At 72.1% G+C, this 55,537-nt stretch carries 55 protein-coding genes and 1 riboswitch (1 of these 56 cut by a window edge); of the genes, 23 read left to right on the top strand and 32 right to left on the bottom strand.

The features are described 5' to 3' along the window. The 5 genes in view from carB to pyrR are tightly spaced (each overlapping or abutting the next) and all read right to left on the bottom strand, a layout consistent with a single transcriptional unit that may run on beyond the window. Window positions 1-1,063 carry the 5' portion of a carbamoyl-phosphate synthase large subunit gene (carB, locus tag AB0K12_RS22195; RefSeq protein WP_364564128.1) on the bottom strand. Its footprint begins 2,237 nt before the window's first position, so the window shows 1,063 of its 3,300 coding nt (coding positions 1-1,063); it begins with the start codon at window positions 1,061-1,063; its stop codon lies beyond the left edge, outside the window. Continuing rightward, window positions 1,050-2,156, bottom strand: coding sequence for a glutamine-hydrolyzing carbamoyl-phosphate synthase small subunit (gene carA / locus AB0K12_RS22190; RefSeq protein WP_364564125.1), 1,107 nt, complete (start codon window positions 2,154-2,156; stop codon window positions 1,050-1,052). The genes carB and carA overlap by 14 nt, the downstream gene beginning before the upstream one ends. Continuing rightward, entirely contained in the window at window positions 2,153-3,439 is a 1,287-nt protein-coding gene (locus tag AB0K12_RS22185) for a dihydroorotase (RefSeq protein WP_364564122.1), read from the bottom strand. Before AB0K12_RS22185 ends, carA begins: the two co-directional genes overlap by 4 nt. Next, complete coding sequence (locus AB0K12_RS22180; protein WP_364564119.1) at window positions 3,436-4,353, bottom strand: aspartate carbamoyltransferase catalytic subunit; 918 nt, start codon at window positions 4,351-4,353, stop codon at window positions 3,436-3,438. The genes AB0K12_RS22185 and AB0K12_RS22180 overlap by 4 nt, the downstream gene beginning before the upstream one ends. Beyond that, on the bottom strand, window positions 4,350-4,928 hold the full coding sequence (gene pyrR, locus AB0K12_RS22175) for a bifunctional pyr operon transcriptional regulator/uracil phosphoribosyltransferase PyrR (RefSeq protein ID WP_355420546.1): 579 nt from the start codon (window positions 4,926-4,928) through the stop codon (window positions 4,350-4,352). The genes AB0K12_RS22180 and pyrR overlap by 4 nt, the downstream gene beginning before the upstream one ends. Window positions 4,929-5,168: 240 nt before the next feature. Between pyrR and AB0K12_RS22170 the strand changes: the two genes are divergently transcribed. From AB0K12_RS22170 to AB0K12_RS22145, 6 genes are all read left to right on the top strand, one after another. Then, window positions 5,169-6,413, top strand: a complete 1,245-nt coding sequence (locus tag AB0K12_RS22170) for an arginine deiminase (RefSeq protein ID WP_364564114.1) — start codon at window positions 5,169-5,171, stop codon at window positions 6,411-6,413. A 16-nt stretch (window positions 6,414-6,429) separates the two neighbouring features. Beyond that, a complete protein-coding gene (argF, locus tag AB0K12_RS22165; protein WP_364564111.1) occupies window positions 6,430-7,437 on the top strand; it encodes an ornithine carbamoyltransferase in 1,008 nt (335 codons plus the stop codon). 1 nt (window position 7,438) lies between these two features. After that, window positions 7,439-8,374, top strand: a complete 936-nt coding sequence (gene arcC / locus AB0K12_RS22160) for a carbamate kinase (RefSeq protein WP_364564108.1) — start codon at window positions 7,439-7,441, stop codon at window positions 8,372-8,374. A gap of 9 nt (window positions 8,375-8,383) precedes the next feature. After that, window positions 8,384-9,805 (top strand): amino acid permease, encoded by a 1,422-nt coding sequence (locus AB0K12_RS22155; RefSeq protein WP_364564105.1) that lies wholly within the window; start codon window positions 8,384-8,386, stop codon window positions 9,803-9,805. Then, window positions 9,806-10,675, top strand: a complete 870-nt coding sequence (locus AB0K12_RS22150) for a universal stress protein (protein WP_364564102.1) — start codon at window positions 9,806-9,808, stop codon at window positions 10,673-10,675. It abuts the gene before it with no gap. Window positions 10,676-10,977: 302 nt separating this feature from the next. Further along, a complete protein-coding gene (locus AB0K12_RS22145; protein ID WP_026214021.1) occupies window positions 10,978-11,472 on the top strand; it encodes a transcriptional regulator in 495 nt (164 codons plus the stop codon). Between the two features lie 835 nt (window positions 11,473-12,307). Here the strand turns inward: AB0K12_RS22145 and AB0K12_RS22140 are convergent. The 3 genes from AB0K12_RS22140 to AB0K12_RS22130 form a co-directional block, all read right to left on the bottom strand. Further along, the gene (locus AB0K12_RS22140; protein WP_364564099.1) at window positions 12,308-12,754 is read right to left on the bottom strand and encodes an SAV_6107 family HEPN domain-containing protein; all 447 of its coding nucleotides are present in this window, start codon (window positions 12,752-12,754) and stop codon (window positions 12,308-12,310) included. A 607-nt stretch (window positions 12,755-13,361) separates the two neighbouring features. Next, window positions 13,362-13,553 (bottom strand): ferredoxin, encoded by a 192-nt coding sequence (locus tag AB0K12_RS22135; RefSeq protein WP_355429495.1) that lies wholly within the window; start codon window positions 13,551-13,553, stop codon window positions 13,362-13,364. Window positions 13,554-13,559: 6 nt separating this feature from the next. Beyond that, a complete protein-coding gene (locus tag AB0K12_RS22130) occupies window positions 13,560-14,750 on the bottom strand; it encodes a cytochrome P450 (RefSeq protein WP_364564096.1) in 1,191 nt (396 codons plus the stop codon). Window positions 14,751-14,845: 95 nt separating this feature from the next. Here AB0K12_RS22130 and AB0K12_RS22125 point away from each other — a divergent pair, with 95 nt between their 5' ends. After that, window positions 14,846-15,451, top strand: a complete 606-nt coding sequence (locus tag AB0K12_RS22125) for a helix-turn-helix domain-containing protein (protein WP_364564093.1) — start codon at window positions 14,846-14,848, stop codon at window positions 15,449-15,451. A gap of 59 nt (window positions 15,452-15,510) precedes the next feature. Beyond that, complete coding sequence (locus AB0K12_RS22120) at window positions 15,511-16,071, top strand: hypothetical protein (RefSeq protein WP_364564091.1); 561 nt, start codon at window positions 15,511-15,513, stop codon at window positions 16,069-16,071. Here the strand turns inward: AB0K12_RS22120 and AB0K12_RS22115 are convergent. Beyond that, window positions 16,068-16,907: a L,D-transpeptidase family protein gene (locus tag AB0K12_RS22115; RefSeq protein ID WP_364564088.1), complete on the bottom strand. Its 840-nt coding sequence runs from the start codon at window positions 16,905-16,907 to the stop codon at window positions 16,068-16,070. The genes AB0K12_RS22120 and AB0K12_RS22115 overlap by 4 nt on opposite strands. A gap of 99 nt (window positions 16,908-17,006) precedes the next feature. Here AB0K12_RS22115 and AB0K12_RS22110 point away from each other — a divergent pair, with 99 nt between their 5' ends. Beyond that, window positions 17,007-17,483, top strand: coding sequence for a YbaK/EbsC family protein (locus tag AB0K12_RS22110; RefSeq protein ID WP_364564086.1), 477 nt, complete (start codon window positions 17,007-17,009; stop codon window positions 17,481-17,483). A gap of 10 nt (window positions 17,484-17,493) precedes the next feature. Beyond that, the gene (locus tag AB0K12_RS22105; protein WP_364564084.1) at window positions 17,494-18,066 is read left to right on the top strand and encodes a GNAT family N-acetyltransferase; all 573 of its coding nucleotides are present in this window, start codon (window positions 17,494-17,496) and stop codon (window positions 18,064-18,066) included. A 186-nt stretch (window positions 18,067-18,252) separates the two neighbouring features. Here AB0K12_RS22105 and metF read toward each other — a convergent pair whose 3' ends face one another. Beyond that, the gene (gene metF / locus AB0K12_RS22100; protein ID WP_364564082.1) at window positions 18,253-19,173 is read right to left on the bottom strand and encodes a methylenetetrahydrofolate reductase [NAD(P)H]; all 921 of its coding nucleotides are present in this window, start codon (window positions 19,171-19,173) and stop codon (window positions 18,253-18,255) included. 128 nt (window positions 19,174-19,301) lie between these two features. Here metF and AB0K12_RS22095 point away from each other — a divergent pair, with 128 nt between their 5' ends. Next, window positions 19,302-20,369 carry a polyprenyl synthetase family protein gene (locus AB0K12_RS22095; RefSeq protein ID WP_364564079.1) on the top strand — a complete coding sequence of 356 codons (1,068 nt, stop codon included), beginning with the start codon at window positions 19,302-19,304 and terminating at the stop codon, window positions 20,367-20,369. A gap of 60 nt (window positions 20,370-20,429) precedes the next feature. Here the strand turns inward: AB0K12_RS22095 and thiE are convergent, their stop codons facing one another. The 3 genes from thiE to AB0K12_RS22080 are packed head-to-tail and all read right to left on the bottom strand — an operon-like array spanning window position 20,430 to window position 22,629. Then, window positions 20,430-21,077, bottom strand: coding sequence for a thiamine phosphate synthase (thiE, locus tag AB0K12_RS22090; protein ID WP_364564076.1), 648 nt, complete (start codon window positions 21,075-21,077; stop codon window positions 20,430-20,432). Continuing rightward, window positions 21,055-21,429, bottom strand: coding sequence for an Rv2175c family DNA-binding protein (locus AB0K12_RS22085; protein ID WP_355429466.1), 375 nt, complete (start codon window positions 21,427-21,429; stop codon window positions 21,055-21,057). The genes thiE and AB0K12_RS22085 overlap by 23 nt, the downstream gene beginning before the upstream one ends. Window positions 21,430-21,459: 30 nt before the next feature. After that, complete coding sequence (locus AB0K12_RS22080) at window positions 21,460-22,629, bottom strand: FAD-dependent oxidoreductase (RefSeq protein ID WP_364564072.1); 1,170 nt, start codon at window positions 22,627-22,629, stop codon at window positions 21,460-21,462. A 53-nt stretch (window positions 22,630-22,682) separates the two neighbouring features. After that, window positions 22,683-22,799, top strand: a riboswitch (TPP riboswitch). Here AB0K12_RS22080 and AB0K12_RS22075 point away from each other — a divergent pair. The 4 genes from AB0K12_RS22075 to pknB all read left to right on the top strand — a co-directional run bounded on the left by AB0K12_RS22075 (window position 22,790) and on the right by pknB (window position 27,097). Further along, on the top strand, window positions 22,790-23,968 hold the full coding sequence (locus AB0K12_RS22075) for an FAD-dependent oxidoreductase (RefSeq protein WP_364564069.1): 1,179 nt from the start codon (window positions 22,790-22,792) through the stop codon (window positions 23,966-23,968). Its footprint overlaps the riboswitch before it by 10 nt. Next, complete coding sequence (gene thiS, locus AB0K12_RS22070) at window positions 23,965-24,165, top strand: sulfur carrier protein ThiS (RefSeq protein WP_345401180.1); 201 nt, start codon at window positions 23,965-23,967, stop codon at window positions 24,163-24,165. The genes AB0K12_RS22075 and thiS overlap by 4 nt, the downstream gene beginning before the upstream one ends. A 40-nt stretch (window positions 24,166-24,205) precedes the next feature. After that, complete coding sequence (locus AB0K12_RS22065; protein WP_364564984.1) at window positions 24,206-24,913, top strand: thiazole synthase; 708 nt, start codon at window positions 24,206-24,208, stop codon at window positions 24,911-24,913. 255 nt (window positions 24,914-25,168) lie between these two features. Next, window positions 25,169-27,097, top strand: a complete 1,929-nt coding sequence (gene pknB, locus AB0K12_RS22060) for a Stk1 family PASTA domain-containing Ser/Thr kinase (protein WP_364564066.1) — start codon at window positions 25,169-25,171, stop codon at window positions 27,095-27,097. 28 nt (window positions 27,098-27,125) lie between these two features. Here pknB and alc read toward each other — a convergent pair whose 3' ends face one another. The 10 genes from alc to uraD form a co-directional block, all read right to left on the bottom strand. Beyond that, window positions 27,126-28,118, bottom strand: coding sequence for an allantoicase (alc, locus tag AB0K12_RS22055; protein ID WP_364564063.1), 993 nt, complete (start codon window positions 28,116-28,118; stop codon window positions 27,126-27,128). Next, a complete protein-coding gene (gene allB, locus AB0K12_RS22050) occupies window positions 28,119-29,429 on the bottom strand; it encodes an allantoinase AllB (protein ID WP_364564061.1) in 1,311 nt (436 codons plus the stop codon). It lies immediately after the preceding gene. Continuing rightward, window positions 29,426-30,580, bottom strand: a complete 1,155-nt coding sequence (locus tag AB0K12_RS22045; protein ID WP_364564058.1) for a glycerate kinase — start codon at window positions 30,578-30,580, stop codon at window positions 29,426-29,428. Before AB0K12_RS22045 ends, allB begins: the two co-directional genes overlap by 4 nt. A gap of 185 nt (window positions 30,581-30,765) precedes the next feature. Further along, window positions 30,766-30,978, bottom strand: a complete 213-nt coding sequence (locus AB0K12_RS22040) for an EF-hand domain-containing protein (RefSeq protein WP_364564055.1) — start codon at window positions 30,976-30,978, stop codon at window positions 30,766-30,768. 36 nt (window positions 30,979-31,014) lie between these two features. Continuing rightward, window positions 31,015-32,400 carry an 8-oxoguanine deaminase gene (locus AB0K12_RS22035; protein ID WP_364564052.1) on the bottom strand — a complete coding sequence of 462 codons (1,386 nt, stop codon included), beginning with the start codon at window positions 32,398-32,400 and terminating at the stop codon, window positions 31,015-31,017. Further along, a complete protein-coding gene (locus AB0K12_RS22030; RefSeq protein ID WP_364564049.1) occupies window positions 32,397-32,867 on the bottom strand; it encodes a (2Fe-2S)-binding protein in 471 nt (156 codons plus the stop codon). Before AB0K12_RS22030 ends, AB0K12_RS22035 begins: the two co-directional genes overlap by 4 nt. Further along, window positions 32,867-33,727 (bottom strand): FAD binding domain-containing protein, encoded by an 861-nt coding sequence (locus AB0K12_RS22025; RefSeq protein ID WP_364564046.1) that lies wholly within the window; start codon window positions 33,725-33,727, stop codon window positions 32,867-32,869. The genes AB0K12_RS22030 and AB0K12_RS22025 overlap by 1 nt, the downstream gene beginning before the upstream one ends. Before the next feature lie 6 nt (window positions 33,728-33,733). Beyond that, a complete protein-coding gene (gene pucL / locus AB0K12_RS22020; RefSeq protein WP_364564044.1) occupies window positions 33,734-34,594 on the bottom strand; it encodes a factor-independent urate hydroxylase in 861 nt (286 codons plus the stop codon). Further along, a complete protein-coding gene (gene uraH, locus AB0K12_RS22015; protein ID WP_345409676.1) occupies window positions 34,595-34,894 on the bottom strand; it encodes a hydroxyisourate hydrolase in 300 nt (99 codons plus the stop codon). Continuing rightward, window positions 34,891-35,391 carry a 2-oxo-4-hydroxy-4-carboxy-5-ureidoimidazoline decarboxylase gene (gene uraD / locus AB0K12_RS22010; protein ID WP_364564040.1) on the bottom strand — a complete coding sequence of 167 codons (501 nt, stop codon included), beginning with the start codon at window positions 35,389-35,391 and terminating at the stop codon, window positions 34,891-34,893. Before uraD ends, uraH begins: the two co-directional genes overlap by 4 nt. 171 nt (window positions 35,392-35,562) lie before the next feature. Between uraD and AB0K12_RS22005 the strand changes: the two genes are divergently transcribed. Next, a complete protein-coding gene (locus tag AB0K12_RS22005; RefSeq protein ID WP_364564037.1) occupies window positions 35,563-36,402 on the top strand; it encodes a deoxyribonuclease IV in 840 nt (279 codons plus the stop codon). Window positions 36,403-37,174: 772 nt separating this feature from the next. Here the strand turns inward: AB0K12_RS22005 and AB0K12_RS22000 are convergent. From AB0K12_RS22000 to AB0K12_RS21990, 3 genes are read right to left on the bottom strand one after another with little or no spacing between them, the layout of a single operon-like run. Continuing rightward, entirely contained in the window at window positions 37,175-37,915 is a 741-nt protein-coding gene (locus AB0K12_RS22000; protein ID WP_364564034.1) for a LytTR family DNA-binding domain-containing protein, read from the bottom strand. 58 nt (window positions 37,916-37,973) lie between these two features. Continuing rightward, window positions 37,974-39,104 carry a histidine kinase gene (locus AB0K12_RS21995; protein ID WP_364564031.1) on the bottom strand — a complete coding sequence of 377 codons (1,131 nt, stop codon included), beginning with the start codon at window positions 39,102-39,104 and terminating at the stop codon, window positions 37,974-37,976. 54 nt (window positions 39,105-39,158) lie between these two features. Further along, entirely contained in the window at window positions 39,159-39,755 is a 597-nt protein-coding gene (locus AB0K12_RS21990; protein ID WP_364564028.1) for a molybdopterin-dependent oxidoreductase, read from the bottom strand. Window positions 39,756-39,996: 241 nt separating this feature from the next. Here AB0K12_RS21990 and aroF point away from each other — a divergent pair, with 241 nt between their 5' ends. Then, the gene (aroF, locus tag AB0K12_RS21985; protein ID WP_364564026.1) at window positions 39,997-41,046 is read left to right on the top strand and encodes a 3-deoxy-7-phosphoheptulonate synthase; all 1,050 of its coding nucleotides are present in this window, start codon (window positions 39,997-39,999) and stop codon (window positions 41,044-41,046) included. A gap of 171 nt (window positions 41,047-41,217) precedes the next feature. Here the strand turns inward: aroF and thiI are convergent, their stop codons facing one another. Continuing rightward, window positions 41,218-42,414 carry a tRNA uracil 4-sulfurtransferase ThiI gene (thiI, locus tag AB0K12_RS21980; RefSeq protein WP_364564023.1) on the bottom strand — a complete coding sequence of 399 codons (1,197 nt, stop codon included), beginning with the start codon at window positions 42,412-42,414 and terminating at the stop codon, window positions 41,218-41,220. A gap of 264 nt (window positions 42,415-42,678) precedes the next feature. Here thiI and AB0K12_RS21975 point away from each other — a divergent pair, with 264 nt between their 5' ends. Both AB0K12_RS21975 and AB0K12_RS21970 read left to right on the top strand, forming a co-directional pair. Further along, window positions 42,679-43,665 carry an MHYT domain-containing protein gene (locus AB0K12_RS21975; protein ID WP_364564020.1) on the top strand — a complete coding sequence of 329 codons (987 nt, stop codon included), beginning with the start codon at window positions 42,679-42,681 and terminating at the stop codon, window positions 43,663-43,665. A gap of 118 nt (window positions 43,666-43,783) precedes the next feature. After that, entirely contained in the window at window positions 43,784-44,602 is an 819-nt protein-coding gene (locus tag AB0K12_RS21970; RefSeq protein WP_364564017.1) for an MHYT domain-containing protein, read from the top strand. Between the two features lie 137 nt (window positions 44,603-44,739). Here AB0K12_RS21970 and AB0K12_RS21965 read toward each other — a convergent pair whose 3' ends face one another. Then, window positions 44,740-45,765 (bottom strand): 6-phosphofructokinase, encoded by a 1,026-nt coding sequence (locus tag AB0K12_RS21965; protein WP_355429403.1) that lies wholly within the window; start codon window positions 45,763-45,765, stop codon window positions 44,740-44,742. A gap of 152 nt (window positions 45,766-45,917) precedes the next feature. Between AB0K12_RS21965 and AB0K12_RS21960 the strand changes: the two genes are divergently transcribed. Then, window positions 45,918-47,387 (top strand): glycerol kinase, encoded by a 1,470-nt coding sequence (locus AB0K12_RS21960; RefSeq protein WP_364564013.1) that lies wholly within the window; start codon window positions 45,918-45,920, stop codon window positions 47,385-47,387. Between the two features lie 14 nt (window positions 47,388-47,401). On the opposite strand, the gene AB0K12_RS21955 is transcribed toward AB0K12_RS21960, so the two are convergent. Together AB0K12_RS21955 and AB0K12_RS21950 are read right to left on the bottom strand one after the other, a co-directional pair. Further along, window positions 47,402-48,727, bottom strand: a complete 1,326-nt coding sequence (locus tag AB0K12_RS21955) for a N,N-dimethylformamidase beta subunit family domain-containing protein (RefSeq protein WP_364564010.1) — start codon at window positions 48,725-48,727, stop codon at window positions 47,402-47,404. A gap of 52 nt (window positions 48,728-48,779) precedes the next feature. Next, a complete protein-coding gene (locus AB0K12_RS21950) occupies window positions 48,780-49,694 on the bottom strand; it encodes a beta-propeller fold lactonase family protein (protein WP_364564007.1) in 915 nt (304 codons plus the stop codon). A gap of 103 nt (window positions 49,695-49,797) precedes the next feature. Between AB0K12_RS21950 and AB0K12_RS21945 the strand changes: the two genes are divergently transcribed. After that, window positions 49,798-50,640 (top strand): helix-turn-helix domain-containing GNAT family N-acetyltransferase, encoded by an 843-nt coding sequence (locus tag AB0K12_RS21945; protein WP_364564004.1) that lies wholly within the window; start codon window positions 49,798-49,800, stop codon window positions 50,638-50,640. An 80-nt stretch (window positions 50,641-50,720) separates the two neighbouring features. Here the strand turns inward: AB0K12_RS21945 and AB0K12_RS21940 are convergent, their stop codons facing one another. Then, complete coding sequence (locus tag AB0K12_RS21940) at window positions 50,721-51,743, bottom strand: alkaline phosphatase PhoX (protein ID WP_364564001.1); 1,023 nt, start codon at window positions 51,741-51,743, stop codon at window positions 50,721-50,723. A 172-nt stretch (window positions 51,744-51,915) separates the two neighbouring features. Continuing rightward, window positions 51,916-52,383, bottom strand: coding sequence for a DNA starvation/stationary phase protection protein (locus tag AB0K12_RS21935; protein WP_364563998.1), 468 nt, complete (start codon window positions 52,381-52,383; stop codon window positions 51,916-51,918). A gap of 117 nt (window positions 52,384-52,500) precedes the next feature. Between AB0K12_RS21935 and AB0K12_RS21930 the strand changes: the two genes are divergently transcribed. Both AB0K12_RS21930 and AB0K12_RS21925 read left to right on the top strand, forming a co-directional pair. Further along, complete coding sequence (locus AB0K12_RS21930) at window positions 52,501-53,097, top strand: helix-turn-helix domain-containing protein (RefSeq protein ID WP_364563995.1); 597 nt, start codon at window positions 52,501-52,503, stop codon at window positions 53,095-53,097. Then, window positions 53,094-55,502 (top strand): VIT domain-containing protein, encoded by a 2,409-nt coding sequence (locus AB0K12_RS21925; protein WP_364563992.1) that lies wholly within the window; start codon window positions 53,094-53,096, stop codon window positions 55,500-55,502. Before AB0K12_RS21930 ends, AB0K12_RS21925 begins: the two co-directional genes overlap by 4 nt. Window positions 55,503-55,537: the final 35 nt, after the last annotated feature.

Raw genomic sequence — 55,537 nt, 5'->3', positions numbered from 1 at the left:
GCTCGAAGGAGGCCGGGGTCTCCTTGGTGATGTCGTTGGGGATCTCGTCGAGTGTGTAGCCGATGGCCAGCTTCGCGGCGATCTTGGCGATCGGGAAGCCGGTGGCCTTGGAGGCCAGCGCCGACGAGCGCGACACCCGCGGGTTCATCTCGATGACGATCATGCGGCCGGTCCGCGGATCGACCGCGAACTGGATGTTGCAGCCGCCGGTGTCGACGCCGACCTCGCGGATGACCGCGATGGCGACGTCACGCATGTTCTGGTATTCGCGGTCGGTCAGGGTCAGCGCGGGCGCGACGGTGACGCTGTCGCCGGTGTGGACGCCCATCGGGTCGATGTTCTCGATGGAGCAGACGATGACGACGTTGTCGGCCTTGTCGCGCATGACCTCCAGCTCGTACTCCTTCCAGCCGAGGATCGACTCCTCCAGGAGCACCTCGGTGGTCGGGGACGCGTCGAGCCCGGCCCCGGCGATGCGCCGCAGGTCGTCCTCGTCGTAGGCGAAGCCGGAGCCGGCGCCGCCCATCGTGAACGAGGGCCGCACGACGACGGGGTAGCCCAGCTCGCCGGCCGCGGCCAGGCACTCGTCCATGGTGTGGCAGATCTCCGACCTGGCCGACTCGGCGTTGAGCCCGTGCTCGCGGGCGACCTTGGCGACGATCTCCTTGAACCGCTCGCGGTTCTCGCCGGCCTGGATGGCGTCGAAGTCGGCGCCGATCAGCTCGACCTCATACTTCTCCAGCACGCCCGACTCGTGCAGCGCCACGGCCGTGTTGAGCGCGGTCTGGCCGCCCAGCGTGGGCAGCAGCGCGTCGGGCCGCTCCTTGGCGATGATCTTCTCGACGAACTCGGGGGTGATCGGCTCGACGTACGTGGCGTCGGCGAACTCCGGGTCCGTCATGATCGTCGCGGGGTTGCTGTTGACCAGGATGACGCGGAACCCCTCGGCCCGCAGCACCCGGCACGCCTGGGTGCCTGAGTAGTCGAACTCGCACGCCTGGCCGATCACGATCGGTCCAGAGCCGATCACCAGGACCGATCTGATGTCCTCACGCTTGGGCACGGCTCATGACCTCGCAGAACTCGTCGAAAAGATAGGCAGCGTCGTGCGGGCCCGCGGCGGCCTCTGGGTGGTATTGGACGCTGAAGGCGCGCCCGTCGATGAGGCGCAGCCCCTCCACGCAGCGGTCGTTGAGGTTGACGTGGGTGACCTCGGCCGGCCCGAACGGGGTCTCGAACGGCCCGTCGAGCGGCGCCTCGACCGCGAACCCGTGGTTGTGGGCGGAGATCTCCACCTTACCGGTGCGCACGTCCTGGACCGGCTGGTTGACGCCGCGGTGGCCGTAACGCAGCTTGTACGTCGGCAGCCCCAGCGCCCGCCCGAACAGCTGGTTGCCGAAGCAGATGCCGAAGAACGGCACCCTGGCCTCCAGCACCTTGCGCAGCGCCGTGACGTCGGCCGTGGCGGGGTCGCCGGGGCCGTTGGAGAAGAACACGCCGTCGGGCTTCACCGCCATGATCTGCTCGAACGTGGCGTCGGCCGGCAGCACGTGCACCTCGCAGCCGCGCTCGGCCATGCGCTGCGGGGTCATGCCCTTGATGCCGAGGTCGACGGCCGCGACCGTGAAGCGCCTGGTCCCGAAGGCCGGCACGACGTAGGTCTCGCCGGTGGCGACCTCGCGCGCCAGGTCGGCGCCCTCCATTCCGGGCGACTGCCTGACCCGCTCGACCAGCTCCTCGACCGGCGCGTCGGGGGCGCTGAAGATGCCGGCCCGCATGGCGCCGCGCTCGCGCAGGTGGCGGGTGAGCGCGCGGGTGCCGGAGATCGCGATCCCGACCACCCCCTGCTCCTTGAGGTAGTCGCCGAGCGAGCGGGTGGCCCGCCAGCTGGAGACGACCCTGGACGGCTCGCGCACGACGTACCCGGCCACCCAGACGCGGCCCGACTCCGGGTCCTCGTCGTTGACGCCGGTGTTGCCGATGTGGGGCGCCGTCATGGCGACGATCTGCCGGTGGTAGGACGGGTCGGTCAGGGTCTCCTGGTAACCGGTCATGCCGGTGTTGAAGACCATCTCACCGAACGTCTCGCCTTCGGCGCCGTACGGAGATCCGTGGAAGACGCGGCCGTCTTCCAGGACGAGCACCGCTGTGTTCAAACCAGCTTCCCTTCGAGTACGGTCGGCCTGCCGCGCAGGAACGTGGCCGCTACCCGGCCGGGCAGCGTCATCCCCTCGTAGGGGGTGTTCCGGCTCTTGGACGCGAAGGCGGACGGGTCGACCTCGGTGCGTACGGACGGGTCGTACAGCGTGATGTTGGCCGGCTCGCCCACGGCGAGCGGCCTGCCCTGACCGGCGAGGCGGCCGATGCGGGCGGGCACGACGGACATGCGCTCGGCGACGGCCGCCCAGTCGAGCAGCCCCGTGTCGACCATGGCGGCCTGCACGACGCTGAGCGCGGTCTCCAGGCCGACCATGCCCATGGCCGCCGCGCCCCACTCGGTCTCCTTGTCCTCGACCGGGTGGGGTGCGTGGTCGGTGGCCACGATGTCGATGGTGCCGTCGGCCAGCGCGGCGCGCAGCGCCTCGACGTCGGCGCGGGTGCGCAGCGGCGGGTTGACCTTGTAGATGGGGTTGTAGGCGCCGACCGGCGACTCCTCCACGAGGTCGTCGGTGAGCAGCAGGTGGTGGGGGGTGACCTCGGCGGTGACGTTCCAGCCCTTGGACTTGGCCCAGCGCAGGATCTCGACCGAGCCCGCGGTGGAGACGTGGCAGACGTGCAGCCGGGAGCCGACGTGGGCGGCCAGCAGGCAGTCGCGGGCGATGATCGCCTCTTCCGCGACGGCGGGCCAGCCGGTCAGGCCGAGCCGGCCGGAGACGACGCCCTCGTTCATCTGGGCGCCGGCGGTCAGCCTGGGCTCCTGAGCGTGCTGGGCGACGACGCCGTCGAACGCCTTGACGTATTCGAGGGCGCGGCGCATGAGCACGGCGTCGTCCACGCAGCGGCCGTCGTCGGAGAAGACGCGGACGCGGGCGGCGGAGTCGGCCATCGCGCCCAGCTCGGCGAGCTGCCTGCCCTCCAGGCCGACGGTGACGGCGCCGACGGGGTGCACGTCGCAGTGGCCGAACTCGCGGCCGAGCCGCCACACCTGCTCGACCACGCCCGCGGTGTCGGCGACGGGCGAGGTGTTGGCCATGGCGTGCACGGCGGTGTAGCCGCCGCGGGCGGCCGACTGGGTGCCGGTCTGGACGGTCTCGGCGTCCTCGCGGCCCGGCTCGCGCAGGTGGGTGTGCAGGTCGACGAGGCCGGGCAGCGCGACGGCGCCGGCGCCGTCGACGGCCTCGTCACCTTGCAGTCCTGGGCCGATCTCCGCGATCACGCCGTCGGCGATGCGGAGGTCCACGGGCTCGCCGCCCAGGATCCTGACGTTTCGTATGATCATGCGGTCTCTCCCCCGAGCAGCAGGTACAGGACGGCCATGCGGATGGTCACACCGTTGGCGACCTGTTCGACGATCGTGGAGCGCGCCGAGTCGGCCACCTCGGCGGCGATCTCCATGCCCCGGTTCATCGGGCCTGGGTGCATGACGATCGCGTCGTCCGGCATCTTGGCGAAGCGGTCGCGGTCGAGGCCGTAGCGGCGGGAGTATTCGCGCTCGCTCGGGAAGTACGCGGCGTTCATCCGCTCCTTCTGCACCCGCAGCATCATCACCACGTCGGACTTGGGCAGCACCGCGTCGAGGTCGTAGGAGACCTCGCACGGCCAGCTGCCGACCGAGACGGGCAGCAGCGTGGGCGGGGCGACGAGGGTGACCTCGGCGCCGAGGGTGTCGAGCAGCAGCACGTTGGAGCGGGCGACCCTGCTGTGCAGCACGTCGCCGACGATGGTGACCTTGCGGCCCTCGAGGTTACCGAGGCGGCGGCGCATGGAGAAGGCGTCGAGCAGCGCCTGGGTGGGGTGCTCGTGGGTGCCGTCGCCGGCGTTGACGACGCTGCCGTGCACCCAGGTGGCCAGCCGGTGCGGCGCGCCGGACGCGCTGTGGCGGATGACGACCGCGTCGGCGCCCATGGCCTCCAGGGTGAGCGCGGTGTCCTTGAGCGACTCGCCCTTGGACACGCTGGAGCCCTTGGCCGAGAAGTTGATCACGTCGGCCGACAGCCGCTTGGCGGCCGCCTCGAAGGAGATCCTGGTGCGGGTGGAGTCCTCGAAGAACAGGTTGACGACCGTGCGCCCGCGCAGCGTGGGCAGCTTCTTGATGGAACGTTCCGAGACGCTCGCCAGCTCCTCGGCGGTGTCGAGGATGAGCAGCGCGTCGTCCTTGGCCAGGTCTCCCGCGGAGATGAGGTGCCGCTTCACCGGGAGCCCTCCTTCATGAGCAGGACGGCGTCGCGGCCGTCGGTCTCCTGCAGGTAGACCTTCACCTTCTCGCTCTTGGCGGTGGGCAGGTTCTTGCCGACGTAGTCGGCGCGGATGGGCAGCTCGCGGTGGCCGCGGTCGACCAGCGTGGCGAGCTGCACGGCCGTGGGGCGGCCGATGTCGTTGAGCGCGTCGAGCGCGGCGCGCACGGTGCGGCCCGAGTAGAGGACGTCGTCCACGAGCACGACGACCTTGCCGTCGATGCCGCCGGAGGGGACCTCGGTGTGGCCGAGCGGGCGCACGGGGCCGCGGCGCAGGTCGTCGCGGTACATCGTGATGTCGATCGAGCCGACGGGGATCTTCAGCCCCTCGAACTGCTCGATGCGCTCGCCGAGCCGGCGCGCCAGCGTGGCGCCGCGGGTGGGGATGCCGAGCAGGACGACGTCGCCGCCGCCTTTGGTGCGTTCGAGGATCTCGTGCGCGATCCGGGTCAGCGCCCGGTGGATGTCGGGGGCTTCGAGAACCGCCCGGGAGTCCTTCTGGGCAGGCTCCCTGGTATCGGGTTCTGCGGACATGGCGAAGCTCACCACCTTTCCCGCCTCACGGGACGGGTCTTAAAAGGGTGTTGGTCGGGACACACAGTACCAGGGGCTACCAGCCACAACACGAGGCCCCTCCCGGCGGCGCGATCTCCCTGATCAGGTAATTTCCCCGCCCGCGCCCGTGTCGGAGCGGCCCGCGCGGGGCACGTGACCCGGGCGCGGCGGCGGGCCGGCGGGCGTGAGTACCGCCGCCGGGAGGGGGATAGAGCAGAGATGACCTTTCATGTGGACAGCGAGGTCGGCCGGCTGCGGCAGGTCCTGCTGCACAAGCCGGACCTGGCGCTGAAACGGCTGACCCCCACGAGCAAGGACGCCTTCCTCTTCGACGACGTGCTGTGGGTGCAGCGGGCGATCGAGGAGCACGAGGAGTTCCAGCAGGTGCTCACCAGCCGCGGCATCCGCGTCCACCTGCTTTCCGACCTGCTCCAGGAGACCGTCGAGATCCCCGAGGCGCGCAAGCACATCCTCGACGCCGTCGTGGACGAGCGCTGGCTCGGCCCCGTCGCGATCGACGACGTGCGCAACACCCTGGACGGCATGGACTCGGCCACCCTGCAGATGTATCTGACCGGCGGCATCACCAAGCGGGAGCTGGTCGGGCTGGGCTGCGACCCCAAGGCGCTGACCTTCCACACCACGGCCGACGACGACTTCGTGCTGCCGCCGCTGCCCAACCACCTGTTCACCCGCGACACCTCCTGCTGGATCTACGACGGCGTGTCGATCAACGCGATGAAGAAGAAGGCCCGCATGCGGGAGACGGTCAACATGGAGGCCGTCTACATGTACCACCCGACGTTCGCGGACGGCTTCAACCGGCCGGGGCAGGGCGGCTACCACTGCTGGATGCCGGGCAGGGCCGTCGCGCCCGCCACCATCGAGGGCGGCGACGTGCTGGTCATCGGGCGGGGCGCGGTGCTGATCGGGATGAGCGAGCGCACCCAGCCGCAGGCGGTCGAGATGCTGGCGCAGCGGCTGTTCAGGGCCGGCTCGGCGAGCCGCATCGTGGCGCTCGACATGCCGAAGGCGCGCGCGTTCATGCATCTCGACACCGTGATGACGATGCTGGACGTGGGGGTGTTCACCAAGTACGCGGGTCTCGGCATGCTGCCGGCGTACACGATCGAGCCCGGGGAGACGTCCAAGGAGCTCAAGGTCACCGACCACCCCCCTGAGGACATGCACAAGGCGATCGCGCACGCGCTCGACCTGCCGGACATCACGGTCCTGACGGCCACCCAGGACGTCTACGCCGCCGAGCGGGAGCAGTGGGACGACGGCTGCAACGGGCTGGCGCTGGAGCCCGGCGTGGTCGTGGCCTACGAGCGCAACGCCACCACCAACAACTACCTGCGGGACAACGGCATCGAGGTGATCACGATCAGGGGCAGCGAGCTCGGCAGGGGGCGCGGGGGGCCGCGGTGCATGAGCTGCCCGCTCGAACGTGACGCCGTCTAAGGGGGAACACCGACCGATGGGCGACGATCTGCGCAACCGCAGCTTCCTCAAGGAGCTGGACTTCACGCCCGGCGAGTTCGGCCGGCTGGCGGAGCTGGCGGCCGGGCTCAAGGCCGCCAGACGCGCCGGCGCCGAGTGGCCGCGGCTCACCGGCCGCGCCGTCGCGCTGGTCTTCGGCAAGACCTCGACGCGGACGCGCTGCGCGTTCGAGGTGGCGGCCCGCGAGCAGGGGGCGCACACGACGTACCTCGGTCCGGGGGACTCGCAGCTCGGGCACAAGGAGTCGGTCGCCGACACCGCGCGGGTGCTGGGCCGCATGTACGACGGCATCCTCCACCGCGGCGGCGACCACGCCGACGTCGAGGAGCTGGCGGCGCTGGCCGGGGTGCCGGTGTGGAACGGGCTGAGCGACTCCTGGCACCCGACGCAGACGCTGGCCGACGTGCTGACGATGAGCGAGCACGCCGGCCGGCCGCTGAACGAGGTGGCCCTCGCCTACCTGGGCGACGGGCGCAACAACATGGGCCACTCGCTGCTGGTGACGGGCGCGATGGCGGGCATGGACGTCCGCGTGGTCGCCCCCAAGGCGCTGTGGCCCGACGCCGGGCTCGCGGTGGGCCCCGCCGAGGAGGTGGCCGCCGCGACCGGGGCCAGGATCACCGTCACCGACGACGTGAACGAGGGCGTCAGGGGCGCGGACTTCCTCTACACCGACGTGTGGGTGTCGATGGGCGAGCCCGCCGAGGTGTGGGACGAACGGATCAAGCTGCTGCTGCCGTACCAGGTGAACGACGCCGTGGTGCGGGCGACGGGCAACCCGGAGGTGCGGTTCATGCACTGCCTGCCGGCCTTCCACGACCGGCGGACGAAGGTCGGCGCCGAGATCTTCGACCGCACCGGGCTCGACGCGCTTGAGGTGACCGGCGCCGTCTTCGACTCGCCCCGCTCGATCGTCTTCGACCAGGCCGAGAACCGGCTGCACGCGGCCAAGGCCGTCATGGTCGCGACGCTGGAAGGCTGCTGAGGTGCGGGTCATCGTGGCGCTCGGCGGCAACGCGGTGCTGCGGCGCGGCGAGCGTCCCGACGCCGCCACGCAGGTGGCCAACGTGCGCGCCGCGGTCAGGACGCTGGCGGGCCTGGCAGGACGGCACGAGCTGGTCATCACCCACGGCAACGGGCCCCAGGTCGGGATGCTGGCCATGCAGAGCGCCGCCGACCCGGGACTGAGCGGCCCCTACCCGTTCGACGCGCTCGGCGCGCAGACGCAGGGCCTGCTCGGCTACTGGATGCAGCAGGCGCTGCAGAACGCGCTGCCCGGCCGCCAGGTGCTGGCCATGGTGACGCAGACGCTGGTGTCGGCCGTCGATCCGGCGTTCGCGGCGCCCGCCAAGTTCGTCGGGCAGGTCTACGACCGGGAGGAGGCCGAGAAGCTGGCCGCCGAGCACGGCTGGACCGTCAAGCAGGACGGCTCCCACTGGCGCCGCGTCGTGCCCTCCCCCGCGCCGCAGCGCGTCGTGGAGACCCGGCTGATCCGCCGGATGATGGGCGAGGGCGTGATCGTGGTGTGCGCGGGCGGCGGCGGCATCCCCGTCGTCCGCGACGAGCGCGGCCGGCTGACCGGCGTCGAGGCGGTCGTCGACAAGGACCTGACGACCGCGCTGCTGGCCGAGGCGCTCGACTGCGACGCCTTCCTCAGCCTGACCGACGTGCCGAACGTCATGCGCGGCTTCGGCACGCCGGAGGAGCGCGCGATCGGCCACACCACGCCGCACGAGCTGCGCGCCCTCGACTTCCCCGCCGGGTCGATGGGGCCGAAGGTGGAGGCGGTCTGCCGGTTCGTCGAGACGACCGGCGACATGGCCGCCATCGGCCGTCTTGACCAGGCCGAGAGCATACTCGGCGGCACGGCGGGAACGATCGTGACGCCCAACGGCAGGTGGCCGCTGACGAGCACGCTGTAGGGGGTGTCCGTGACGCTGGCCCGACGGCTCTTCCGTACCAAGCCGACCGGCCGCATCGTGGCCGAGGGCGGGCACGGTGAGGGCGGCGAGCTGCGCCGCACGATGTCGCTGTGGCAGCTGACGCTGTTCAGCGTGGGCGCCACGCTGGGCACGGGGATCTTCGTGATCCTCGGGCAGGCGGTGCCCAAGGCGGGGCCCGCGGTGGTGCTGTCGTTCGTGCTGGCGGCGGTCACGGCACTGTTCTCGGCGCTGTCGTACGCCGAGCTCGCCGGGACGATCCCGGTGTCCGGCTCGTCCTACTCCTACGCGTACGCGACGCTGGGAGAGCTGGTGGCCTGGATCTGCGGCTGGTGCCTGATGCTGGAGTACGCCGTCTCCGTGGCGGCCGTGGCGGTCGGCTGGGGCGAGTACGTCAACGCGTTCCTGCGCTCGCTGTTCGGCTTCACGCTGCCCGACGCGATCACCCGCTCCCCCGGCCAGGACGGCGGCGTGGTCAACGTCACCGCCATCGTCATCGTGCTGCTGGCCACCTGGCTGCTGCTCTACGGCGCGTCCGAGAGCGCCACGGCCAACGCCGTCTTCGTGCTCGTCAAGGTCGCGGTGCTGGCCTTCTTCTGCGTGGTGGCGTTCACCGCCTTCGAGTCCGGCAACCTCGCGCCGTTCGCGCCCATGGGGGTGGCCGGCATCACGGCGGCGGCCTCGCAGGTGTTCTTCTCCTACATCGGCTTCGACGCCGCCTCCACCGCCGGTGAGGAGGCCAGGAACCCCAGGCGCGACCTGCCGCTGGCGATCCTGCTGTCGCTGCTCATCGTGACCGTCGTGTACGTCGCGGTGGCCCTGGCCGCGATCGGGGCGATGCCGTGGCAGGACTTCGATCCCGACAGCACCGAGGCGAGCCTGTCGTACATCGCCGACCTGGCGGTCGGCGCCACCTGGCCGGGGCTGATCGTCTCCTTCGGCGCGGTCATCGCGATCGCCAGCGTCGTGCTGACCGTCATCTACGGCCAGACCCGCATCCTGTTCGCGATGTCGCGCGACGGCCTCATCCCGCGCGTCTTCCAGCGGGTGAACCCGCGCCGCCAGGTGCCGGTGCTCAACACGCTGATCGTGGCCGCGTTCATCTCCGTGCTGGCCGGGCTGGTGCCGCTCGGGCAGCTCGCCGAGGCGACCAGCATCGGCACGCTGTTCGCGTTCGCCATCGTCAACGTCGGCGTGCTCGTGCTCCGCTACCGCAGCCCCGAGCTGCCGCGCAGCTTCCGCACGCCGCTTTTTCCCGCCACGCCCGTGCTCGGCGCGATCCTGTGCGTCGTGGTCATGGCCGGTCTCGCCGGGGTGACGTGGCTGGCCTTCGGGCTGTGGATGCTCGCCGGCCTGTTCTGCTACTTCCTGTACGGCTATGGCCATTCGCGGCTGAATGCCGAGGTGCACTGAATGAAGCTCGACGACGTGCTGGCCGGATACGTGCCGGGGCCGCGGGGACACGACGGGCTGGCGCTGGCCGTCCTGCTCGCCTCCCAGGCGGTGGCCCGGCTGTCGGTCGCGTACGTGCGGCCGCCCGCCGTCTCCACCCCGGGGCCCGCGCGGGCTGAGGAGAGCGCCTGGCGGGCGTACCTGCGCGAGCAGGCCGACACCGCGCTCGCCCAGGCCCGCGAGCTGGCCGGAGACGAGGCCGGCTACGTCGTCACCGCCCACCGCGGCAGCGGGCGCGGCCTGGTGGAGCTGGCCCGCAAGCGGGGCGCCGACGTCGTGGTGATCGGCCCCGCGCCGGGCGGCGGCAGGGGCCGCATCGCCCTGGGCAGCACCGCCGACCAGCTGCTGCACTCCTCCTCCGTTCCCGTCCTGCTCGCGCCGCGCGGCTTCGGCGAGGCGCCGCCCGCCGCCTTCGACCGCATCACGCTCGCCTACCGGCGTGGCCCCGGCTGCGACCAGGCCGTGAAGGTCGCCGCCGCGACGGCGGCCACGCTGGGCGTGCCGCTGCGCCTGGTCACGCTGGTGCTCAGCAGCGGCAGGCGGGCGCGGATCGAGGAGGAGATGCTCGTCCGCCTGCGCGACCAGGCCGCGGCGGACCTGCGCACGGCGGCACGCGGGCACCGGCGCTCGCAGGCACCCGTGGAGGTCGAGGTGCTTGAGGGCCGCAACGTGGCGCAGGCGCTCGGCGCGACCTCGTGGCTGCCCGGCGAGATGATCATATGCGCTTCCAGCGACACCGGGCCACTCAGGAGGGTCTTCCTCGGGGACACCTCCATCAAGATCATCAAGGCGGCGAGCCGCCCCGTCCTGATCCTGACCAGGCAGCCCTGAGCAGGTGACGATTCCTCGTCAAACTCTGACGAAGTAGTGTTACCAGCGCGACAATAGGGGCGAATGTGGCGATCCCTACCGGACCGGATTCGGCATCTTTTTTCCAATCAGCTTGACCTCAGGCGTCCACCCCTTTACCGTCACTGTGCGTAACCACACCGCGCGGCGTTCTGGGGTAAACCCAGGGCCATGGCTACCGATGGTGCCGAGCCTGGCACCAGACCCCCCGGTGGCCCGGGCATACGCCGCAAGGGAGCACAATCTACTGAGAGCGATACATACGAGAGCCGGGGGGCCACACCATGCCGTCTGAGTACGCAAAGTCGCTGGGTGCACGACTCCGCGCCATCCGCACCCAGCAGGGCCTGTCCCTGCATGGAGTCGAAGAGAAGTCGCGTGGCCGGTGGAAAGCCGTCGTCGTGGGGTCGTACGAGCGTGGCGACCGCGCCGTGACCGTGCAGAAGCTTGCCGAGCTTGCCGACTTCTACGGGGTGCCCGTCTCCGAGCTGCTGCCGGGCGGAGCCGCCCCCAGCCCGCTCGGGCCGACGCCCAAACTTGTGATCGACCTGGAGCGCCTCGCCACGCTGCCGAAGGAGAAGGCCGGCGCACTCGCTCGATACGCCGCCACCATCCAGAGCCAGCGCGGTGACTACAACGGCAAGGTGCTGTCGATCCGCCAGGAGGACCTGCGCTCCCTGGCGGTCATCTACGACAAGTCGCCGAGCGAGCTGACCGAGGAGCTCATCAGCTGGGGCGTCCTCGACGCCGAGGCCCGCCGGGCCGTGGAGTCGTTCTAACCACCCGTCGTTCCTGGCCGACGCCGGAACAGGCCCTCTCCGACCCTGCGCGGCAGGAGACCGGCCACCCCGGCCCCCACCGGCCCGGAACCACGGTGGCACGTTTGCGAGGTCACCCGCTCATCTGAAGGCTCGCCGGACACCCGGCGAGCCTTCAGCACATCCACCTGACCCAGCCCTCCACCCGAACGTCCCAGAACGGTCATGAAAGCCACGCAGAGCCCGGAGTGACCGGTCACCCACCCCCCACGCCTAAACCCCCGCAGAACGCAACCAAGCACCGCCCAGCCCCACATTTGCGCGCCGGCACGAGGACCGCCGAGTGGGCAAGCTCGGCGGAGCAACCGGGAGGCAGGGCAGGTGGGGCGTTGGGGAGCGCGCACGCAAGCGGGGCGAGCGAAGCCCGGCGACAAGGAGGGAATCACGCCACACGGAGGCTCACCGGACTTCGGCCGACGGCCAGAGCGGCGTCTGAGGACCCGCGCGCCGTGGTGGGGACGGTCAAGCTTGCCGTGACGGCGGCTCACTGTCCGGCCGGATGGGACGCAACCGCTGCGACGAGGCAGCGCCGGCACGGGATATGCGGACAGCCGATCGTAACGGGGGGCAGCCCACTGCCCAGCCACAGGTCTCGAAGCGAAAGGGGACGCAACCGCTGCGGCGAGCCGGCGTCAGCACGGCGGGATAGCGGAACCTCGCGTGCATACCCCGGCGAGGGGTGCAGGGGCGGCTGGGCGCGGGTGAAAACGTGTTCGCCCGTGTCCGTGGTGTCAGTCCCCGCGGCGGGCAGGCGGGGTCTCCCGTCGGTTGCCAGGGGGTTGGGGGTGGCTGGGGGTCAGCCTGCCAGTGGGACGTCCACTGGCAGTTGTGGCTGGCCCGGGACGCCGAGGAGGTCTTCGATGGTGGAGACGAAGGTCTCGGCCTCGGCGAGGATCTCGTCGGCGTCGGCCTGGCTGACCCGCCGCACCATGCCCGCCTCGGCGGCGGCGCGCTTGGCGGCGGTCATCGAGAAGTAGGCGGCCCACTCGGCCAGTGCGGGCTCGGCCTCGGGCAGTTGCTCCCACGCGCTGCGCAGGCGTCGCCTGCGGCCCTCCGTGGGCCTGGGGCGGGCGGCCAGCAGGGCCGCGGCCGCGCGCAGGGCCGCCAGGTGGGCGGCGACGTAGCGGGATGCGGGGGTGCGAGCGGCGCTCGCCTCCGCCAGGCAGGAACGAGAATCGGTCAGGTGTGCCCGAACCGCAGGCGACAGCCGGGGCCCGGGCGTTTCTCTAGGCCGTGGTGCCATCTTGCGCGCCTCCTTTGGAGTCGTGGGCGGCGCCGGCGTCTCCGCCGGTGGTGACAACAATCGCAGACGCCACCGACATTTCCGCCGGGCCGGCCGGACGAGGAGCTTCCCCTCTCCCCGTCCGGCCAGGACACGCCCACTCGTCTCCGCCGACGACGAGGACGTGCCCTTCGCCCGAGGAGCCTGGCCGGGGCTCGCTTGGGGAAGCGATGGCCCGCGACCAGGTCCTGGTGACGTTGAGCCGCGAGCCTCACCGTCACTAGATCGAACATAATTTCGATCACGCCCAGTTGTCAACCGGTTCGCGAACAAAGGTTCGATGACCTTGAAGCGAAGGGCGTACGGCACAGGAAGGCCACAAGAAGGCACAGGAAGCAGGGCGTGCGGCACAGCGAACCGCCGCCGCGACCCAAGGTCGCGGCGGCGGCGGCATAACGGTGTGACGGGCCGCTGTGGACGGCCCTCATGACGGGATCGGACTGCCCGGAGGCCACTCCCAGGACGGGGTCGGCGAGCCCCCAGAGATCGCCCCCAGGGCGGTGTCAGACGATCCGGAGACCGCCGGGAACCGCCCAAGGGCGGTGTCAGACGGCCCGGAGAGTGGTCCTCACTCGACTGAGATCGCCCCCGACGGGCAGAGGGTCACAGCGCGGCGCACGGCGTCCTCCAGCTCCTGGGGCGGCACGTCCTGCAACAGCACCACCGTGCCTTCGTCCTCGCTCTGGTCGAAGATCTTGGGCACCGTCAGCGCGCACATGCCCGCCCCGATGCACACCGATTCGTCTGCCTTGATTTTCATGGTGACCTACCAAGTGACAGGGAGGCGGTGCACCCCGTAGATCGACATTTTCGAGCGCATCGGCACCTCCTCGGGTGTTACCGCCAAGCGTAGGCCAGGCAGGCGCCCCAGCAGTGCCGGGTACGCGATGCGCATCTCGGCGCGGGCGAGCTGCTGGCCGAGGCACTGGTGGATGCCGTGGCCGAAGGTGAGGTGCCCGCCGGCGGGACGGGTGATGTCGAGGTGGTCGCCGCCGGGGAAGCGCTCGGGGTCGCGGTTGGCGGCGGGCAGGTGGAGGGTGACGGTCTCGCCCGCCTTGATCGTGACGCCGTCGATCTCGACGTCCTGCCTGGCCACGCGGGTGGGCCCGAGGTGGATGATCGTGAGGTGCCGCAGCAGCTCCTCGACGGCGTTGTCCACCAGGGAGGGGTCGTCGCGCAGCGCGGCGAGCTGGCCGGGGTCGGTCAGCAGCGCGTACGTGCCGAGCCCCAGCATGTTGGCGGTCGTCTCGTGCCCGGCGATCAGCAGCAGCACCCCGACCCCGGTGAGCTCGTCGTCGTTCAGCTCACCGCCCTCCAGGAGCCCGCTGAGCAGGTCGTCGGCCGCCCGCTCGCGCTTCTGCTGGATGAGCCCGTGCAGGTACGCCCAGACCCGCCCCAGCGCGGCCATCGCGTCGTCCGCCGACGCCTCGATGTCGAAGAGCTTCTTCGACTCCGTCTGGAACATCTCCCTGTCGTCATACGGCACCCCGAGCAGCTCGCAGATGACCAGCGAGGGGATCGGCAGCGCGAACTCCTCCACCAGGTCCACCGGCCCGCCCTTGGCCTCCATGGCGTCGATGCGGTCGCGGGTGATCTCGGCGATGCGCGGTTCGAGGGTCTTCATCCGCCGCACGGTGAACTGCCCGGTCAGCAGCTTGCGGTAGCGGGTGTGCTCGGGGGCGTCCATGCGCAGGAAGAACCCGGGCGGCAGCTTGAAGCCGCGTTCGGCGAGCTCGGCCCGGGTGGAGGCGATGGGCGGGTGGTGCCCCTCGGGGTTGTTGCTGAGGTGGGGGTGGGCGAGCACCGCGCGGGCGGCGGCGTACCCGGTGACGAGCCACCCCAGGTGCCCGTCGGCGTATCTCATGCGGTGGATCGCCCCGTCCCGTCGCAGGCCGGTGACCTCGTCCGGCGGGTCGAGCGGGCGCTGGCGAGCGGTGACCAGGGTGACTTCGGACATGTTCGGCTCCTTTCCTCGCTGCCTCTCCAGAAAACCTCACGAGATGAAAATTTGCAACGAGTGTAAAAAATAACCGAGTGCACTATAGTGCCGCCATGGCTGAGGGACTGCGAGAGCGCAAGAAGCAGCGCACGCGCCAGGCGCTGATTCAGGCGGCGATGCGGCTGTTCGAGGAGAAGGGCTTCGAGGAGACGACGCTCGCGGAGATCGCCGCGGCGGCCGACGTGTCCACGCGCACGTTCTTCAGCTACTTCGCCAGCAAGGAGGACGTGCTCTTCTACGACGCCGGCGCCCGCCTCGAAGGGGCGCTGGCACGGCTGTCGGCCAGGCGGCCCAGCGACACGGTGGCCGACCTGCTGCTGCAGCTCATCGACGACAGCATCGGGCAGGCCATCGCGGGCGCCGGCACGTTCGACGCCGCCGCGGTGCGCGCGCGGCTCGTGCTGACCGTGCCGTCCCTCCAGGCGCGGGCGCTGCACGTGCTGCTGGACAGCCAGCTCACACTGGCCAAGGCGCTGCACGAGGCGTTCCGCGACCGGCTCACCCTCTCCGAGGCGGGCGCGACGGTCGGCGCGCTGATCGGCGCGATCATGGTGGCGGTGATGACGGACGTCGACGAGGACCGGTCCGTGGAGGAGATCATGGCCACCGTCCGGCGGGCGGGCGAGATCGCGCTGGCCGGGCTGCGCGCGCTCGGCTAGCACCGGCATCCGGTGAGAGGCTGTCTCCAAGAACCCCGAACGAGCGGAGAGGAGCGCGCATGGCGCGAATCGGGCGACCGGCCGGGCTCGTGCTGCTGGCCCTGGGCCCCGTGCTGGTGGCGGCGTACGCGGGCGCCGGCCACCTGGGCGTCCGCGCGGCGGTGCGGGCGCAGATCGCCGACCCCAAGTGGGAGGGCGGCACGATCGACGACTCGGGCATGACGTCCACGGGCACGGACGCCTGGCACATGATCCTGCTGACGGCGCTGCTCGCCGGGCTGGTGGCGCTCGCCTACCTGGTCATCGGCCTGCTGCTGCGCCGCCCGCGCAGGGGCCGCACGGCGTTGCTGGTGGTCTCGGGCGTGCTGGTCCTGCCGTACACGCTGGCCTTCGCCGTCGCGCTGATCAACCCGGCCAGGGCGCTGGCGGGTCTGACCGGGCAGTCAGGGTTCGTGGCGGGCCTGCCCGACTGGCAGGCGTACGCGGCGTACCTCATCCTGATCGGCGGGCTGGCGCAGGCCACCGGCATGGTGCTGGCCGCCGCCGACGGCAGGCGCGCGGCGGCGGCCGGGAAGGGCCGGGAGAGCCCGCAGAGCTCAGCGGCCGAGGCGCGGAGCTAGCGGCGGAACCTGCCCCTGACGTGCACCGGCACGCCCTTGCCGAGCAGGCCGGGCAGCTCCTCCGCGACGTTCATCGGCATGCGGACGCAGCCGTGCGAGGCAGGATGGAGGGGCACCGACAGCGCGCCGTGGAAGGCGATGCCGCCGTTGAAGAAGATGGGGTTGTAGAGCTGGCCGAGGTAGGACTTGTGCCACCCGCTCACCCGCCACGTCGTCCGGTAGTCGCCGGTGGGGGTGCTGGCCGAGCCGCAGAAGCGCTGCTTCCTGCCCTGCCAGGTGGTGGTCTCGCAATAGGGGATGTTGCTGCCCGACGACACGTGGGTGATCAGCTTCACCTTGCCGCGCACGTACAGGACCATGACCTGCTTGGTGAGGTCGACCTCCGCGCGGGTGGGCCGGCCGTTGCGGGCCAGCACCCGCGGCGCCTTCGGCGTCTCCAGCGCCTGCCAGGTGCGGCGGGCGACGGTGCTGGTCGGCTTGATGCCGTTGACCTTCTGGAACGCCCATACGGCGGCCAGCGTGGTGCCGCCGTAGCGGCCGTCGGCCTTGCCCGGCCGGTAGCCGAGCTCGATCAGCCGCTTCTGCAGCCACTTGACCGCCGATCCCTTGGCACCCAGCCGTAACGTCTTGCGGGGCGCCTCGACCGCGGGGTCGGGCTCGGCGGAAGGGGCGCTCTTCGCCGCCGCGGGAGGCGCGACAGGAGGCGCGACGGAGGCGGCGGAGCCGCTCGGGGGCGGGGCGGCCGTACGCGACGCGATCTGCGTTCCGCACCCCGAGACGACGACCGCGCCGGCCGTCAGGAGGGCAGCCACCCCGGGCAGCCGTGGAAACCCCACAGGTACCACCTCTCACATTCCGTACATAACTGATCACGGGACCCTACACCAGGACCCTTGTGGGAGTAATCGGGCGGCCAATCTGTTTAGAGTGTCCCCATGCCTGAGAAGTTGCCGCCGAACGCCGTCGTCGTCGAGTCCGCGCTGCGCGAACGCGGAGCACACGGCGAGATCGTGGTCCTGCCGGAGAAGGCCCCCACCGCCGCGGCCGCCGCGGCCCAGCTGGGTTGCGACGTGGGCGCCATCGCCAACAGCCTGATCTTCGACGCCGACGGCGCGCCGCTGCTCGTCCTGACCAGCGGCGCCCACCGCGTGGACGTCGAGCTGATCGCCCGAACGGCGGGCGCCGAGCGGGTACGCCGGGCCACGCCGGAGTTCGTCAGGGCGGCGACCGGCCAGCCCATCGGCGGGGTGGCCCCGGTCGGGCATCCCACTCCGGTGCGGACACTGGTGGACAACTGGCTGAGCAAGCACGAGGTGGTGTGGGCGGCCGGCGGCCACCCGCACACGGTCTTTCCGACGACGTTCGACGAGCTGGTGCGGATCACCGGGGGTACGCCGGTGGACGTCGAGTAGTGTGCGACGGGTGATCGAGTTTCGCGGAGCCGGTCCGGCCCAGTTCATCGAGCGGCTGGACACGGTGATCGACATCTACACGGCGGCCATGAACCCGCCTCTCGACCAGATCACCGGCCGCCAGACCATCATGCGCAATCACGCGACATATCCCCATTTTCAGTGCTATTTCGCGGAATTGCGTGATTCATCCCCAGATTTGGCAGCTCCGGAACCCCGGATCGTGGGCTTCGCCTACGGCTTCAGGGGCGCGCCGGGCCAGTGGTGGCACGACGTCGTCGTCCGCGGCCTGGCCGACCGCATCGGCCAGGAGGCCGCGCACGCCTGGATGGGCCACGCCTTCGAGCTGGCCGAGATCCACGTGCACCCCGACTACCAGAGCAAGGGCATCGGCCGCCAGATGATCAGGACGCTGTGCGCCGGGCGTCGCGAGCGTACGGCCATCCTGTCGACCCACGACCAGCCCACGGCGGCCCGCCACCTTTACGCCGGCATGGGCTTCATGGACCTGCTCACCAAGTTCGTCTTCCCCGGCGGCCACGAGGAATACGCCATCGCGGGCCGCCGCCTCCCCCTGACCTGAGCAGCCCGGCAAGCTGAAGACGGCGTGACCCCAGGTTTACCGGCGATGACGCACGGGCACCATTCATGACAGAAAGTAGCCGACCCTTTACCCACCGTCTAGTGTCCCCTGCCCGTCACCCGCCCGGTCCCCCTGCGGGCGGGTGGCGGGCCCTTTCTACGCGGGCCCTTTCTACGCGGGCAGGCTCTACGCGGGCAGGCTCGCGAGCTCCAGCCGCTGGAACACCTCACGTGACGCGCTCGACCGGTTGAACGTGATGAAGTGGATGCCGGGAGCGCCCTCGTCGAGCAGCCGCTGGCACAGCTCCACCCCGTGGTCGATGCCCAGCCGCCGCACCGCCGCCGGGTCGTCCTTGACCGCCTCGAAGCGGGCCGCGACGTCGGGCGGGAACGGCGCCCCTGACAGCTGCTCGGAGCGGGCGATCGTACTCATCTGGGTGACCGGCATGATGCACGGGATGATCGGCGTGTCACAGCCCCTGGCCGCCACCCGGTCGCGCAGCCGCAGGTAGTCGTCGGCCTGGAAGAACATCTGCGTGATCGCGTAGTCGGCGCCCGCCTCGCACTTGCGGACGAAGTATTCGGTGTCGGACTCGATGGACGGCGAGCGCGGATGCTTGTAGGGGAAGGCCGCCACGCCCACGCAGAAGTCGCCGGACTGCCGGATCAGCCGCACGAGGTCCTCGGCGTAGAGCACGCCCTCGGGGTGGGGCACCCAGTCGGCGGTGGGGTCGCCGGGCGGGTCACCGCGTACGGCGAGGATGTTGCGCACGCCCGCGTCGGCGAAGCGGCCGACGAGGTGGCGCAGCTCGCGCACGGAGTGGTTGACGGCCGTGAAGTGGGCGACGGGGGTGAGTGTGGTGTCGTGGGCGATGCGCTCGACGATGTCGACCGTGCGGTCGCGGGTGGAGCCGCCCGCGCCGTAGGTCACCGAGACGAACGTGGGCCGCAGCGACTCGAGCTCCCTGATCGCGCGCCACAGCTGCCGCTCGCCCTCGTCGGTCTTCGGCGGGAAGAACTCGAACGAGAACGACCGGGCACCGGAGGCCAGCATGTCGCGGACCGTGGGGACGCGATCGGGCCGGATGGAGGGTCGACCAAGAGCCATGCCGACAAGGCTACCCCGACAACCTCCGCGCGGACCGGCCAGAGCGGCACCTGGAGATCGAAGCCGAGATCGAAGCCGAGATCGAAGCCGAGATCGAAGCCCGCTCCCCCGGCCACTAGTCTCAAAGCATGACCACTGACGCCGCCGGCATGGAGATCCTGCGCGCCCAGGTGGAGCGCGCGCTCGCCGAGTTCGTCGAACGGAAGCTCCCCGCCGGGGGCGAGCCCGAGTTCGCGCCGTTGCGCACGGCCGCCGACGCGTTGCTGTCGGGAGGCAAGCGGCTGCGGCCCGCGTTCTGCTACTGGGGGTGGCGGGGCGCAGGGGGCACCGACGTGCCCGCCGTCTTCACCGCCGCCGCCTCCCTGGAGTTGCTGCAGGCCAGCGCGCTGGTGCACGACGACGTGATGGACAAGAGCGACCTGCGCAGGGGCATGCCGTCGGCGCACCGCCGCTTCCAGGCGATGCACGAGGAGGCGGGCTGGCACGGCTCGTCCGGGCAGTTCGGCGAGGGCGCGGCGATCCTGCTGGGCAACCTGCTGCTGCTCTGGTCGGGCGAGATGTGGCGGACGTCCGGGCTGCCGCGCGAGGCGCTGGACGCGGCCCGGCCCGTCCACGACCACATGCGCAGCGAGCTGATGTGCGGCCAGTACCTCGACCTGCTGGAGCAGGCCACCGGGGAGAACACGTTCGACTCGGCGCTGCGGGTGGCGCTGTTCAAGAGCGGCAGATATTCGGTGGAGCAGCCGCTGCGGCTCGGCCTGGTGCTCGCCGCCCGGCAGGAGGCGCCGTGGATGGACGAGCTGTGCACCGGCTACGGCCAGCGCGTCGGCATCGCCTTCCAGCTGCGCGACGACATCCTGGGCGTCTTCGGCGACCCGGCGCGGACGGGCAAGCCGGCCGGTGACGACCTGCGCGAGGGCAAGCGCACGATGCTCGTGGCCCGCACCCTCGCCGCCGCCTCCCCCGCCGCCGCGGCGACCGTACGCCGGCTGCTCGGCGATCCCGACCTGGACGAGCAAGGCGTGGCGGAGCTGCGCGGCATCATCGAGGACACCGGGGCGCTGCAGGAGTGCGAGGACCTGATCGCCGGTTATCTCAGCCAGGCGCTGGCCACGCTGGACGCGGCGCCGGTCACGCCTGAGGCGCGCGAGGCGCTGACCGAGCTGGCGATCGCGGCGACGTCCCGCAAGACCTGACCCCGCCAAGCCCGCAGGCGAGGAGGCGCCCGCGCGGGGAAGCGCGGGCGCCTCGCAGGTTCAGCGGGCCGGCCCCGCGGCCAGCCGCTTGGCGAACTCTGCGGCGGCCGCGCCCGGGTCGTCGGCGTCGGTGATCGCGCGGACGACCACCACGCGGCTCACGCCGTACGCCATCACCTCGTCGAGGTTGCCCAGGTCGATGCCGCCGATGCCGAACCACGGCCGCGAGGTGCCGAGCGCCGCCGCGTGCCGCAGCAGCGGCGGCCCCGGCGCCGGGCGGCCCGGCTTGGTCGGCGTCGGCCAGATCGGGCCGCAGCAGAAGTAGTCGACGCCCTCCTCCACGGCCGCGGCGGACGCCTCGGCTGCGGAGTGGGTGGACCGTCCGATGACGACGTCGTCGCCGAGTATCTCTCGCGCGACAGTCACGGGAAGGTCGTCCTGCCCCAGGTGGAGCACGTCGGGCCGGGCGGCGTGAGCGATGTCAGCCCGGTCGTTGACAGCGAGCAGTTTTCCGTGCCGGTCACAGGCGTCGCGGAAGACGTCGAGGAGCGCGAGTTCTTCGCGTGCCTCCAGGCCCTTCTCCCGCAGCTGGATGATGTCCACACCGCCGGCCAGCACCGCGTCGAGGAACTCCGCCAGATCGCCGCGGTCGCGGCGGCCGTCTGTGCAGAGATAGAGGCGGGCCTCAGAAAGCGAGGGCTTGGGCACGCCGCTTGACCTCTGTGTGACGGCCCGCCCTGATCGCCTCGATGGGCGAGCCTGGCAGTGACTCGTCGGGGGTGAAGAGCCAGCGCAGCGCCTCGACGTCGTCGTAGCCGGCGTCCTGGAGCACGGTGAGCGTGCCTGGCAGGCCCTTCATCACGTCCTTTCCGTCGAGGAACACCGCGGGCACCTGTGGCCCGCCGCTGCCGCGGCGCACGCCGAGCAGCTTGTGGTCCTTCAGGAGTTGCTTGGCCCGCCCGATCGGGAGATCGAGGCGTGAGGCCACTTCGGGGAGGGTGAGCCACTCGTCGACGAGCTGGTCGGTCTCCCGGTCGATCTGTGCAACAGAAAGCGTCACGAAACCACAACTACCACATGCCGTCCTTGCTCAAACAACACAATCTCGTAGGGGCACTTGTGGATCTACCAGGCGTTCCGTGTCCAGCCGGTGACCCGCCTCGATGATGCGCCGGCCCTGCACGAGATCGCGCGGCCGGTCCACGGCCAGCACCGCGGCAAGCGTATCGTCCGCCGTGAGCCAGACGGCCGACCACTTGCCCTCGGGCTCGCCCCGGTGCACGATCCGCTCGCCCGACGCGTGGTGGCCGGCGTATTGGAGCATGTGGCCGAACTGCTCCGACCAGAAGTACGGCACCGGGTCGTAGACCGCCTCCTCCCCCATCAGCGTCGCGGCGGCGACCTCGGGGGCGTTGATCGCGGTGTCCCAGTGCTCGACCCTGAGGCGGGCGCCCCAGCGGCGCGACCACCAGGCGGCGCAGTCGCCCACGGCGACCACGCCGGGCAGCGAGGTGCGCAGGTGCTCGTCGGTGACGACGCCGTTGTGCAGGTCGATGTCGGCGTCGGCCAGCCACTCGACGGCCGGGCGCACGCCGATGCCGGTGACGACGACGTGGGACTCGACGAACTCGCCGCCCACCAGGCGGACGCCGCCCTCGTCGACCGACTCGACCATGGTGCCGAGGCGCAGGTCGATGCCGTCGTACCAGGGGATCGTGCGGGCGCCGAGCCCGGTGCCCATCGCGCCGGCGAGCGGGGCCCGCGCGGCCTCGATGACCGTCACCGCGCAGCCCGCGCGGCGGGCGGCGGTGGCCACCTCGGCGCCGATCCAGCCCGCGCCGATGACCGTGACGCGCGCGCCCGGGACGAGCATGACGCGCAGCTCGTGGGCGTCGTCGAGGGTGCGCAGGACGTGCTGAGGGCCGTCGCCCGGCAGCCTGATCGGGTCGGCGCCGGTCGCGATGACCAGGCCGTCGTAGTCGAGCTCGCCCTCGGTGGTCTCCACGACGCCCGCGCGCAGCGACTTGGCCGCGACCCCTGGACGGAAGTCGACCTGGAGCCGCTCGAGGTCGGTGTCGATGAAGCTGGTGTCGGCGTCGCCCTTGAGCACCGCCTTCGACAGCGGCGGGCGGTCGTAGGGGCGATGGCGCTCCTGGCCCAGCAGCGTCAGGCGACCGGCATAGCCGCGCCCGCGCAGGGCCTCCACCGTGCGCACTCCCGACAGTCCCGCTCCCACCACCACGACATGGTCCACGGTCATGACCATAACGGGGGCGGTGCGTGGACCCGGCACCGAGGCCGTAGGCTGTGGACGGAAAGACGCGCGGGAGTCCGGCCGTGACCGGGCTGAGAGGAAGGCTGCAGCGGGCCTTCGACCGCAAGACACCTGATCCGGATCATGCCGGCGAAGGGAGCGGATCATGGATGTGATCGTGGGCGGCGGGGTCGTCGGGCTGTCCGTGGCCTGGCGGCTGGCGCGCGAGGGGCGGCCGGTCACCGTGGTCGACCCGGCACCCGCCTCCGGGGCCTCCCACGCGGCCGCCGGGATGCTGGCGCCGGTCAGCGAGGTCACCTACACCGAGGCGCCGCTGCTGCGGCTGGGCGTCGCGGCCCTGCGCCGCTGGCCCGCCTTCGCCACCGCCCTGGCCGATGACGCCGCTCTTCCACCCGCTGGGCCCGGAGGGGTGAGCGGGCTGGACCTGCGGGCCGAGGGGACGCTGGATGTGGCGTTCGGGGCCGATGACATGGCGGCGCTGGACGAGCTGGCCGCGTTCATGGAGAAGCTGGATCTGCCGGTCGAGCGGCTGACCGGGCGCGAGTGCCGGCGGCTTGAGCCGATGCTGGCCCCGTCGGTGCGCGGCGGGCTGCTGGCGCCGGGCGACGCGTGGGTGAACCCGCGCCGGGTGACGGCGGCGTTGCTGGCCGCCCTTGAGCGGCGCGGCGTCCGCATCGTGCGGGCCCGCGTGAGCGAGCTGGTCCGCACGGACGGCGCCGTCACCGGTGTCCGCCTCGCCGAGCCGCCCGCCGTGCCCGATGAAGGCCGCGCTTCCGCGCCCCTCGCCGCCACGGACGGACGAGCCGGAGGCGAGGTGCTGGCGGCCGAGCGGGTGGTGCTGGCGGCGGGGGCGTGGAGCGGTGAGCTGGCGGAGGTGCCGGTGCGGCCGGTCAAGGGCCAGATCATGCGCCTGCGCTCGCCGCAGCCGCTGCTCACCCGCTGCGTACGCGGCACCGTCCACGGCTCGCCGGTCTACCTCGTCCCCCGGGGCGACGGCGAGCTGGTGGTCGGCGCCACCCAGGAGGAGCTGGGCTACGACACGAGGGTGACCGCGGGCGGCCTGTACGAGCTGCTGCGCGACGCCAGGGAGCTGGTGCCCGGCGTCACCGAGCTGGAGGTCGCCGACGTGGTGGCGGGGCTGCGTCCCGGCACGCCCGACAACCTGCCGGTGATCGGTCCCGGCCGTACGCCGGGGCTGACGTACGCGACGGGACACCACCGGGGCGGGGTGCTGATGGCCCCGCTGACGGCGGCCATCCTGCTGGGTGAGGAGAGCGAGCTGGCGGCCCTGTGTTCGCCGGGGAGATTTCGGGAAATTTCATGATTATTACCATCAACGGGTCTGCGCACGAGCTGGCCGACGGCACCACCGTGGCGCAGGCCGTACGTACGCTGACGACGGCCACCACCGGAGTGGCCGTGGCCGTGAACGACGAGGTGGTCACCCGCGGCGCCTGGGAGACGACGGCGCTCAGCGACCGTGACCGCGTGGAGGTGCTGACGGCGGTGCAAGGTGGATGAGCTGATCATCGCCGGCGAGAAGTTCTCCTCCCGGCTCATCATGGGCACCGGCGGCGCCCCGTCGCTGGAGGTGCTGGACCAGGCGCTGGCGGCGTCCGGCACCGAGCTGACCACGGTGGCGATGCGGCGGCTCGACCCCGCGGCCCGGGGTTCGGTGCTCGACGTGCTGCGTGAGCGCGGCATCAAGGTGCTGCCCAACACGGCGGGCTGCTTCACCGCGGGCGACGCCGTGCTGACGGCCCGGCTGGCCAGGGAGGCCCTGGGCACGAACTGGGTCAAGCTCGAAGTGATCGCCGACGAGCGCACGCTGCTGCCCGACCCGATCGAGACGTTCGACGCGGCGGAGCGGCTGGTGGCCGACGGGTTCGTGGTGCTGCCGTACATCGGGGACGACCCGGCGCTGGCCCGGCGGCTGGAGCAGGCCGGATGCGCGGCCGTGATGCCGCTCGGCGCGCCGATCGGCTCGGGGCTCGGCATCCGCAACCCGCACAACATCGAGCTGATCGTGGAGGCCGCGTCCGTCCCGGTGATCCTCGACGCGGGCATCGGCACGGCGAGCGACGCCGCGCTGGCGATGGAGCTGGGCTGCGACGCCGTGCTGCTGGCCACGGCCGTGACGCGGGCGCAGCGGCCCGACCTGATGGCGGCGGCCATGAAGGGCGCGGTGGTGGCCGGGCGGCTGGCGGCCCAGGCGGGGCGCATCCCGCGCCGCCGCTACGCCGAGGCCTCCTCACCGATGACCCCCTGAGCCGCCCGCCCGGCCTTGTGAACGGACGCCGACAAAGCCCTCCCCGGGAAATGGGCGTCGGAGCCGTGACCCGAACCGGGCGGCGGAAGCCCGGCCCCTGGTCCCGGGGACGGAGCGGCATCGGCGACACCATGCGCCCCGGCGACACGCCGGGGCCACTGCCGCATCGCCGTCACACACGGGACGAGAACGTCTCCGCATCGGTTTCGGGCGCCAGGGCCATGCCGGTGGCAAAACGCCCGTAAACTCAGCGGGGTGGACACGACGACTGCGGACCCCCTGGTCGGGCGGCTCCTCGATGGGCGTTACCGCATCGAGGGCCGGATCGCCCGGGGCGGTATGGCGACCGTCTACCTCGCGCTGGACGTCCGGCTTGACCGGACCGTCGCGCTGAAGGTCATGCACCGCTCGCTCGCCGAGGACCCGGCGTTCGTCAGAAGGTTCATCGGCGAGGCGAAGTCGGTCGCCAGCCTGTCACACCCCAACGTGGTGCACGTCTTCGACCAGGGCACCGACAACGACGTCGTCTACCTGTCGATGGAATACGTCCCTGGCCGCACCCTGCGTGACATCCTGCGCGAGCGCGGCCGGCTGCCGGCCCGCGAGGCGCTGGAGATCCTCATCCCGGTGCTGGCCGCCCTGGGCGCGGCCCACCAGGCCGGCATGGTGCACCGCGACGTCAAGCCGGAAAACGTCCTGATGACCGACGACGGCCGGGTCAAGGTCGTCGACTTCGGCCTGGCCAGGGCGATCGAGGCGACCAACCAGACCCGCACCGGCGTGCTGATCGGCACGATCGGCTACATGGCGCCCGAGCAGGTGATGACGGGCGCCGCCGACGTGCGCAGCGACGTCTACGCCGCCGGCATCATGCTGTTCGAGCTGGTGACCGGCCAGCAGCCCTACGACGGCGAGACGCCGATGTCGGTGGCCTACCGCCACGTCCACGACACCGTGCCCGCGCCGTCCTCGGTCTATCCCGACGTGCCGCCGCTGATCGACACGCTGGTGGCGAGCGCGACCGCCCGCGAGCCGCACGACCGTCCCGCCGACGCGACCGCGATGCTGGTGGCGGCGGTGGAGGCCCACCGCGTGCTGCCGCGCATGACCAACCCGCCGGGCACGGGCCCTGGCATGGGCACGGGCACGGGCTATCACGCGCAGCCGGCGTCGGGGCCCATCCCGTTCGCCGCGTCGGCCCCGTCGGTGCCGCAGGCGGCGCCGGCCCACACGATGATCCAGCCGCGGGCCGAGCTGCCGGAGAAGCGCCGGTTCCGGCCGAGCTGGTTCCTGGCGGTCCTGGCCGTGGTGATGGTCGTCGCGGTGGGCCTGACCGGGTGGTACTTCTCGCTGCCCGAGCAGGTGAAAGTGCCCGACCTGGTCGGCAAGGACCTGGCGCTGGCCGAGAAGGACCTCGCCGGCGCCGGGCTGAAGGTGCGCAAGGGCGAGAGCCAGTACGACGAGAAGATGGGCGAGGGCCTGGTGCTGAGCAGCGACCCGGTGGCCGACACCGAGCTCGACAAGGGCTCGACGGTCACGCTGACGCTCTCGCTCGGCCCCGAGCGCATCGTGGTGCCCAACGTCACCGGCATGAACGGCAACGACGCCCGCGCCGCCATCGCCAGGGCCGGCCTGACCGTCGGCAGCGTCAAGCGGCAGCCCAACCAGCAGGTCGAGCGCGACAAGGTGATCCGCACCTCGCCGCAGGTCGGCGAGAAGATCAAGAAGAGCGCGAAGGTCAACATCTTCGTCAGCGCCGGGCTCACCATGCCCGACGTCAACGGCATGCCGAAGGACGAGGCGGCCGGCTTCCTCAGCGCGCAGGGCTTCCAGGTGCAGGTCAACGAGGTCGACGACGACGCCGAGCCGTGCACGGTCATCGCCCAGACCCCGAAGGCCAAGTCCGAGGTCGACAAGGGCGCGCCCGCGATGATCACGGTGGCGCGCTGCCAGACGCCGTTCCTCGACTGGTTCAGGGGCGACAACGAGGCGCGCGACGACCAGCAGTTCGCGATGGTGCCCGGGGTGATCGGCAAGAACGTCAACGACGCCAAGTCGGAGCTGGAGGCGCTGGGGTTCCGGGTGCGGGTGCAGCGGCTGGGCAACGGCGGCGTGGTGCAGTTCCAGCGGCCGCTGCCCAACAGCGAGCGCCCGCCGGGCAGCACGGTCATCCTCTGGCAGTGAGCGCCGATCCCCCGGCGGGGATCGGCGCTCAGCGCTCATGGGAGGGCCACGAAGGGCCCTGAGGGTCAGGCCAGGTGCCGTGCAGGTGGCCGTGCAGGCGGACGCGGGCCAGGCCGCCGTCCGGGTAGATGTCCACGCGCACGTGCGTGACCGGCGTGCCGGCGCCGAGGCGGAAGCGGTGCGGCGTGTCGGGCTGCAGGCGCGTCCTCGGCAGCAGCTCCACCTCGCGGTCGCCGTCGAGCCCGGTGAGCGCGACCGCGCCGGGCGCGTTGAACAGCAGGTTGGTGGTGTCGATCTCGGCGAGCCTGACGACTCCGCGCCCGGCCAGCCTGATGACGATCCAGTCGTTGCCGTCGTCGCGCCGCCGCGCGGTCTCCCAGCCCTCCGCCTGGTGGCGGGCCAGGCCGGGGGCGATGACGTTGTCGGGCGCGGAGTAGAACTCGTCGGAGCAGGCGGTGACCAGGCCGCCGTTGGCCAGCGCGGCCAGGTCGATGCCGAGGCCGTCGTGGAGCGACAGGTCGGGACGTACCTCGCCGTGCACGCGCAGCCGGGCGACGCCGCCGTCGGGATGGATGTTCAGCCGTACGTGGGTGTAGCGGGCGTCGTCGGTCACCGGGAAGAGGTGCTCGGCGTCGCCCTTGAGGTCGGACAGCGGCACGATCTCGGTCCAGGGCGCGGCGAGCACCTCGGCCGGCGACGGATGCCCCGCCACCGACGTGGCCTCGACGGACGCCCGGGGCGGATAGTTGCCCTTGAACCAGGCCGTGTCGATCACCACGCCGCGGATCACCCCGGGCAGCCCGAGGCGTACCAGCGCCCAGTCGTGGCCAGGCTCGCGGCGGCGGCGGGTCTCCCAGCCGTCGTACACCTGCCCCTTGTTCCCGAACGTCTCCGGCAGGAAGCCGGGGCGTCCTGGCCTGATCAGGCTCTCCTTCTCGGCGAACGACTCGTCGCTCGCGGCCACCACCGAGCCGCCGTACGTGCGCAGGGCCAGGTCGGGCAGGCGGGTGATGCCGTCCATCTATCGCGCTCCCAGCAGGAATCGTCCGTGCGGCGCGCCGTCCACCGGCCGGCCGCGCAGCCAGGTGGTCAGGACGGCGCCCTTGAGTGTGCGGCCGTGGTAGGGGGTGACGGGGTTCTTGTGGTGCAGGCGGGCGGCGTCGATCAGGGTGTCGGCCTCGGGGTCGAACGCGACGAGGTCGGCGTCGTTCCCGGCCGCGATCGCGCCCTTGCCCGGCAGCGCGGCCAGCTCGGCGGGGGCGGCCGACATCCAGCGGGTCACGTCCGCCAGCGTGTGGCCCCTGCGCGCGGCCTCGGTCCAGACGGCGGCCAGCCCGAGCTGCAGGGAGGCGATGCCGCCCCACGCGGCGGCGAAGTCGGGCACCTTGAGGTCGGCGGTGGACGGCGAGTGGTCGGACACCACGCAGCTCAGCACGCCCCTGGCCAGGCCGTCCCAGAGCAGGTCGCGGTTGTGCCCGGAGCGGATGGGCGGGCAGCACTTGTACGCCGTCTCCCCCTCGGGCACCTGCTCGGCCGCCAGCGTCAGGTAGTGGGGGCAGGTCTCCGCCGAGACCGGCACCCCCTCGGCCCTGGCCGCCTCCAGCACGTTGAGGCACTCGGCGCTGGAGACGTGCAGGACGTGCGCCCGGCAGCCGGTCTCGGCGGCCAGCCGCACGACGCGCTCGACGGCGCTGCGCTCGGCCGCGCCGGGCCGGGAGTCGAGGAACGCGCGGTAGCCGGGCCCGTCGGGCTCGCCCAGCAGCGCAGGATCCTCGGCGTGCACCACCATCAGCCCGCCGAACCCGGCGACCTCCGTCAGCGCCGCACGCAGCTCGTCCGCGCCCAGCGGCGGGAACTCGTCGACCCCCGACGGCGACAGGAAGCACTTGAACCCGCGCACCCCGCGCTCGTGCAGCGGCCGCAGGTCCTTGAGGTTGCCCGGCACGGCGCCGCCCCAGAACGCGGTGTCCACGTGGCACTGCCCCTCGGCGGCCCGCAGCTTGACCTCCAGCGCCTCGGTGCTGACCGTGGGCGGCAGGCTGTTGAGCGGCATGTCCACGATCGTGGTGACGCCTCCCGCGGCGGCGGCCCTGGTGGCGGAGTCGAAGCCCTCCCAGTGGGTGCGGCCCGGCTCGTTGACGTGGACGTGGCTGTCGACCAGGCCGGGCAGCAGCGCCAGGTCGCGCAGGTCGACGTCCTCGGCGGCCTCCAGCGGCGCGGTGTAGTCGTGCAGGGCGGCGATCCGCTCGCCGCGCACGGCGACGGCCGCGGCCCGCTCGCCCTCGGGCGTGACGGTCCTGCGGGATCGGACGACCAGGTCGTACGGTGTCATTCGCCCTCCGGGAGCCGCTCGGCGGCGATCCTGGCCGCGAGGCGTTCGAGCAGCGGGCCCGCCTCGGCCATGCAGCGGCCGGTGTCGGGCTCGAGGTCGGTCAGCGCGTACGCGGCCTCGATGCCCGCGCTCTTCAGGTCGGCCTCGGAGAGCGTTGTGCGCCCGCAGACGGCCACCACCGGCACGCCCGCCCGCGCGGCCGCCCGCGCGACGCCCGCCGGGGCCTTGCCGCGCAGGGTCTGCTCGTCCAGCGAGCCCTCCCCCGTGATCACCAGGCGGGCCCCCTCGACGTGCCCGGCGAACCCGAGCAGGTCGAGCAGGTAGTCGATGCCCGGCCGCAGCTCGGCGTGCAGGAAGGCGAGCGCCGCGAACCCGACCCCGCCGGCCGCGCCCGCTCCCGGCGCGCCCGCGACGCCCATCGCGCGCGGGACGTCGTCGTGCTCGACCGCGCCCATCAGGCCGTGGGTGGCGGTGGCGACGGCCGCCAGGCGGGCCAGCCCTGCCTCCAGGGTCGCGACGTCGCCGGGCGTGGCGCCCTTCTGGGGGCCGTAGACGGCGGCGGCGCCGTGCGGGCCGAGCAGCGGGTTGTCCACGTCGCTCGCCACCACGAACTCGACGCCGGAGACGTCGAGGAAGCCGGACATGTCGATGCGGTCGAGCCGCTTGAGCGCGGCGCCGCCGGGCGGCAGGTCATCGCCCTGCGCGTCGATGAGGCGGGCGCCGAGCGCCTGGGCCAGTCCGGCGCCGCCGTCGGTGCAGGCGCTGCCGCCGAGGCCGAGCACGACGCGCTTGGCGCCGCGGCGTACGGCGTCGGCGATCAGCTCGCCGGTGCCGCGGCTGGTGGCGGTCAGCGGTTCGGGGCCGCCCGGCAGGCGGCGCAGCCCGGACGCCTCGGCCAGCTCGACCACGGCGGTGCCGGTGGGCTGCCAGGCGTACGAGGCGGGCACCCGCTGACCCGTCGGGCCCGTGACCTCGATCGTGATCCGGCTGTAGCCGCCGGCCACGGCGGCGTCCACGGTGCCGTCGCCGCCGTCGGCGACCGGCAGCTCGACCGTCGGCACGCCCAGCCCCGCCGAGACGTGAGAGGCGACCTCGGCGGCCGTCAGTGACCCCTTGAACTTGTCGGGGGCTACCAGAACGTGCTGAACCACTACGAACTCCCGCCTGATGATGAACAATGTGCTGACACGCCTTCCTGCCCGGTGCGAGCGGGCAGGAAGGCGTGACTCATCATCACATCCCGCGCTGCCCGCCTCACGCGCCGGGGGAAGCCGGTTCCATCAGGGCATGCCGCCCGTGCCCAGGCACGCCGGGCGCGGCGGGCGGGAGCCGTCCGTCAGGAGAGGGTGCGGATGAACTCCTCCAGGGAGTAGCGGCCGTCCTGGTCGTAGTCGGCCTCCTGGCTCATCGCCCCGAGCGCCTCCGCGGGCAGGTCGGGGAAGTGCCGCTTCAGCTCGGCCTCGGTGATGTAGCCGTCGCCGTCGCTGTCGATGGCCGCGAAGGTGCTCTTGAGCTGCGCCAGCCGCTCGTCTGGGGATTCCGCCGACACGGGACCGCCTTTCCTGTTCGTCCGGATATCTCCACACTAGTCCCCGTGCACCTGCCGGGCGGCGGTGACACCGCGCTCCCGGGCCAGCCGCAGCAGCCGCCGGTGCGCATCGGCGCCCGCCCGTCCTGCCGCGTCCTGAGCGACCGTGCGCAGCTCGCCGCCGGCGACCACCGTACGCCCGCCCACCAGCACCAGCTCCACCGGCGGCGGAGCCCCGAGGACGAGCGCGCAGACCGGGTCGGCGACGGCGGCGTGGAACGGCCCGCCGGCCCGCCACAGCACCACGTCGGCGAGCTTGCCCGGCTCCAGCGTGCCCAGCTCGTCCTGCCTGCCGAGGTTGCGCGCGCCGCCCAGCGTGGCCAGCTCCAGCGCCTGCCGCGCGGTCAGGGCTTGCGGCCCGTGGCGGGCCCGCTGAAACAGCAGCGCCTGGCGCATCTCCCCGGCCAGCGGGGTCAGCTCCGACGAGGCGCTGCCGTCCACGCCGAGCCCGACGTTCGCGCCCTGCCGGAGCATCTCCGAGACGCGCGCGACGCCCGCGCCGAGCCGCCCGTTGGACGAGGGGCAGTGGGCGGTCCCGGTACGGGTGGCGGCGAGCTTGGCGATGTCGGTGTCGCTCAGGTGCACGGCGTGCGCGAGCCACACGTCGGGCCCGAGCCAGCCCAGCTTCTCCATGTAGTCGACGGGCCGCAGCCCGAACTGCTCAAGGCAGTGCTCGTCCTCGTCGAGGGTCTCGGCGAGGTGGGTGTGCAGGCGCACGCCCTTGTCCCTGGCCAGCGCGGCGGACTCGGTCATCAGCGCGCCGCTGGCGGAGAACGGCGAGCACGGCGCGACCGCCACCCGCAGCATGGAGGAGCGCGACGGGTCGTGGTAGGTGTCAACGGCCTCGGCGGTGGCGGCCAGGATGTCGTCCAGCTCCTCGACCACGACGTCCGGCGGCAGCCCGCCCTGCGAGCGTCCCCGGTCCATGGAGCCGCGCGCCGGGTGGAAGCGCAGCCCGATCGCGCGGGCGGCCGTGATCTCGGCGGCGAGCAGGTCGCCCCTGCCCTTGGGGAAGATGTAGTGGTGGTCGCTGGAGGTGGTGCAGCCCGACAAAGCCAGCCAGCCGAGCGCGGCCGTGGCGGCGCCCTCGACGACCTCGGCGTCCATCGCGGCCCACACCTCATAGAGCGCCACGAGCCACTCGAACAGGGTGGCGTCCTGCGCCAGGCCCTGCGAGGCCCACTGGTAGAGGTGGTGGTGGGTGTTGACCAGGCCGGGGGTGGCCAGGCAGCCCGCGCCGTCGACGCGCTCGGCGCCGGGCACGTCGGGGGCCTGGCCCGGACCCAGCTCGGTGATCGTGTCACCGTCGATCCTGAGGAAGCCGGACGGGATCTCGGGGCCGGAGACGGGGGCGATGTGAACGTTCTCGATGATCAGCGTCACGGCGCCGCCTTGCGCTCGGCGGCCAGGCGTACCGCGTCGAGGATCTTCTCGTAGCCCGTGCACCGGCACAGGTTGCCCGCCAGCGCCTCCCTGATCTCCGCGTCGGACGGGCGCGGCACGCGTTCGAGCAGGTCGTGGGCCTGGACGATGAGCCCGGGCGTGCAGAAGCCGCACTGCACGGCCCCGCTCTCCGCGAACGCCTCCTGCACCGGGTCGAGCCGGTCGCCGTCGGCCAGGCCCTCCACCGTACGCACCTGCCGCCCCTCCGCCTGCCCGGCCGCGACCAGGCAGGAGCAGACCGGCACGCCGTCGAGGTAGACGGTGCAGGAGCCGCACTCGCCCTGCTCGCAGGCGTTCTTGGAGCCGGGCAGGCCGAGACGCTCGCGCAGCACGTACAGCAGGCTCTCGCCCTCCCAGACGTCCTCGGCGATCTCCTCGCGGCCGTTGACGGTGAACGTGACGCGCATCAGGCGGCCCTCTTCCCCAGATGGTCGGTCCACGCCCAGGCGAGCGTGCGGCGGGCCAGCACGCCGATGGCGTGCACCCGGTAGGCGGCGGTGCCGCGGACGTCGTCGATCGGGGCGGCGGCCCGGGCGCACAGCTCACCGAATCGCCTGGCCAGCGCCGGATCGAGCGGCGCCTCCCAGTCGAGCTCGGCTGCCAGCAACTCCTCGGCCTCCAGCGCGCGGCGCGGGGTGGGCGCGGCCGAGCCGAGCCCGGTGCCGACCCGCCGCTCCCCCGGGTGCAGCGCGATCGCGAACGAGCACACCGCGATCACCATGGCGTTGCGGGTGCCGACCTTGGAGAAGTACTGGGGTCCCGTGGCGGGCGGCACGTGCACGGCCCTGATCAGCTCGTCCTGCTCCAGCGCGCTGCGCTTGACGCCCAGGTAGAACTCGGTGGCCGGGATCATCCGCACGCCGCGGTCGCGCGACTCCACCTCGACCACCGCGCCGGCGGCCAGCAGCGGCGGATGGCTGTCGCCCGCCGGCGAGGCCGCGCCCAGGTTACCGCCGACCGAGCCGCGGTTGCGGATCTGCGGCGAGCCCACCGTGCGCGCGGCCTGCGCGAGCCCCGGCAGCACGGCGCCGAGCCGGTCGACGACCACCGCGTAGGGCACCCCGGCCCCCAGCCGGCACATGCCCCCGGTCATCGACCAGTCCCGCAGCTCGGCCACCCCGGTGAGGTCGAGCAGCGCGGGCGGCCTGCGCACGCCGAAGTTGATCTCCACCATCACGTCGGTGCCGCCCTGGATGGGCACCGCGTCGGGCCGGTCCGCCTTGGCGGCCAGCGCCTCCTCCCACGTCGTGGGGCGCAAGAAGTCCATCGGTCTCTACTCCCAGGCGAATCCGGCGTCGGGCGCGTCCTCGCGCAGCACACTGCCCTCGATGAGCCCGTAAGGACGGTCGGCCGCGTGGAAGACCTCGTTGTCGTTGTCCAGGCCGAACGGCGACAGGTCCACCGCGAAGTGGTGCTTGTTGGGCAGGGCCAGGCGGACCTCACAGATCCCCTGGCAGGTGGTGATCGCGCGCTCGCCCATGGCGTACAGGGTCTGCTGCAGCGAGCGGCTGTGGGTGTTCGCGAAGGCGTCCAGCAGGGCCTGCCTGACCTGGCCGTACGACGTCGCGTATGAAGGAGTGTCGCCGTCGTGCCGCCAGCGGGCGGTGACGGCGGTGGCGAGGACGCGGTCGGTGGTCGGCGGCAGCGTGGTGTACTCGTCCACGGCGTAGCCGTGGAACTCCGAGCCGGTCGTGTTGAGCACCACCAGGTCCTGCAGGCCCGACACGACCGTGGTGCGGCCGTCCTCGTCGTGGTGGACCAGGCAGGTGCGCACCTCGGTGCCGTCGCGGACGAACGAGTGGGGGCCCTGCCGCCGCCAGGCGTACTCCTCGATCTCCACCCTGGCATGCCTGACGGCCGGCTGGGACGCCACGAAGTGCCTGGCCAGCCGCTGCGCGAACGCCTCGATCTGGCCCACCCCGTGCTTCCTGGCGAAGGCGTAGACGGTGTTCTTCTGCGTGTCGGTGGGCAGCACGGCGGCGTTGTCGCCGGTCAGGTGCACGGCCTCCATGTCGCCCGACAGGGAGATGCTGACGTTGACGTCCTTGAGGTGGTGGACGGGGCCGTCCCTGACCACGTGGACGAGCCTCGTCTCCGCCTTTCCGTAGCGGTTGGCGCCAAGCTTGACGGCCATCTAGCTCCCTCGATACGTGCTGTAGGCGTATGGGCTGAGCAGCAGCGGCACATGGTGGTGCGCGGCCGGGTCCTTGACGGTGAAGGTGACGACGACCTCGGGGTAGAACGTGTCCTCCAGGTACGACCCGGTGTCGAAGACGATCCGGTGCACGCCGGCGCCCGGGTTCCAGCCCTTGATGCGGCCGTCGTCGTCGGTGCGGCCCTCGGCCAGCACCCGGCCGTCCTGTTCGAGACGTACGCGCAGGCCCGCGGCGGGCCGGCCGGTGACCGCGTCGAGCACGTGGGTGGACAGGCTCATGCCCCCTCCTTCATCAGCTTGGCCAGCCGCAGCCGGGCGATCGCGGCCAGCTCGGCGCGGACGACCTCGCGCTCGCGTTCCTCGTCGTTGGCCAGCCGCTCCTCCAGCCTGGCCAGCAGCTGCGCGCCGGTGAGGCCGGTGGCGCAGACCAGGTAGACGTGGCCGAAGCGGCGCTCGTAGGCGCGGTTGCCGTCCTCCAGCGCCGCGCGCATGGCGTCGGGCACGCCCGACTGCTCCTGCCGCGACCAGGACGCCTCCCTCCCCTGCCCCTTCGGCCGCTCACCGATGCGGGGGTGGGCGCTCAGCGCCCGCACTACCTCGTCCCAGCCGAGGTCCCGCACGGCCGTGCTCGCGGTGTCCAGCAGCTCGTCGAGGTCCCCGTACGGCCTGCGCCCCGCCACCTCGCCGGCGAAGGCCGGGGAGGCGCAGCAGGTGAGCAGGTCGGCCACGGCCTCGGCCCTGGGCCGGGAGTTGAAGCTCGCGAGTCGGTCGGCCATAGCAGAAGTACACACAGCGGTTCCGTTCCCGGTCCATCCGCCAGAACTCCCAACTCACGGCCACGAACCCGGGCACTTTTCGTGTCATGCTCCAATCGCCCGGGGCCCGTTCGTGCGCGGCGGCGCTGATCTGCGGAAGTGTCGGCCGGCGGCCCTAAACTGGGTGCCATCATGACCCCAACATCCCTGATCGGCGGGCACGTGTCCGTCACGGGCGGCCTGGCCAAAGGCGGGCTGTCCTACATGGCCGAGATCGGCGCCGAGATGATCCAGGTGTTCGTCACCAACCCGCGTGGCTGGGCGCTCACCGAGGGCAAGCCCGACCAGGACGCGGCGCTCGCCGCCTCCGGCGTGCCCACGTTCATCCACCTGCCCTATCTCGTCAACTTCGGCTCGCCCAGTCCCGAGACGCTGGCCAACTCCGTCGCGATCGTGCGTCACACGTTGCGGCGCGGGGTCGAGACCGGCGCGCGCGGCGTGGTCGTGCACACCGGCTCGGCGGTCACGCAGCCGCGCGACGACGCGATGCGCCAGCTCCATGAGCATCTTCTGCCGCTGCTCGACGAGATCCCCGACGGCGGGCCCGACCTGCTGCTGGAGCCGATGGCCGGCCAGGGCGCCATGTTGTGCGCCACCGTCCAGGACCTCGAGCCCTACCTCGCCACCCTCGACTGGCATCCCCGGGCCGGGGTCTGCCTCGACACCTGCCACGCCTTCGCCGCCGGCCACGACCTCGCCGCCGAGGGCGGGGTGCAGGAGACGTTCGACGCGCTCCACGCGATCGCGCCGGGCCGGCTCAAGCTGGTCCACGCCAACGACTCGAAGGACGTGTGCGGCTCGAAGAAGGACCGCCACGAGAACATCGGCGCCGGCCACATCGGCATCCAGCCCTTCGCCGACCTGATGCGCCATCCGGCGGTCGCCGGCGTCCCGATCTGCATCGAGACTCCGGGCAAGGCCCCGAAACACGCCGAGGACATCGCCCTGCTGAAGAAACTCCGCGACGGCTGACGCCCCGACCCGACCGGCCGGCGGGCGGCCGAAGGCGGAACGTGCGGGAGCGGGCGGAGCGGGCGGGGCCGGCCCCCAGCGGTGGGGAGGCGCGGGAGTATGAGGGGCCGTCCAAGCGTGTGGGGTGGGTGTCACGGGATGAGGCGTCCTGGCCGTGACAGGGGCGCCCGCTCGCGCGATGCGGCCGCCCCCGCGTGCCGGATCGCGGGGCCCAGAATCGCGGCCACGCGGGCGCCCCTTCACGGATCCGGCGTGTCGGGCCCTACCCCCCGGTCAAGGGCCCGGCCGCCGCGGCGACCTGCGCGTCGCCGGTGAAGCCGGCGCACCGAGCCTGTCGTGAGCCCCCCGGCTCGTCCCTCCCGATGCGCCGGGATGGCTTCCGATGCCGAAACACTACGGTTGCGATCTTGTGGGGGAAACCCTGTTCACGTACAGCTCGTTGAGCGGTCTGTAGTCATCGCTATGCGGAGAGTGGTCATACGACCAGCGGTCATGCAGGCGCGACGAACGGTAGCAAGGGGGCCCGCACGTCACCCGGGGAGATGCATCCTGACAATCGCCCAACCCGTCCCCCGCGCCGGCCGACCCATGGTGACCAGGGAAATCATTACCATCACCGCGCAGGCACCGCACGCCGCAACGCCCACAGGACACGATGTGGGCACCCCCGGCTTCACGCCCGCCCGCTCCCCCGACACGACCGCCCCCATCACACCCCCACCGGCGATCGCGCCCACCGCGACCGCTCCGCCCGTCCGAGTCGAAGGACCCCTTACGCCAGCGTGCCGCGGTGGTGGCGGACGAGCTGGTCGCGGACCTGGCGGCTGTGGCGCCTGCTGACCTGGAGGGTTTCGGTGCCCACGGTGAGCGTCACCCGGCCACCCTCGAAGCGCAGCTCGCTGACGTGCCGCCCCGAGACGAGCGTGCTGCGGTGGATGCGGATGAACCCGGCGTCCGACCAGCGCCGCTCCAGAGCGGCCAGCGACATGCGGACGAGGTAGCTGCCGTCGACGGTGTGCAGGCGTACGTAGTCGCCCTTGGCCTCGGCGTACCAGACCGCCTGCTGCGGCACGAACCGGGTGCGCCCGCCCAGCTCGACCGGGATCACGTCGTCCTGCCCCGGCTCGGGCGCGGGGCAGGTGGCCGCCTCGAGCCGCCGCACGGCCTCGGACAGACGCTCGGCCCTGACCGGTTTGAGGAGGTAGTCGACGGCCTCCAGCTCGAACGCCTGCACCGCGCACTCCTCGTGGGCGGTGACGAAGACCAGCCGGGGCGGGCTGGGGAAGCCGCCGACCAGCCGGGCGAGGTCGAGCCCGTCGAGGCCGGGCATCCGGATGTCGAGGAACACCCCGTCGAGCCGCTCACCGCCGCCGATCATCTGCACCATGTCCTGCAGCGCCGTGACGCCGTCGGCCGCCGTCGTGACGTGCTCGATGCGGTCGTCCTGGCGCAACAGGTAGGCGAGCTCCTCCAGAGCAGGCACTTCATCGTCGACGGCCAGCACTCTCAGCATGTCCACCACGCTGTCGTATGAAAGCAGAGGTCACCAGAGACACGTCAGCATAGCGTAATCATTCGACCACAGAAAGAGACTTGGGGACCCGCAGCCGCACCTTCGTGCCCGCTCCCAGCGCGGTCTCGACGACCAGCCCGTAGCCGTCGCCGTAGATCTGCCGCATGCGCAGGTCCACGTTGGCCAGGCCGATGCCGTGTCCCTCGCGGGCCGGGTCCTCGTCCAGCATGCGGCGGGCGCACTCAGGGTCCATGCCGGCGCCGTCGTCCTCGACCGTGATGTGCGCCTCGGGGCCGGCGTCGCGCACCACCACCCGCACCTCGCCCGGGCCGCCGCGGCCACGCATGCCGTGCTTGATGGCGTTCTCGACCAGCGGCTGCAGGCACAGGAACGGCACCGGCACCGGCAGCACCTCGGGCGCCACCTGCATGCTGAAGCGCAGCTTGTCGCCGAAGCGGGCGCGCTCCAGCAGCAGGTAACGGTCAACGCAGGTCAGCTCGTCGGCCAGGGTGGTGAAGTCGTGGGCGCGGCGCAGCGCGTAACGGGAGAAGTCAGCGAAGTCGAGCAGCAGCTCACGGGCCCGCCGCGGGTTCGTCCGCACGAACGAGGCGATCGTGGTGAGCGCGTTGTAGACGAAGTGCGGCGAGATCTGGGCGCGCAGGGCCCGCATCTCGGCCTCCATCGCGCGCTGCCGCGAGGCGGCCAGCTCGGCGAGCTCCAGCTGGCCGGACACCCAGCCGGCGACCTCGGTGACGGTACGCACGAGCGCCGCGCTCACCTCGTCGTCGAAGGCGGCCAGCGTGCCGACGACCGTGCCGTCCACGGTCAGCGGCACCACGACCGCCGCGTACGGCTCGTCGGGGAAGACCTCGGCCCGCCCCGCCGCCAGCGCGGCCGTGGCGTGGCCGAGCACGCGATCGGCGCCCGGCCCTTCGACGGCCAGCACGGCGTCCGCCGAGGTGAGGGCGACGGCCCTGGTGCCGAGGAGGGTGTGCAGGTGGCGTACGGCCTTGCGGGCGGAGTCGCGGTCGAGCCCGGCGCGCAGGGCGGGGGCGGCCATCGCGGCGACGTGCAGCGTGGCGAACGTCGCCGCGTCCGTCCTGCGCGGCGGCGCCTGGCGGCGGCGGGCGAGCGCATGGCCCAGGAGGAAGGACAGGCAGGCCAGCGCCACGCACCCGGTGGTCAGCATGCGGGAAACCGTAGCCGTAAACGCAGAGTTTAAGGGGCCGAACGGAGGGTGAAGTCAGTCGGGGCCTTCGCCGGGTTCTTCCTGGTAGGAGTAGCGCTGCTCGCGCCACGGGTCGGCGACGTTGTGGTAGCCGCGCTCCTCCCAGAATCCGCGGCGGTCCTCCAGCAGGTATTCGATGCCGCGCACCCACTTGACGCTCTTCCACGCGTACAGGTGGGGCACCACGATGCGCACGGGGAAGCCGCGGTCGGCGCTGAGCGGCTTCTCCTCGAACTCCATGGCGAACAACGTGCTGGGCGCGGTGAAGTCGGACATGCGCAGGTTGGCGCTGTAGCCGTACTCGGCCCAGATCATCACGTGGCGCACGCCGGGGTCGGGCGGGGCGGCCGCCATGATCGTGGCCGGGGTGACGCCGCGCCATTCGTTGGCCATGAGCGAGAACTTGGTGACGCAGTGGAAGTCCTCGACCCGCGTGTCACGGGGCAGCCGCTCGAACTCCGGCCAGGTGAAACAGTGCTCCTCGCCCGACGCGGTCGCGCCGAACACCCGGAAGTCCCAGCTCTCCGGCTTGAACGCGGGCACGCGGCCGTAGTGGATCACGGGCCTGCCGCGTGGGACGTACTGGCCTGGAGGCAGGCGCGACTCCTCCACGAACACTCCCTTCACCGCTCTCGCGTCTCGTGGCCATCCTGCCATCGGCCGTCGCGTGCCTCGGCAGCGGGTGCGGTGCGCTATCGTTTAGGGCTATGCGTGCAGCGTTCCTGTTTTGGTATGGCGACGGACCCGAGTCCGTTCGCCATCTGACGCTGCACTAGCAGACAGGCGAACGAAAGGCCCCGGGTCCTCGAGGACCCGGGGCCTTTCGTGTTTTCCGGAGAAGGAGAGCGGCAACATGGTGATCGTGATGGGCCCTGAGGCCACCGCGGACGATCTCGCGGCGATCGTGTCGGTCGTCGAGACGGCCGGGGTGGAGGCGTTCGTCAGCAAGGGCGTGCGCAGGACGATCGTCGGCCTGGTCGGCGACGTGACGCAGCTCGACGCCGCCGCCCTGCGCGGCATGGGCGGGGTGCGGGACGTCATGCGGGTCTCGACGCCGTACAAGCTGGTGAGCAGGGAGAATCATCCGGAACGTTCCACCGTGCACGTGGGCGGCGTGCCCATCGGTCCCGACACCGTGACGCTGATCGCGGGGCCGTGCGCGGTGGAGACGCACCGGCAGACGCTCGACGCGGCGCGGATGGCGCAGGCGGCCGGCGCGGTGCTGCTGCGCGGCGGTGCGTTCAAGCCGCGCACCTCCCCGTACGCCTTCCAGGGCCTCGGTGAGAAGGGGCTGCGGATCCTGGCGGACGTGCGCGAGGAGACGGGACTGCCGATCGTCACGGAGGTCGTTGACGTCCGTGACGTCGAGCTGGTGGCCTCCTACGCCGACATGCTGCAGGTCGGCACCCGCAACATGCAGAACTTCGCGCTGCTGCAGGCGGTCGGCGCGGCCGGGCGGCCGGTGATGCTCAAGCGCGGCATGACGGCCACCATCGAGGAGTGGCTGATGGCCGCCGAGTACATCGCGCAGCGCGGCAACCTCGACATCGTGCTGTGCGAGCGGGGCGTCAGGACGTTCGAGACGGCCACCCGCAACACGCTCGACGTCTCGGCGGTGCCGGTGGCGCAGCGGCTGTCGCACCTGCCGGTCATCGTCGACCCGTCGCACTCGGGCGGGCGGCGCGACCTGGTGCTGCCGCTGACCAGGGCGGCCCTCGCGGTGGGCGCGGACGGCGTGATCATCGACGTGCATCCGCAGCCCGAGCAGGCGCTCTGCGACGGCCCGCAGGCACTCGTGGACACCGACCTGGGCGAGCTCGCCCAGATCATGACGGACTTCCCGCCGCTGCTCGGCAGGACGGCCGCCGCCACCCCGGTCACCGCCACCCCGGTCACCGCCTGACGATCACTGGCGCTACCTCCGCCCCAGCCATCGCCTGACGCCAGGCCGGGCAACGGCCACCGCCTGACGCCCCGCCGAGCGCTCCCCGGGCCCCGCCACCGCGGGGCCCGGGGAGCGGCTCAGAGCGTGCGTGTACTCCCGGATCTCAGAGCCTGCGTGTGCTCCCGGATCTCAGAGCGTGTACTCCTGGATGGAGTCGGCGAGCTGGACGCACAGCTCCTCGGCGTCGAGCCGCTTCTCGATCTGCTTGAGGTCCTCGATCTTGGCCCGCGTCTCGGCCCGCTTGGGCGCGAGCAGCGAGCAGCAGTCCTCGTCGGGCAGCTCGGAGATCTCCAGCGTGCCGATGCGCCGCGCCTCGGTCATGATCTCCGTCTTGTCCCACCCGACGAGGGGCCGCAGGATCGGCAGGTCGACGGCGTTGTCCTGGGCGGTGATGTTGGCCAGCGTCTGGGACGACACCTGGCCGAGCGCGTCGCCGGTGATCAGCGCGGAGGCGCGGATGCGGTGGGCGACCTCTTCGGCGGTCTTGAGCATGAGCCGCCGCTGCGCGATCACGGCCAGACGGTCCTGGCCGGAGGTGCGGATCGACTGCTGCGCCTTGCCGAACGGCACCACCCACAGGCGCGACTTGCCCTGGAACCGGTCGAGCTTCTTGACCAGCGCGTACGCCTTGTAGATCGACTCGGAGGTGGTGAACGGGATGCCCGAGAAGTGCAGGAAGTCGACGTGGAGCCCGCGCCGCATCATGCGGTAGGCGGCCACCGGCGAGTCGATGCCGCCCGACATGAGCACGAGCGCCCGCCCGCTGCTGCCGACCGGCAGGCCGCCCTGGCCCGGGATGCCGCCGGTGAAGACGAACACCTCGTCCCTGTCGACCTCGATGAAAATGGTCAGCTCGGGGTTCTTGAGGTCGACGGGCAGGTTGTACTCGTCGTTGATGGCGCCGCCGACGAACCGGTCGAGCTCGTTGGAGCTGAGCGGGAAGCGCTTGTCGCGGCGGCGGGAGCGGACCGCGAAGGGGGCGCCGCGCTTGGCCGCCTCGCTCTCGCCGGCCAGCTCGAGACCGGCCTTGAGCACGGTGTCGGGGTCTTTGGCGACCCGCCAGGCGCGGTGGATCCAGACCAGTCCTGGCACGTCGGCGACCCGCTCCGCGACGGCGTCGGCCTGCTCGGCGGTGGCGCCCTTGGGCAGGAAGATCGCGACCACGCCGTGCCGCCTGCGGACGTCGACCTGGATGCCGACGCTCTGGAGCGCGTCACGGATATTGCCGATGAGGCGGCGTTCGAACAGCTCGCGATTCTTGCCCTTGAGGACGATCTCGCCCAGCTTGAGCAGAACGCACGGCTCGCCCAGGGCGGACATCGTCATGGTGAAACCTCCGGGGAAGATGGGGAACGCGACCGTTGATGGCAACGTCGCGACCCATCGAGTTTAGTCCGCACCGCGTCCTCCTCACCGTCCTCACTCTGGCCTCACTCTGCCCTCACTCTGTGGCGGTACCTACACACCAGAGAGTTATGAGGAGTTCTCATGTTTCCGACAGTGCGATTTGACAGATAGTTGCAGTATCCATGCGAATAGGACATCCGGGATGGCAAAATCCGGGAACCCCTAAATCGCAAGGACCGATAGATGACCTCCGCTGTGGATCACTTCACCTACGGACTGCTCACACCGCTGCTTGCCTACGTCATGTCCTGCATGGGCTCGATGCTCGGGCTGCGGCTGACCGCGCAGGCGCACGCTTCACGCGGCGGAGCGCGCGTGCGCTGGCTGCTGGGCGCGGCCGTCTCCATCGGCGGCACGGGCATCTGGGTCATGCACTTCATCGCCATGATGGGCTTCCAGGTGGAGGGCACCCAGATCAAGTACGACGTCTGGCTGACCGCGGCCTCGGCCCTGGTCGCCATCGTGGTCGTCGGCACCGGCCTGTTCCTCGTCTCCTACGGCGGCGGCCGGTGGCCTGCGCTGCTGGGGGGCGGCCTGCTCACGGGGCTCGGCGTGGCCTCCATGCACTATCTCGGCATGTACGCGATGAACATGTCCGCCCACGTCTCCTACGACCGCGTGCTCGTCGGCGTCTCCGTCGCGATCGCGGTGGTGGCGGCCACGGTCGCGCTCTGGTTCACCACCCGGGTCAGGAAGCCCATCTGGATCACCGGCGCCGCGCTCGTCATGGGCGTCGCGGTGGCCGGCATGCACTACACCGGCATGTACGCCATGCACGTCACGGTCGACCCGGTGATCGGCGACGTCCCTGGCGCCGACGCGCTGGACTTCCTCGTCCCGCTCATGACCGTCATCAGCCTGATCACCCTGACCATGCTGCTCATGGTGATCCTGTCCCCGTCGGAGGAGGAGCTCACCGAGGACGCCGAGCTGCTCGCCAAGCTCGAGCTGCGCCGGCGCAACGCCGAGCAACAGGAGCAGCCGGCCGCCTACCCGGCGCCGCTGGCCGCTCCCGTGCCCGGCCGGCCGCAGCCGATGCAGGGCCGCCAGCAGCCGATGCAGCCGACGCACGGCCGCCCGCAGCCGATGCCGCCGACGCAGCCGGCCCAGCCGCAGCCGGCCCCGGCGCCCCGCCAGCAGCCCGCGCGATCCAGGGGCAGGCGCCGCTAGGGAGAAACGCACGAGGCGTGAGCAGGCGCGGCGGAAGGCCGTGCCTGCTGATACTTGCGCAAAGAGCTGAGCCCCACTCATACTCCCCTCATCGATGCGGTAAGGGGATGGGTGGGGCATGTCGCCGATCGATCATTTCTCGCACGGGCTGCTGACGCCCGTACTCGCCTACGCCGTCTCCAGCATGGGCTCGATGCTGGGATTGCTGCTGACCGCGCGGGCCCGGCTCACCGGCGGCCGTGAGGGCAAGTACTGGCTGGCCGGCGCGGCCGTCGCGATCGGCGGCACCGGCATCTGGACCATGCACTTCATCGCCATGCTGGGCTTCTCCGCGCCCGGCTCGGTGATCCGCTACGACGTGCCGCTCACCGTGGCGTCGGCGCTGCTCGCGATCGTCGTCGTGGGCGCCGGCCTGTTCCTCGCCTCGCACGGCGGCGAGCGGCCGAACCGCCTGATCGCGGGCGGCGTGCTGACCGGCGCAGGCGTGGCCGGCATGCACTACCTGGGCATGGCCGCGATGAACATGTCAGGCCACGTCTCCTACGACCCGCCCGTCGTCGCGCTGTCGGTGCTCATCGCGGTGGCGGCGGCGACGGCGGCGCTGTGGTTCGCGCTGCGGGTGACCGGCGCGCTGAAGATCGGCGGCGCCGCGCTCGTCATGGGCATCGCGGTGGCCGGCATGCACTACACCGGCATGGCGTCGATGTCGGTGCGGACCCACTCGGACATGGTGCCGGTGGCCGGCGCTCAGGGCATCGACTTCCTGCTGCCGCTCATCGTCGGCATCAGCCTGGTCACGGTGGGACTGCTGCTCGCCGTCGTCCTGTCGCCGTCGGAGAAGGAGCTGCGCAGCGAGGCGGAGTTCAAGGAGCGGTTGCGCCGCGGAAACGCCGAGGGCGCGCCGGAGGTGGATCTCTTCGGCACGCCCCGCGGTTGAGCTATGTCATGGGTACGGCTTGCGGCGCACAGGTGGGCCGCCGACGTGACGCGACGCAAGCCGTACCCCGAGGGGGTTGTAGCGGATGACCCCGCTGCCCTCGACGGTACGGCCGCCCGCTTGCAACCGGCTTACATTCAGCCGAAGAACACCTCGGCCTCGGAGTAGCGCTCGACCGGCACGGTCTTCAGCTCGGCCGTGGCCTCGTCGAGCCCGACGCGGATGATGTCGGTGCCGCGCAGCGCGACCATCTTGCCGAAGTCGCCCTCGTGGGCCGCGTCGATGGCCTGCAGCCCGAACCTGGTGGCCAGCACCCGGTCGTAGGCCGTCGGGGTGCCGCCGCGCTGGATGTGGCCGAGCACGGTGGTGCGGGCCTCCTTGCCGGTGCGCTTCTCGATCTCCTTGGCCAGCACCTCGCCGATGCCGCCCAGCCGGACGTGCCCGAACGCGTCGAGCGTGCCCGTCTGCAGCTCCATCTGCCCCTCGACGGGGTGTGCGCCCTCGGCGACCACGATGATCGGCGAGTAGCGGGTGCGGAAGCGGGACTCGACGTATTCGCAGACCCGGTCGATGTCAAACGGCTTCTCCGGGATGAGGATGACGTTGGCGCCGCCCGCCATACCCGCGTGCAGCGCGATCCAGCCGGCGTGGCGGCCCATGACCTCGCAGATGAGCGCCCGGTGGTGGGACTCGGCGGTGGTGTGCAGCCGGTCGATGGCCTCCGTCGCGATGTTGACGGCGGTGTCGAAGCCGAAGGTGTAGTCGGTGCCGGACAGGTCGTTGTCGATGGTCTTGGGCACGCCAACCACGTGGACGTCACGGTCGTAGAGTTGCTTGGCGACTCCCAGGGTGTCCTCGCCGCCGATGGCGATCAGCGCGTCGACGCCGGTCGCGGCGAGATTCTCCTTGATCCGGTCGACACCGCCCTCGATCTTGATCGGGTTGGTGCGGGAAGAGCCCAGAATGGTGCCTCCGCGCGGCAGGATGCCGCGTACGGCTTGAATGTCCAGTGGCATCGTGTCGCCTTCTAGGGGGCCGCGCCAGCCGTCACGGAAGCCGACGAACTCGTGCCCGTAGACGCTCACCCCCTTACGCACCACTGCCCTGATGACGGCGTTGAGCCCGGGGCAGTCGCCGCCTCCGGTGAGCACTCCAATACGCATGGCGGGTTCCTCCCGATAGGGGTCACGAACCAGACCTGATGTCAGACTCGCATTGTGCCCGGCATCACACGCAGTGGTCTAGACCAAACGCGAGGCTGCGGAATTAAACCTGGGCGCCCGGTCGTGTCGTGATCGTTAGAGGAGGAATGTCCGTGACCGTGTTGGCCATCGACGCCGGGACGACGGGAGTGACGGCGCTCGTCGTCACGGAGGACGGAAGCGTCGCGAGCAAGGGGTACGAGGAGTTCGCCCAGCACTTCCCCGAGCCGGGCCAGGTCGAGCACAACCCCGAGGACATCTGGCAGGCCACGCTGTCGGCCTGCGCCGCCGCGCTGCGCGGCACCTCGCTGCGGCCGTCCTGCGTCGGCATCACCAACCAGCGCGAGACCGCCGTCCTGTGGGACCGCCACACGCTGGCCGCGCCGCGCCGGGCCATCGTCTGGCAGGACCGCCGCACCGCGGGCCTGTGCGGGCGGCTGCGCGACGCGGGGCACGAGCCGCGGGTGAGCGAGCTGACCGGTCTGCGGCTCGACCCCTACTTCACCGCCACCAAGCTCACCTGGCTGGCCGAGCACGACCCCGGCGTGTGGGCGGGCGTCACGTCGGGGGCCGTCGCCGTGGGGACGGTGGACTCGTACCTCATCGCCCGGCTGACGGCGGGCGCGCGGCACGTCACCGACCCGTCCAACGCCTCGCGCACCCTCCTGTACGGGCTCGCGTCCGGCGGGTGGGAGCCGGAGCTGTGCGAGCTGTTCGGCGTGCCCGAGCCGGCGCTGCCGGAGATCGTGCCCAACTTCGGGCCGCTCGGCCGGACCGACCCGTCCTCCTTCCTCGGGCTCGACCTGCCGATCAGCGGGGTCGCCGGTGACCAGCAGGCGGCGCTGTTCGGGCAGACGTGCTTCGACGTGGGCGACGTGAAGTGCACCTACGGCACCGGCTCGTTCGTGCTGGCGAACCTCGGCGAGAAGATCGCCAGGCCGGAGAACGGGCTGCTGACCACGGTGGCCTGGCAGACGCCCGCCGGTGAGCGCACGTTCGCGCTGGAAGGGTCGATCTTCGTCACCGGGGCTGCGGTGCAGTGGCTGCGCGACGGGCTGGGGCTGATCGGCTCGGCGCCGGAGTCCGAGGCGCTGGCGCGTACGGTGGCCGACAGCGGCGGGGTGGTGTTCGTGCCCGCGCTGACCGGGCTCGGCGCGCCGCACTGGGAGCCCGAGGCGCGCGGGCTGATCACCGGCATCACGCGCGGCACGACCCGGGCTCACCTGGTCAGGGCGACGCTGGAGGCCATCGCGTTCGAGGTGCGCGACGTGGTGGAGTCGATGACGGCCGGGTCGGTGCAGGTGCTCAAGGCCGACGGCGGGGCCAGCGCCAACGACCTGCTCATGCAGGTCCAGGCCGACCAGCTCGGCACCGCCGTCGAGCGCCCCGCCGTCCAGGAGACCACGGCGCTGGGCGCGGCCTTCCTGGCCGGCCTGGGGGCGGGCGTGTGGGCCTCGCAGGCCGAGCTGCGCGAGACTTGGCGCCTCGACCGCCGGTTCGAGCCCGGCGAGCGTGACGAGGCCGCCTACGCCCGCTGGCGGGCCGCGGTGAACCTGGCCCGCACCGCCGCCCACCCCGCCTGAGGCACGACAACCGGTCAGGGTTCGGCCGCGGGGCCCCGGGCGAAGCGGGTCAGGAGGTTCAAGGTGGCGCGGCGGGTGAAGGCGGCGGCGGAGTCGGTGACGCCGTGGCCGCAGCGCTTGCCGCGCAGCCCGCACACCCACCGCATCGTGCCCGACGCGAACACCCCGGCCCCGCTGGGCGCCGTGTAGTAGGTGCTGTGGGTGACGCTGCGCCGCCCGCCGCACGAGAACGGCGACTCGGCCAGCACCTGCACCCCGTCGGGCGAGCCGCGCGACACCCGGTCGGTCTCCACGCCGACGAGCCCGGGGAAGCTGCGCCCCTTGGTCCCGGCGAAGATCCAGTGGTCGGGCCTGCTGACCCGGTAGACGCCCTCGGCGGGGAAGCACTCGTACATCTGCCCCACCAGCGCGCTCTCCGGCCGGGTCTCGCGCCAGAGCCGGCAGTCGCGCTCCTTGTCGCAGGCCACCGTCCTGCCGTGCACGGCGATGCGCCAGTAGACGGCGTTCGCGCCGAGGAAGGCGAGGTTGGTGCCGCTGTCCCTGGCCCGCGTGACGACCTGGCGCATGCCGGGCGACCAGTACTCGTCGTGCCCGAGCGAGATCACCGCGCGGGCGCCGTCGAGCGCGCCGGGGACGAGGTCGAGGTTCGTCAGGTACGCCAGCGGCACCCCGCTCTGCTCGGCCACCGCCAGCGCCTCACTCTCGAAGTCGAGGAAGAGGCGGGCGCCGCTGCGGTCGTACGGCCGGTCGAAGGTCACGGCGCGGGAGCGGTCCGCGTACCCGCCGGGGCCCTGGTAGAGGCTGCGCCCGCCCCACAGGTTGTACGCCTGCCAGGTGGTGACCGCGTTCACCAGGACGACGCGGCCCGCGGTGGAGGCCGAGCGCACGGTGACGGGCACGTAGCGCTGGGCGCCGGTGGAGGCGTCGAGCCTGATGAGGTACGAGCCTTCGGGCCAGCCGTCGGTGTCCACGGTCAGCGACGGCGTCCAGTGGGCGGCGGTGACGGTGCCGTCCACGAGCTTGGCGGGCGCCTGGCGCACCCCCTTGACCGGGTCGGACTCCCACACCTTCGCCGGGTTGGCGCCCATGCGGAAGGCGCGGGCGGTGAAGCGCGGCGCGGTCGTGGAGACGTGCAGCCGCAGCGGCTCGCCGGGCAGCACGCTCACCCGGTCGGCGTACCCCTCGATCTCGTGCTCGGCGCCGAGCTGGTGGATCCGCCAGGACTCCTGCACGTCCGCCCCCACGATCGGAGCGGGCGGCGCGACGGGCCGGGGCGCGGCGGGAGGAGGCTCGCCGCAGCCGGCGGCAAGCAGGAGGACGACGAGTAGCACCTTGCGCACGCGCCCATGGTCGGCGTGGCGTGCCTCCTCCGGCCGTGACTTGGTGAAGTCCTTACATGACCAGGACGCAGGCCGGGCTGTCCACCTCGTACGCCTCCCCGTCCGGCGCGGGCACCCCGTCGCGCAGGGTGAAGCGGGTGACCGTGTTCGCGTACTGGTTGGCCACGTACATGTGCTCGCCGTCGATGGCGAAATGCCGGGGCCAGTCGCCGCCGGTCGGCACCTCGGCCACGTGTGACAGGTCGCCGGCGCGCAGCACCGAGACGGTGTTGGGGCCGCGGTTGGCGACGTAGACGAAGTCACCGTCGAGCTGGAGGTGGGAGGGAGCGTTGGCCCCCTCCTGCCGGGAGGCGGGCACGCTGGTGCGGCGTTCGCCGTCGATGAGCGTGACGGTGCCGTCGAGCTCGCCCGCGACGTACAGGCGGTCGCCGGCGAACGCGAAGTGGCGCGGGCCTGTGCCGGGACTCAGCATGATCGGCTCCAGCCGGGTGCCGTCGGGGCGGTAGCGGCGGATCTCGTCGGTGCCGAGGTCGGAGACGTGCAGCAGGCCGTCGTGGAAGACGCACTGGTGGGCGTGCGGGCCCTCCTGGCGCTCCGCGTCGGGCCCCGAGCCCTCGTTGCGCAGCACGAGCGGCTCGCCCGCGAACGCGCCGCGCTCGTCGAGGTGGTACACGACCGCCGTGCCGTCGCCGTAGTTGGCTGCCGCGAGCAGCCTGCCGGTGGGGTCGAGGGCGACGTGGCAGGGGCTGTGGCCCTCGCTCGGGCGCTCGTCGAAGGGGGTCAGCTCGCTGGTGGCCTCGAAGGCGGTGAGCCAGCCGCGTTCGAGCTCGCCCGCGGCGTACAGCACCGGGAGCGTGGGGTGGGCGGCGAGGAAGGACGGCGCCGTCACCCGCGCGAGGCCGTGCTCCTTTCCGTCATCGATCGTGACGATGCCCGGGCCGTATCCGCCTATCCGCAGGTGCTTCACAGCGGGGATCCTCCTATGGTTGACTGAAGCAATGAGTTCGTTGACAGAGGCAAGGGTTGCCGAGATCAGAGCCTTCAACCGGTTCTATACGAAGGTGATCGGCGTGCTCCAGGCGGGTGTGCACGACTCGCCGTACTCGCTGACCGAAGCACGCGTGCTGTTCGAGCTGGCGCAGACCGACCGGGTCGAGACCGGGGAGCTGCGCGGCCTGCTCGGCCTCGACGCCGGCTACCTCAGCCGCATCCTGACCCGCTTCGAGAACGACGGGCTCGTGGAGCGCGAGCGCTCGGCCTCCGACGCGCGCAAGCAACTCGTCCGGCTCACCCCCGGCGGGGCCGAGGTCTTCGCGGCACTCGACCGGCGCTCGGGCGAGGAGATCGCGCAGCTGCTCGGCGAGCTGGCCGAGGAGGACCAGGCGCGGCTGGTCGGCGGCATGGCGGCGATCAGGCAGGTGCTCGACGGGGCGCGCGAGCCCCGCTCGTACGTGATCAGGCCCCCGCGCACCGGCGACCTCGGCTGGGTCGCCTACCGGCACGGCGTGCTCTACAGCGCCGAGTACGGCTGGGGCACCGCGTTCGAGCAGCTCGTCGCCGGCATCGTGGCCGGCTTCGACCCCGCCCGCGACGCCGGGTGGATCGCCGAGGTGAACGGCGAGCGGGCCGGCTGCGTCTTCTGCATGCGGCAGGACGACGAGACGGCGAAGCTGCGGCTGTTGCTGGTCGAGCCGTCCGCGCGCGGCCTCGGCATCGGGCGGCGGCTGGTCGAGGAATGCGTACGGCACGCCCGCGACGAGGGCTACCGGCGCGTCACGCTGTGGACCCGCGACTGCCTGACCAGCGCGCGGCGCATCTACGGGGCGGCCGGGTTCGAGCTGGAGTCGGCGGAGAAGGGCTCGGAGAACGGGGTCGAGCTGGTCGAGGAGATGTGGACCCTCGACCTCGCCTGAGCGTGGTCGAGGAGAAGTGGTCCCTCGACCTCGCCTGAGCGTGGTCGAGGAGATGTGGACCCTCGGCCTCGCCTGAGCGCTCAGGGACGGAAGGGGCCCGTCACCTCGAAGGTGTGGCCCTCGGTGCGGCCGCGCCTGGCCGAGAAGTAGAGGCGCTCACCGCTGGGCGAGAACGCGAGCCCGGTCAGCTCGGCCCCGTGGTGGCCCTCCAGACGCAGGAACGGGGTGACCGCCCGGTCGGGCGCGATCACGTCGATCTCGGCGCGCTCTCTGGCGACGTAGAGGTCACCGGACGGCGCGGCGGTGATGGCCCGCACTCCCTCGCACAGCCGGTCGAGCGTGGCGGTCTGCGCGTCGTACGCCCACAGCCCGGTGTCGCCCTTGGTCGTGAAGTAGCACACCCCGCCGGCGTAGTGGCAGCCGTCGCCGCCGTCGAAGTGGCGGGCGTCCTCGACCTGGTGGCGGGCCTCCTTGAGCAGCGCGGCCGGCGACGGCACCGCCTGCCAGCGGCCCGACGAGCACAGCACCTCGAGCGTGCCCTCCGTCAGGTCGCCCCAGTCGCCCGGCCTGAACCGGTAGAAGCAGCCGTCGGGCTCGTCCTCGGTCATGTAGATGACCCGCCGCTCCGGGTCGCAGGCGGCGGCCTCGTGCTTGAAGCGGCCCATCGCCAGCCGGGGACGCGCGGCGCGGGCGCCGTAGGGGTCGCATTCGAAGACGCGCCCGCGGTGGCCGAGCTCGCACGACAGCCACGTGTGCCACGGCGTGGCGCCGCCCGCGCAGTTGAGGTCGGTGCCCGACAGGATGCGGTAGGCGTCGCCGATGCTGCCGTCGGCCCTGAAGCGCAGCGCCGACGCCCCGCCGAGCAGGGGCAGCTCGGAGTTGGAGACGTAGATCCAGCCGGCGCCGTCGGGGAAACAGGCGCCGCCGTCGGGGGCCGCGTGCCAGGTCAGGCCGGCGACCTTGTGACCGCTGCGGGCCACCACCCGGCCGGTGAACCCAGGGGGCAGCGCCAGGCCGTCGGGGCCCGGAAGTCCGAGCGGACCGTACGGGCTGATGCCGCCCGGCAAGAGCGGGCCCGTGCGGAGAAGAGTCTTGTGCGACATCGTGGGGCCTCCCTCTAGGTGCCACGCTAGTCGACCGCACCGACATGAATGGCAGGGACTCGCGAAACCAAACTCTCCGCAAACCTCGCCAGCGCCCCGACGTGGACGGCTCCGGGCACACGAAAGCCCGGGCCGTACGCCCGGGCTCTCCTTCGTCGCACGCGCCTTCGGATCAGCGCTGCGCCTGGAACATCCAGTGCTGCTTGTCGACGTCCTGCGCCACGGCGATGAGCAGGTCCTGGCTGACCGGGTCGGCCTCCTCGGTGGCCGCGATGCGCTCGTACATGCGCTTGCTGACGCCGCCCAGGATGTCGGTCATGGTCGCCACGACCTTGCCGTCCTCCAGCCAGCCGCCGTCCGGCTGCTGGAGCTTGGTCTCGCGGGAGACGGTCGCGGCGCGGCCGTCCGGGTTGGCTCCCAGGGCCACCACGCGCTCGGCGATGGTGTCCATATGGGTCCTGGCGAGGTCGGTGACCTCGTCGAGCTGCAGATGGATGGGGCGGAAGTGGGAGCCGATGAGGTTCCAGTGGGACTGCTTGGCGACCAGGGACAGATCGATGAGATCGACCAGTGCGCCCTGGAGGGCCTCGACGACGGTGTTCTTGGCGTCGCCCGTGAGTGGTCCGGTGATTGTAGCCATGCGTACTTTCCTCCCCGGAGGTCGGCTTTTACACATTTAGAACGGTTTTCGGCCTGCGGTTCTTCCGCCACACGAGCACGTTGACACTGTAACTATGACAGTGTCATTGTGGGAGGCATGAGCGAGACCTGGACGATCGGCGAGCTGGCCGAGCACGCGGCCCGCGCGCTGCGCGACGGCGCGGCGGCCGCCGGGCACGCAGCCAACGGACGGGTCCGTGACGTTCCCGGGGAGCGGCTGATCAGGTGGTATACGACGATCGGGCTGCTCGACCCGCCGCTCACCCGGCGCGGCAGGATCGCCCGCTACGGCCGCCGCCACCTCCTGCAGCTCGTGGCGGTCAAGCGCATGCAGGCCGCCGGCCACTCGATCGCCGAGATCCAGACCGCCCTGACCGGCGCCACCGACCACACCCTGGAGCAGGCGTCCGGCCTCAACGGGTCGCTCCCCCGCCCCGACCCCGCCCCGGCCGTCGCAGGAGACGGGGAGCGGGCGCGCTTCTGGGCTGAGCGGCCGGGTAGCCCACCGGAGGGGTCCGCCGCCGGCGCTGATGGGCCGGGACCGGCGGCCGGAGTCGTCACGGGGATCAGGCTGGGCGATGGGGTGCGGTTGGTGCTCGACGGGAGGCGGGCGCTGTCGGATGAGGACGTTCAGGCGGTGCTGGCGGCGGCCGGGCCGCTGCTCGCGGTGCTCGAAGAGAGGAAGCTGACATGAAGATCACTTCGCTGGAGCCCGCGCGGTGCCTGCCGGTGCCGGACGCCGGGTTCGGCGCGCTGCTGACCGAGCGCGGCAACCTGCCGCTGGAGAGCGTCGACGTGACCGCCGCCATCTCGGGCCTGATCGCCGGGGTCGAGGTCACCCAGGGGTTCACGAACCCGTACGACGTGACGCTTGAGGCCACCTACGTCTTCCCGCTGCCCGACAGGGCGGCGGTGACCGGCTTCCGCATGGAGGCCGACGACCGGGTCGTCGAGGGCGTGCTCAAGGAGCGCGGCCAGGCCAGGGCCGACTACGACCGGGCGCTGCGCGAGGGCAGGCGGGCGGCGATCGCCGAGGAGGACCGGCCCGACGTGTTCACGATCAGGGTGGGCAACATCCTGCCCGGCGAGCGCGTCTCGGTGCGCCTGAGCATGAGCCAGCCGCTGCCGTACGAGGACGGCGCCGCCACGTTCAGGTTCCCGCTGGTCGTGGCACCGCGCTACATCCCCGGCCGCCCGATCGACGGCCCGCCGGCCGGCGACGGCGTGGCGCCCGACACCGACGCCGTGCCCGACGCCTCCAGGATCAGCCCGCCGGTGCTGCTGCCCGGCTTCCCCAACCCCGTACGCCTGTCGCTGACGGCCACCGTGGACGCGGCCGGGCTGGAACTGCGCGAGCTAGCCTCCAGCCTGCACGTCGTCGAGGAGGAGGGCGGCACGGTACGCCTGCGCCCCGGCGAGCGGCTGGACCGCGACTTGGTGCTGCGGCTGACGTTCGCGGCTTCCACGGCTCTGCAGGTGGACGGGCAGGGCACGTTCGCGCTGACCGTGCTGCCACCGCCGCTGGAGGGCACCCGCACGCCCCGCGACCTGGTGCTGCTGCTCGACCGCTCGGGCAGCATGGGCGGCTGGAAGATGGTCTGCGCCCGCCGGGCCGCCGCGCGCATCGTCGACACGCTGACCGCGCACGACAGATTCGCGGTGCTGACGTTCGACTCGGTGGTCGAGGAGGCGTTCGAGGGGCTGGCGGAAGCGTCCGACCGCAACCGTTACCGCGCGGTCGAGCACCTCTCGAGGGTGGACGCCCGGGGCGGCACCGAGCTGCTGGAGCCGCTGCGGCGGGCCGTCGCGCTGCTCGACGGCCGTACGGAGGGCCGTGAGCGGGTCGTCGTGCTCGTCACCGACGGGCAGGTCGGCAACGAGGACCAGATCCTGGAGCAGGCGGGCGGCGCGCTGTCGGCCATGCGGGTGCACGCGGTGGGCATCGACAGGGCGGTGAACGCCGGGTTCCTCGGCCGTCTCGCGGGGCTCGGCGCGGGCCGGTGCGAGCTGGTCGAGTCGGAGGACCGGCTGGACGCGGCCATGGAGCACATCCATCGCAGGATCGGCGCTCCTCTGGTCACCGACCTGGCGCTCAAGGGCCTGGAGATCGAGCCGGAGACCGTCACCCACCTGGGGTCGATCTTCCCGGGGGTGCCGCTGCGCGCGTACGGGCGCTGTCGCGAGGGCTCGTCGGTGACCGTGCGGGGGCTGACCGCGCAGGGGCCGTGGGAGGAGCGCGTGGACGGTGTCACGGTGGACAATCCGGCCATCAGAGCCGTGTGGGCCCGCGCTCACCTGCGCGAGCTGGAGGACCGGTACGCCATGGGCGAGCACGACCTGGAGGAGCGCATCGTGCGCACCTCGCTGGAGCACGGCGTGCTCTGCCGGTTCACCGCGTACGTGGCGGTGGACACCCGGCAGGTCGCCGGCGAGGGGCCACAGCACCGCGTCATCCAGCCGGTCGAGCCGCCGAGCGGGTGGGAGCCGCCGCAGTCGCCCGGGATGGGCGCCTTCGGGGCGAACGTCATGCTGGCCGCCGCACCGGCGAGCCCGGCCAGGATGCGGACGCCGCAGCCCGGGCTGAGCGGCGCGGGCGGGATGGAGATGGAGTGGGGCTTCCTCGCCGGAGGGCCGCAGGACGGCGGCGCCCTGCCTCCCTCGCCGGCGCCCATGCCGATGGCTCCCGGCGGGCCGCGCCGGGGCCGCGGGCGGGCGGCCGGCGGGCGTCTGGAGTCGGTACGTCCCCAGCTCGCGGCCGAGCTCGACCGCCTCAAGGCCCTGCCCGCACCCGACCTGCTCTACCTGGCCGACCTGGGCACCCGGCTGGCGGCGCTGGCGGCGTACCTCGGAGGGAACGAGCAGTTGGAACGCCTGGCGGCGGAGCTGGCGGCGGCCGAGCGTCCTGGCGCGGACGCCCACGCCCTGCACGCCCGCGCCATCGAGGTCCTCACAGCCCTGACCGGCCCCACTCCCCCGCCCCCGGCGGGAGACCCACGCTCGGCGATCGACCCGAGGCCGGCGGGCGACCCCGGAGCTCCGGGCACCCCGGGCGCCCCCGGCGAGGGAGGCCGGCGCGGCCCCTTCTGGAAGCGCACCTGACGGACGCCGCGGCCCATGCCCGTCGCGACGACGGG

The sequence above is a fragment of the Nonomuraea sp. NPDC049419 genome (assembly GCF_040676995.1).
Classification (GTDB): domain Bacteria; phylum Actinomycetota; class Actinomycetes; order Streptosporangiales; family Streptosporangiaceae; genus Nonomuraea; species Nonomuraea salmonea.
This window is presented reverse-complemented; position numbering and strand designations above follow the sequence as displayed.

Excerpts from the sequence above, each read along its gene's own strand:
- AB0K12_RS22185 (WP_364564122.1), bottom strand. The coding sequence starts at position 3,439 with ATGATCATACGAAACGTCAGGATCCTGGGCGGCGAGCCCGTGGACCTC.
- pyrR (WP_355420546.1), bottom strand. The coding sequence starts at position 4,928 with ATGTCCGCAGAACCCGATACCAGGGAGCCTGCCCAGAAGGACTCCCGG.
- AB0K12_RS22170 (WP_364564114.1), top strand. The coding sequence starts at position 5,169 with ATGACCTTTCATGTGGACAGCGAGGTCGGCCGGCTGCGGCAGGTCCTG.
- argF (WP_364564111.1), top strand. The coding sequence starts at position 6,430 with ATGGGCGACGATCTGCGCAACCGCAGCTTCCTCAAGGAGCTGGACTTC.
- AB0K12_RS22150 (WP_364564102.1), top strand. The coding sequence starts at position 9,806 with ATGAAGCTCGACGACGTGCTGGCCGGATACGTGCCGGGGCCGCGGGGA.
- AB0K12_RS22145 (WP_026214021.1), top strand. The coding sequence starts at position 10,978 with ATGCCGTCTGAGTACGCAAAGTCGCTGGGTGCACGACTCCGCGCCATC.
- AB0K12_RS22140 (WP_364564099.1), bottom strand. The coding sequence starts at position 12,754 with ATGGCACCACGGCCTAGAGAAACGCCCGGGCCCCGGCTGTCGCCTGCG.
- AB0K12_RS22135 (WP_355429495.1), bottom strand. The coding sequence starts at position 13,553 with ATGAAAATCAAGGCAGACGAATCGGTGTGCATCGGGGCGGGCATGTGC.
- AB0K12_RS22130 (WP_364564096.1), bottom strand. The coding sequence starts at position 14,750 with ATGTCCGAAGTCACCCTGGTCACCGCTCGCCAGCGCCCGCTCGACCCG.
- AB0K12_RS22125 (WP_364564093.1), top strand. The coding sequence starts at position 14,846 with ATGGCTGAGGGACTGCGAGAGCGCAAGAAGCAGCGCACGCGCCAGGCG.
- AB0K12_RS22120 (WP_364564091.1), top strand. The coding sequence starts at position 15,511 with ATGGCGCGAATCGGGCGACCGGCCGGGCTCGTGCTGCTGGCCCTGGGC.
- AB0K12_RS22110 (WP_364564086.1), top strand. The coding sequence starts at position 17,007 with ATGCCTGAGAAGTTGCCGCCGAACGCCGTCGTCGTCGAGTCCGCGCTG.
- metF (WP_364564082.1), bottom strand. The coding sequence starts at position 19,173 with ATGGCTCTTGGTCGACCCTCCATCCGGCCCGATCGCGTCCCCACGGTC.
- AB0K12_RS22095 (WP_364564079.1), top strand. The coding sequence starts at position 19,302 with ATGACCACTGACGCCGCCGGCATGGAGATCCTGCGCGCCCAGGTGGAG.
- AB0K12_RS22080 (WP_364564072.1), bottom strand. The coding sequence starts at position 22,629 with ATGACCGTGGACCATGTCGTGGTGGTGGGAGCGGGACTGTCGGGAGTG.
- AB0K12_RS22075 (WP_364564069.1), top strand. The coding sequence starts at position 22,790 with ATGGATGTGATCGTGGGCGGCGGGGTCGTCGGGCTGTCCGTGGCCTGG.
- thiS (WP_345401180.1), top strand. The coding sequence starts at position 23,965 with ATGATTATTACCATCAACGGGTCTGCGCACGAGCTGGCCGACGGCACC.
- AB0K12_RS22065 (WP_364564984.1), top strand. The coding sequence starts at position 24,206 with ATGGGCACCGGCGGCGCCCCGTCGCTGGAGGTGCTGGACCAGGCGCTG.
- alc (WP_364564063.1), bottom strand. The coding sequence starts at position 28,118 with ATGGACGGCATCACCCGCCTGCCCGACCTGGCCCTGCGCACGTACGGC.
- allB (WP_364564061.1), bottom strand. The coding sequence starts at position 29,429 with ATGACACCGTACGACCTGGTCGTCCGATCCCGCAGGACCGTCACGCCC.
- AB0K12_RS22030 (WP_364564049.1), bottom strand. The coding sequence starts at position 32,867 with ATGCGCGTCACGTTCACCGTCAACGGCCGCGAGGAGATCGCCGAGGAC.
- AB0K12_RS22025 (WP_364564046.1), bottom strand. The coding sequence starts at position 33,727 with ATGGACTTCTTGCGCCCCACGACGTGGGAGGAGGCGCTGGCCGCCAAG.
- pucL (WP_364564044.1), bottom strand. The coding sequence starts at position 34,594 with ATGGCCGTCAAGCTTGGCGCCAACCGCTACGGAAAGGCGGAGACGAGG.
- uraH (WP_345409676.1), bottom strand. The coding sequence starts at position 34,894 with ATGAGCCTGTCCACCCACGTGCTCGACGCGGTCACCGGCCGGCCCGCC.
- uraD (WP_364564040.1), bottom strand. The coding sequence starts at position 35,391 with ATGGCCGACCGACTCGCGAGCTTCAACTCCCGGCCCAGGGCCGAGGCC.
- AB0K12_RS22005 (WP_364564037.1), top strand. The coding sequence starts at position 35,563 with ATGACCCCAACATCCCTGATCGGCGGGCACGTGTCCGTCACGGGCGGC.
- AB0K12_RS22000 (WP_364564034.1), bottom strand. The coding sequence starts at position 37,915 with ATGCTGAGAGTGCTGGCCGTCGACGATGAAGTGCCTGCTCTGGAGGAG.
- AB0K12_RS21995 (WP_364564031.1), bottom strand. The coding sequence starts at position 39,104 with ATGCTGACCACCGGGTGCGTGGCGCTGGCCTGCCTGTCCTTCCTCCTG.
- aroF (WP_364564026.1), top strand. The coding sequence starts at position 39,997 with ATGGTGATCGTGATGGGCCCTGAGGCCACCGCGGACGATCTCGCGGCG.
- thiI (WP_364564023.1), bottom strand. The coding sequence starts at position 42,414 with ATGACGATGTCCGCCCTGGGCGAGCCGTGCGTTCTGCTCAAGCTGGGC.
- AB0K12_RS21975 (WP_364564020.1), top strand. The coding sequence starts at position 42,679 with ATGACCTCCGCTGTGGATCACTTCACCTACGGACTGCTCACACCGCTG.
- AB0K12_RS21970 (WP_364564017.1), top strand. The coding sequence starts at position 43,784 with ATGTCGCCGATCGATCATTTCTCGCACGGGCTGCTGACGCCCGTACTC.
- AB0K12_RS21965 (WP_355429403.1), bottom strand. The coding sequence starts at position 45,765 with ATGCGTATTGGAGTGCTCACCGGAGGCGGCGACTGCCCCGGGCTCAAC.
- AB0K12_RS21940 (WP_364564001.1), bottom strand. The coding sequence starts at position 51,743 with ATGTCGCACAAGACTCTTCTCCGCACGGGCCCGCTCTTGCCGGGCGGC.
- AB0K12_RS21935 (WP_364563998.1), bottom strand. The coding sequence starts at position 52,383 with ATGGCTACAATCACCGGACCACTCACGGGCGACGCCAAGAACACCGTC.
- AB0K12_RS21930 (WP_364563995.1), top strand. The coding sequence starts at position 52,501 with ATGAGCGAGACCTGGACGATCGGCGAGCTGGCCGAGCACGCGGCCCGC.
- AB0K12_RS21925 (WP_364563992.1), top strand. The coding sequence starts at position 53,094 with ATGAAGATCACTTCGCTGGAGCCCGCGCGGTGCCTGCCGGTGCCGGAC.